The sequence below is a fragment of the Fructilactobacillus sp. X1R3C1 genome, assembly GCF_059901545.1.
On sequence record NZ_JBWXUT010000001.1, the window covers coordinates 57,672 to 115,342 of the forward strand.

53 protein-coding genes, 1 pseudogene and 2 other annotated features (1 of these 56 only partly in view) are annotated in these 57,671 nt (G+C 39.8%); of the genes and pseudogenes, 35 read left to right on the forward strand and 19 right to left on the reverse strand.

The annotated features are described in order from the left end of the window. Both xylB and AC6UD8_RS00260 read right to left on the reverse strand, forming a co-directional pair. Positions 1 to 1,206, reverse strand: partial view of a xylulokinase gene (gene xylB, locus AC6UD8_RS00255; RefSeq protein WP_500699317.1) — the 5' portion only. It extends 291 nt beyond the left edge of the window; only the first 1,206 of its 1,497 coding nucleotides appear in the window; it begins with the start codon at positions 1,204 to 1,206; its stop codon lies off the left edge, out of view. A gap of 147 nt (positions 1,207 to 1,353) precedes the next feature. Then, entirely contained in the window at positions 1,354 to 2,901 is a 1,548-nt protein-coding gene (locus tag AC6UD8_RS00260; protein ID WP_500693295.1) for a ClC family H(+)/Cl(-) exchange transporter, read from the reverse strand. 112 nt (positions 2,902 to 3,013) lie between these two features. Between AC6UD8_RS00260 and AC6UD8_RS00265 the strand changes: the two genes are divergently transcribed. Together AC6UD8_RS00265 and AC6UD8_RS00270 are read left to right on the forward strand one after the other, a co-directional pair. Beyond that, positions 3,014 to 3,484: a hypothetical protein gene (locus AC6UD8_RS00265; RefSeq protein ID WP_500698902.1), complete on the forward strand. Its 471-nt coding sequence runs from the start codon at positions 3,014 to 3,016 to the stop codon at positions 3,482 to 3,484. A gap of 199 nt (positions 3,485 to 3,683) precedes the next feature. Beyond that, positions 3,684 to 4,601, forward strand: coding sequence for an alpha/beta hydrolase (locus AC6UD8_RS00270; RefSeq protein WP_500696362.1), 918 nt, complete (start codon positions 3,684 to 3,686; stop codon positions 4,599 to 4,601). A gap of 298 nt (positions 4,602 to 4,899) precedes the next feature. On the opposite strand, the gene AC6UD8_RS00275 is transcribed toward AC6UD8_RS00270, so the two are convergent. Continuing rightward, a complete protein-coding gene (locus AC6UD8_RS00275) occupies positions 4,900 to 5,685 on the reverse strand; it encodes a glucose 1-dehydrogenase (RefSeq protein ID WP_500693605.1) in 786 nt (261 codons plus the stop codon). A gap of 226 nt (positions 5,686 to 5,911) precedes the next feature. On the opposite strand from AC6UD8_RS00275, the gene AC6UD8_RS00280 reads away from it, so the two are divergent. Continuing rightward, the gene (locus AC6UD8_RS00280; RefSeq protein ID WP_500693299.1) at positions 5,912 to 6,262 is read left to right on the forward strand and encodes an iron-sulfur cluster biosynthesis family protein; all 351 of its coding nucleotides are present in this window, start codon (positions 5,912 to 5,914) and stop codon (positions 6,260 to 6,262) included. Positions 6,263 to 6,358: 96 nt separating this feature from the next. Here the strand turns inward: AC6UD8_RS00280 and AC6UD8_RS00285 are convergent, their stop codons facing one another. Further along, on the reverse strand, positions 6,359 to 7,984 hold the full coding sequence (locus AC6UD8_RS00285) for a putative glycosyltransferase family protein (protein ID WP_500698904.1): 1,626 nt from the start codon (positions 7,982 to 7,984) through the stop codon (positions 6,359 to 6,361). Positions 7,985 to 8,152: 168 nt separating this feature from the next. Further along, positions 8,153 to 8,386: a binding site (T-box leader), on the forward strand. Positions 8,387 to 8,433: 47 nt separating this feature from the next. Between AC6UD8_RS00285 and AC6UD8_RS00290 the strand changes: the two genes are divergently transcribed. From AC6UD8_RS00290 to AC6UD8_RS00330, 9 genes are all read left to right on the forward strand, one after another. Further along, on the forward strand, positions 8,434 to 9,276 hold the full coding sequence (locus tag AC6UD8_RS00290; protein ID WP_500698906.1) for a MetQ/NlpA family ABC transporter substrate-binding protein: 843 nt from the start codon (positions 8,434 to 8,436) through the stop codon (positions 9,274 to 9,276). Between the two features lie 99 nt (positions 9,277 to 9,375). Then, positions 9,376 to 10,356 (forward strand): LacI family DNA-binding transcriptional regulator, encoded by a 981-nt coding sequence (locus AC6UD8_RS00295; protein ID WP_500698909.1) that lies wholly within the window; start codon positions 9,376 to 9,378, stop codon positions 10,354 to 10,356. 167 nt (positions 10,357 to 10,523) lie between these two features. Further along, complete coding sequence (locus tag AC6UD8_RS00300) at positions 10,524 to 11,270, forward strand: sugar phosphate isomerase/epimerase family protein (protein WP_500723538.1); 747 nt, start codon at positions 10,524 to 10,526, stop codon at positions 11,268 to 11,270. Further along, the gene (locus tag AC6UD8_RS00305; RefSeq protein ID WP_500698913.1) at positions 11,271 to 12,557 is read left to right on the forward strand and encodes a Na+/H+ antiporter NhaC family protein; all 1,287 of its coding nucleotides are present in this window, start codon (positions 11,271 to 11,273) and stop codon (positions 12,555 to 12,557) included. It abuts the gene before it with no gap. A gap of 23 nt (positions 12,558 to 12,580) precedes the next feature. Next, positions 12,581 to 13,546 carry a sugar kinase gene (locus tag AC6UD8_RS00310; protein ID WP_500698916.1) on the forward strand — a complete coding sequence of 322 codons (966 nt, stop codon included), beginning with the start codon at positions 12,581 to 12,583 and terminating at the stop codon, positions 13,544 to 13,546. A 19-nt stretch (positions 13,547 to 13,565) separates the two neighbouring features. After that, positions 13,566 to 14,501, forward strand: coding sequence for a phosphoglycerate dehydrogenase (locus AC6UD8_RS00315; protein ID WP_500698920.1), 936 nt, complete (start codon positions 13,566 to 13,568; stop codon positions 14,499 to 14,501). Positions 14,502 to 14,634: 133 nt separating this feature from the next. Further along, positions 14,635 to 16,038, forward strand: coding sequence for an APC family permease (locus tag AC6UD8_RS00320; RefSeq protein WP_500698922.1), 1,404 nt, complete (start codon positions 14,635 to 14,637; stop codon positions 16,036 to 16,038). Between the two features lie 131 nt (positions 16,039 to 16,169). Further along, positions 16,170 to 16,619, forward strand: a complete 450-nt coding sequence (locus tag AC6UD8_RS00325; RefSeq protein ID WP_500698925.1) for a zinc-ribbon domain-containing protein — start codon at positions 16,170 to 16,172, stop codon at positions 16,617 to 16,619. 52 nt (positions 16,620 to 16,671) lie between these two features. Then, complete coding sequence (locus AC6UD8_RS00330) at positions 16,672 to 17,304, forward strand: DUF805 domain-containing protein (protein ID WP_500698926.1); 633 nt, start codon at positions 16,672 to 16,674, stop codon at positions 17,302 to 17,304. A gap of 46 nt (positions 17,305 to 17,350) precedes the next feature. Here the strand turns inward: AC6UD8_RS00330 and AC6UD8_RS00335 are convergent, their stop codons facing one another. From AC6UD8_RS00335 to AC6UD8_RS00365, 7 genes are all read right to left on the reverse strand, one after another. Further along, positions 17,351 to 18,010 carry a zinc ribbon domain-containing protein gene (locus AC6UD8_RS00335; protein ID WP_500698928.1) on the reverse strand — a complete coding sequence of 220 codons (660 nt, stop codon included), beginning with the start codon at positions 18,008 to 18,010 and terminating at the stop codon, positions 17,351 to 17,353. 17 nt (positions 18,011 to 18,027) lie between these two features. Further along, positions 18,028 to 18,420, reverse strand: coding sequence for a zinc-ribbon domain-containing protein (locus AC6UD8_RS00340; protein WP_500693314.1), 393 nt, complete (start codon positions 18,418 to 18,420; stop codon positions 18,028 to 18,030). Positions 18,421 to 18,564: 144 nt separating this feature from the next. Beyond that, positions 18,565 to 19,479: an ABC transporter ATP-binding protein gene (locus AC6UD8_RS00345; protein WP_500698930.1), complete on the reverse strand. Its 915-nt coding sequence runs from the start codon at positions 19,477 to 19,479 to the stop codon at positions 18,565 to 18,567. Next, positions 19,472 to 20,521, reverse strand: coding sequence for an ABC transporter ATP-binding protein (locus tag AC6UD8_RS00350; RefSeq protein ID WP_500695433.1), 1,050 nt, complete (start codon positions 20,519 to 20,521; stop codon positions 19,472 to 19,474). Before AC6UD8_RS00350 ends, AC6UD8_RS00345 begins: the two co-directional genes overlap by 8 nt. 14 nt (positions 20,522 to 20,535) lie before the next feature. After that, the gene (locus AC6UD8_RS00355) at positions 20,536 to 21,564 is read right to left on the reverse strand and encodes an ABC transporter permease (RefSeq protein ID WP_500693317.1); all 1,029 of its coding nucleotides are present in this window, start codon (positions 21,562 to 21,564) and stop codon (positions 20,536 to 20,538) included. Beyond that, complete coding sequence (gene opp3b / locus AC6UD8_RS00360; RefSeq protein ID WP_500693318.1) at positions 21,564 to 22,496, reverse strand: oligopeptide ABC transporter permease; 933 nt, start codon at positions 22,494 to 22,496, stop codon at positions 21,564 to 21,566. Before opp3b ends, AC6UD8_RS00355 begins: the two co-directional genes overlap by 1 nt. Positions 22,497 to 22,512: 16 nt before the next feature. Beyond that, a complete protein-coding gene (locus AC6UD8_RS00365) occupies positions 22,513 to 24,153 on the reverse strand; it encodes a peptide ABC transporter substrate-binding protein (RefSeq protein WP_500699319.1) in 1,641 nt (546 codons plus the stop codon). Between the two features lie 366 nt (positions 24,154 to 24,519). Between AC6UD8_RS00365 and AC6UD8_RS00370 the strand changes: the two genes are divergently transcribed. From AC6UD8_RS00370 to AC6UD8_RS00390, 5 genes are all read left to right on the forward strand, one after another. Continuing rightward, positions 24,520 to 25,869 carry a C1 family peptidase gene (locus AC6UD8_RS00370; protein WP_500698932.1) on the forward strand — a complete coding sequence of 450 codons (1,350 nt, stop codon included), beginning with the start codon at positions 24,520 to 24,522 and terminating at the stop codon, positions 25,867 to 25,869. Positions 25,870 to 25,926: 57 nt separating this feature from the next. Beyond that, positions 25,927 to 26,183 (forward strand) — a binding site (T-box leader). Positions 26,184 to 26,257: 74 nt separating this feature from the next. Further along, complete coding sequence (locus AC6UD8_RS00375; RefSeq protein WP_500696375.1) at positions 26,258 to 27,097, forward strand: MetQ/NlpA family ABC transporter substrate-binding protein; 840 nt, start codon at positions 26,258 to 26,260, stop codon at positions 27,095 to 27,097. 9 nt (positions 27,098 to 27,106) lie between these two features. Further along, on the forward strand, positions 27,107 to 28,162 hold the full coding sequence (locus AC6UD8_RS00380; RefSeq protein ID WP_500695430.1) for a methionine ABC transporter ATP-binding protein: 1,056 nt from the start codon (positions 27,107 to 27,109) through the stop codon (positions 28,160 to 28,162). Next, positions 28,162 to 28,866 (forward strand): methionine ABC transporter permease, encoded by a 705-nt coding sequence (locus AC6UD8_RS00385; protein ID WP_500695429.1) that lies wholly within the window; start codon positions 28,162 to 28,164, stop codon positions 28,864 to 28,866. The genes AC6UD8_RS00380 and AC6UD8_RS00385 overlap by 1 nt, the downstream gene beginning before the upstream one ends. A gap of 31 nt (positions 28,867 to 28,897) precedes the next feature. Then, entirely contained in the window at positions 28,898 to 30,046 is a 1,149-nt protein-coding gene (locus tag AC6UD8_RS00390; RefSeq protein WP_500698936.1) for an ArgE/DapE family deacylase, read from the forward strand. 48 nt (positions 30,047 to 30,094) lie between these two features. Here AC6UD8_RS00390 and AC6UD8_RS00395 read toward each other — a convergent pair whose 3' ends face one another. The 7 genes from AC6UD8_RS00395 to greA all read right to left on the reverse strand — a co-directional run bounded on the left by AC6UD8_RS00395 (position 30,095) and on the right by greA (position 37,895). Further along, positions 30,095 to 30,241, reverse strand: coding sequence for a hypothetical protein (locus AC6UD8_RS00395; protein ID WP_500698939.1), 147 nt, complete (start codon positions 30,239 to 30,241; stop codon positions 30,095 to 30,097). Positions 30,242 to 30,309: 68 nt separating this feature from the next. Beyond that, entirely contained in the window at positions 30,310 to 30,810 is a 501-nt protein-coding gene (locus tag AC6UD8_RS00400; protein ID WP_500698942.1) for a type II toxin-antitoxin system death-on-curing family toxin, read from the reverse strand. A gap of 256 nt (positions 30,811 to 31,066) precedes the next feature. Beyond that, positions 31,067 to 32,155 carry a baeRF3 domain-containing protein gene (locus AC6UD8_RS00405; protein ID WP_500698945.1) on the reverse strand — a complete coding sequence of 363 codons (1,089 nt, stop codon included), beginning with the start codon at positions 32,153 to 32,155 and terminating at the stop codon, positions 31,067 to 31,069. A gap of 80 nt (positions 32,156 to 32,235) precedes the next feature. Continuing rightward, the gene (locus tag AC6UD8_RS00410) at positions 32,236 to 32,895 is read right to left on the reverse strand and encodes a TVP38/TMEM64 family protein (RefSeq protein ID WP_500696383.1); all 660 of its coding nucleotides are present in this window, start codon (positions 32,893 to 32,895) and stop codon (positions 32,236 to 32,238) included. 133 nt (positions 32,896 to 33,028) lie between these two features. Beyond that, positions 33,029 to 34,945, reverse strand: coding sequence for an acyltransferase family protein (locus AC6UD8_RS00415; protein WP_500698948.1), 1,917 nt, complete (start codon positions 34,943 to 34,945; stop codon positions 33,029 to 33,031). Between the two features lie 157 nt (positions 34,946 to 35,102). Next, complete coding sequence (locus tag AC6UD8_RS00420) at positions 35,103 to 37,244, reverse strand: ATP-dependent Clp protease ATP-binding subunit (RefSeq protein WP_500693328.1); 2,142 nt, start codon at positions 37,242 to 37,244, stop codon at positions 35,103 to 35,105. 162 nt (positions 37,245 to 37,406) lie between these two features. Then, a complete protein-coding gene (gene greA, locus AC6UD8_RS00425; protein WP_500698950.1) occupies positions 37,407 to 37,895 on the reverse strand; it encodes a transcription elongation factor GreA in 489 nt (162 codons plus the stop codon). Between the two features lie 165 nt (positions 37,896 to 38,060). Between greA and AC6UD8_RS00430 the strand changes: the two genes are divergently transcribed. From AC6UD8_RS00430 to AC6UD8_RS00515, 18 genes are all read left to right on the forward strand, one after another. Further along, a complete protein-coding gene (locus AC6UD8_RS00430) occupies positions 38,061 to 39,038 on the forward strand; it encodes an LCP family protein (protein ID WP_500693330.1) in 978 nt (325 codons plus the stop codon). Between the two features lie 93 nt (positions 39,039 to 39,131). Continuing rightward, positions 39,132 to 39,797 carry a sugar transferase gene (locus AC6UD8_RS00435; protein WP_500693331.1) on the forward strand — a complete coding sequence of 222 codons (666 nt, stop codon included), beginning with the start codon at positions 39,132 to 39,134 and terminating at the stop codon, positions 39,795 to 39,797. A 12-nt stretch (positions 39,798 to 39,809) separates the two neighbouring features. Continuing rightward, a complete protein-coding gene (locus AC6UD8_RS00440) occupies positions 39,810 to 40,595 on the forward strand; it encodes a DUF4422 domain-containing protein (RefSeq protein WP_500698952.1) in 786 nt (261 codons plus the stop codon). Between the two features lie 16 nt (positions 40,596 to 40,611). Continuing rightward, positions 40,612 to 41,574: a glycosyltransferase family 2 protein gene (locus AC6UD8_RS00445; protein ID WP_500698954.1), complete on the forward strand. Its 963-nt coding sequence runs from the start codon at positions 40,612 to 40,614 to the stop codon at positions 41,572 to 41,574. A gap of 9 nt (positions 41,575 to 41,583) precedes the next feature. Further along, positions 41,584 to 42,420: a GT-D fold domain-containing glycosyltransferase gene (locus tag AC6UD8_RS00450; RefSeq protein ID WP_500698956.1), complete on the forward strand. Its 837-nt coding sequence runs from the start codon at positions 41,584 to 41,586 to the stop codon at positions 42,418 to 42,420. A 16-nt stretch (positions 42,421 to 42,436) separates the two neighbouring features. After that, positions 42,437 to 43,495 (forward strand): glycosyltransferase, encoded by a 1,059-nt coding sequence (locus tag AC6UD8_RS00455; RefSeq protein ID WP_500696389.1) that lies wholly within the window; start codon positions 42,437 to 42,439, stop codon positions 43,493 to 43,495. A gap of 12 nt (positions 43,496 to 43,507) precedes the next feature. Continuing rightward, complete coding sequence (locus AC6UD8_RS00460; protein ID WP_500693336.1) at positions 43,508 to 44,563, forward strand: glycosyltransferase; 1,056 nt, start codon at positions 43,508 to 43,510, stop codon at positions 44,561 to 44,563. 9 nt (positions 44,564 to 44,572) lie between these two features. Continuing rightward, positions 44,573 to 45,466, forward strand: a complete 894-nt coding sequence (locus tag AC6UD8_RS00465) for a glycosyltransferase family 2 protein (protein WP_500698959.1) — start codon at positions 44,573 to 44,575, stop codon at positions 45,464 to 45,466. Between the two features lie 190 nt (positions 45,467 to 45,656). Continuing rightward, positions 45,657 to 46,772 carry a UDP-galactopyranose mutase gene (gene glf, locus AC6UD8_RS00470; RefSeq protein WP_500698962.1) on the forward strand — a complete coding sequence of 372 codons (1,116 nt, stop codon included), beginning with the start codon at positions 45,657 to 45,659 and terminating at the stop codon, positions 46,770 to 46,772. A gap of 2 nt (positions 46,773 to 46,774) precedes the next feature. Continuing rightward, entirely contained in the window at positions 46,775 to 48,196 is a 1,422-nt protein-coding gene (locus AC6UD8_RS00475) for an oligosaccharide flippase family protein (protein ID WP_500693339.1), read from the forward strand. Between the two features lie 81 nt (positions 48,197 to 48,277). Next, a complete protein-coding gene (locus AC6UD8_RS00480; protein ID WP_500698965.1) occupies positions 48,278 to 49,057 on the forward strand; it encodes an SDR family oxidoreductase in 780 nt (259 codons plus the stop codon). A gap of 132 nt (positions 49,058 to 49,189) precedes the next feature. Continuing rightward, entirely contained in the window at positions 49,190 to 49,633 is a 444-nt protein-coding gene (locus AC6UD8_RS00485) for an aggregation-promoting factor C-terminal-like domain-containing protein (protein ID WP_500698968.1), read from the forward strand. Between the two features lie 113 nt (positions 49,634 to 49,746). Then, on the forward strand, positions 49,747 to 50,505 hold the full coding sequence (locus AC6UD8_RS00490) for an NADP-dependent (R)-specific alcohol dehydrogenase (RefSeq protein WP_500698972.1): 759 nt from the start codon (positions 49,747 to 49,749) through the stop codon (positions 50,503 to 50,505). Positions 50,506 to 50,771: 266 nt separating this feature from the next. Further along, a complete protein-coding gene (locus tag AC6UD8_RS00495; protein ID WP_500698975.1) occupies positions 50,772 to 51,764 on the forward strand; it encodes an NAD(P)-dependent oxidoreductase in 993 nt (330 codons plus the stop codon). An 11-nt stretch (positions 51,765 to 51,775) separates the two neighbouring features. After that, the gene (locus tag AC6UD8_RS00500; protein WP_500696398.1) at positions 51,776 to 52,765 is read left to right on the forward strand and encodes an NAD(P)-dependent oxidoreductase; all 990 of its coding nucleotides are present in this window, start codon (positions 51,776 to 51,778) and stop codon (positions 52,763 to 52,765) included. Positions 52,766 to 52,783: 18 nt separating this feature from the next. Then, positions 52,784 to 53,389: a nitroreductase family protein gene (locus tag AC6UD8_RS00505; RefSeq protein ID WP_500693346.1), complete on the forward strand. Its 606-nt coding sequence runs from the start codon at positions 52,784 to 52,786 to the stop codon at positions 53,387 to 53,389. Positions 53,390 to 53,604: 215 nt separating this feature from the next. Continuing rightward, entirely contained in the window at positions 53,605 to 55,236 is a 1,632-nt protein-coding gene (locus tag AC6UD8_RS00510; RefSeq protein WP_500698977.1) for a 6-pyruvoyl-tetrahydropterin synthase-related protein, read from the forward strand. Between the two features lie 120 nt (positions 55,237 to 55,356). Next, a complete protein-coding gene (locus tag AC6UD8_RS00515) occupies positions 55,357 to 56,403 on the forward strand; it encodes an acyltransferase (protein ID WP_500698980.1) in 1,047 nt (348 codons plus the stop codon). Between the two features lie 170 nt (positions 56,404 to 56,573). Here the strand turns inward: AC6UD8_RS00515 and AC6UD8_RS00520 are convergent. Then, a pseudogene (locus AC6UD8_RS00520) lies at positions 56,574 to 57,371 on the reverse strand (IS3 family transposase); the annotation flags it as partial. Positions 57,372 to 57,671 lie beyond the last annotated feature (300 nt).

Genomic DNA, 57,671 nt, shown 5'->3' on the forward strand with positions numbered 1-57,671 from the left:
ACCAATTGAGGTCACGTGATCAATGGTCGCACCCATTTCGGCGTAAATGGTAAGGATATCTTGGAGACTGAAGGTGATCCCTTCCATCACGGCTCTAGTGAAGTCGCGTCGGACCTGGGTGCGGTCAATTCCAATGAAGCTCCCGCGAATTTGCGAATCAGCGTGAGGCATTCGTTCCCCAGCAATGTACGGAGTGAATAAGAGACCGTTGGCTCCAATCGGAGATTTACCGGCTTCATTAGTCATCTCGGTAAAGTCTTCGTCCTTGACGAAAGTGTTCTTGTACCATGTTAATGAATCACCCGCGGCCAGCGTGACACCCATTGAATAGTAGGTATCAGGAATGGAATGGTCTTCCATTTGCAGGCGGCCACCATAGTCGGTTGAGAGATCGACCTCGTGATGTAGGACTACGCCCGAGGTTCCGACACTGACTAGCGCGTTATTGGGTGACATGATGCCCGCTCCAACCGCGCCAGCGGAGTTGTCGGCGGCTCCACCATAAACCTTGGTAATGGTGGACATATCGGCTTGATCGGCGAAGTCGGGAATGACGTTTCCAGCGTAGTCAATGGACTGAATTAGTGGCGGCAGGATTTTCTCGGGAATACCTAAGGCCTTACAGATTTCGAGGCTCCACTTGTTATCGTGAATGTCTAAGAGGGTGGTTCCGGTGGCGTCAGAGAAGTCGACCGCGATGTTACCAGTCATCTTGAAGCGCAGGTAGTCCTTTGGTAGGAGGAAGGTTTTTACTTTCGCCCAGTTCTCCGGTTCGTTTTCTTTGACCCAGAGAAGTTTGGTAATGGTAAAACCCTCCAGTGGTTGATTACCGGTGATTTCAACGAATCGCTTCCCTAGTTTATCCTCAATCTCTTTGCGTTGTTTTGTGGTTCTGGTGTCGTTCCACAAGATGGCTGGTCTGATGACCTGATTATGCTTGTCTAACAAGACTAGTCCGTGCATTTGGCCCGAGAAACTAGCTCCACTAATGGACTCTGGATCAACATTATCATCATTGACTAGTTTTCTGATGGCCGCAATCGTGCCGTTGACCCAATCATTGGGATTTTGTTCACTCCAGCCTGGTTTTGGCTGAGGATTGGGATATGACGTTGACTCTTGTCCCACGATATCACCAAGCTTGTTGACAGCAGTGACTTTGACCGATCCCGTGCCGAGGTCGATTCCTAAAACGTTCTTTTCCATGTGTGCACCAACTTTCATAAATATTCCTTGTAGTTACAACTCTTAATTTAAGACTAGCAGGTTATGTAATCGTTTTCAATGAATATTAATTTAATGATGACAAAGAAAAAACAACTAACCAAAATGGTTAGTTGTTAGAGATTAGTTTTATTCATCAATCTCCATCGCCATCTTAACCAATTGCTTCTTAACTGGTCCGATGTTATCACGATGGGCGAGGACGATCAGTGTGTCACCGGCTTTAATCTGGGTGTTGCCATTGGGAATGATGTGCAGATTACCCCGACTAATCGTGATGAGAATGGAGTGGTTCGGCCAGTGAATGTTTTTGACTAATTTGTTTTCAATTGAACTGAATTCGTAGACCGGGACCTGAATTTTGTCCGTCTTACTATCAGCGTTGAAGTATGTCTTGATGGCCGTTAACCGTTCGGCTAGGGCTTGATAGATTGGTTGACCACCCAGCATGTCGACAACGACGTACGAAATGAGGACCACGAGCGCTAACGCCATGAAGTTCTTGGTGTTACCGACCAGTTCGGTTATTAGCATAATCGAGGTAAAAGGCGCCTTACTGACAGCCGCAAAGTAGCCGGCCATCCCGAAAATCAGCAAGTTGTTGACGTACCCGGCACCGAGCAGTCCAGTCTGTGACATAAAGCCACCGTAAGCGGCACCAATCAGTGATCCAACGGCTAAGACCGGCATGAAGAAACCACCTGGAATTCCAGCACCATACGTAATTAATCCGAAGACAAACCGGACGATTAAGAAGACAAAGATGGCAGTCAAGGGCACGTTGTGAGTGGCAACGGTCATAATGACCCGACTACCACTTCCGATGGTAGTCGGAAAGAACATTCCAACGGGAATAACCAGTAAAATCGGAATCGCACACATAAAGTACCATGGAATAATTTTAATCTTAGCGAACCACTTTGGCAGGTCCAGTAGACCTAAATTATAGACGTAGCCTAGAACACCTAGAATAATGCCCAAGATGATGAGCTGCCAGTAGTTCTGGAGTTGAAAAATGTGGCTGTAAAAAATGGGTAAAATTGGTTTTAAGCCGAAAACTTTTAATGAAACAAAGTTTGCACAGATTGACCCCGTGAGTGACGAAAGCCAGACGGCGGGGGAGAAATTGCGATAAACACCTTCCATGACGAAGAACGTTCCCGCTAGTGGTGCACTAAAAGTGGCCGACAGTCCAGAGGCTGCTCCGGTCGCAATCATCAATCGCCGCTCAGAACCGCCTTCTTTAAAGCCCTGGGCAATTCCTTGACCAATGGCACCCCCTAACTGAACGGAGGGTCCTTCTCGTCCAACGAAAATTCCGGTTCCAACGGTTAGGACACCAGTGACAAATTTCCGCCATAAGACAGAGACCCAATTAGTTTCAATGTTGCCCGCAAGTTGAGCTTCAACCTGTGGAATCCCGGAGCCTTTAACGTCAGGATCGCCCTTCATGATAAGACCGGTCACGATTGAGATGAGTAAGAAAGTGGGAATTACTAACCACAGAAGATTGAGATTGTGGTCAAGTCCATGATAAATTGTAAGCGACCATTTTAAAGCGACCTGGATTAGGTAACGAAAAGACGCAATTACAGCACCCGTCAGCGTTCCAATAATGGTTGCAAAGAGAACGTATCGAATGTCTGAAAAATCAATGTGGTGTGTGCGTTTCGGCAAGTTGTTCATCTCCATTAAGCAATTACACCAATTGTATCACGATTAATTTCCCCAAATGAATTCGATTTTAGGGTAAAATAATAATATAGAAAAGATTTAATTGGAGGAATTTATGAAGAAATCAGATATTGTTCAAAAGTTAGACTTCTTGTATGTTCTAACCCTAGTAATTTCAATTATTGAAACGGTTTTGTTGTTTCCAATTCTTGGTGGGATCATCATTGTTAGCATGCTTTGGGTTCCACTCTTGGTGCTATTAGGTCTCTACATTACTTGTTTCATCATCAGTTCGCAGATGGTGAGTTCTTTAAGTGATGGTAAAGTTAAGGCTGAGATGGATAACATCAAACCAAGATTTATCGTTGGGATTGTCTTGTCGATAATCGCAGTCATTCCAATTGTGGGATGGATTTCACACATTGTGATGGCCATTATCATGTGGCAGGTATTTACTAACATTAGTACGCTTAAGACGAACTTGATTAACGATGATGGAGCTAAGGGTGATTGGAAGGACGTTACACCAGACTCTGAGAAGCAGAATTCAAACCAGCAAGGTTCAGATAACAATTCTAATAAATAAACATATTATATAATTAGTAATTTTATCCTTATACAAGCACAAATACACCTATGGTTTTCATAGGTGTATTTTATTTTCATTAATTTTTCACTAAACTAAACCTTTTTTGTGTCATTGTGTCTGACCTCCACTAAGATAGTACATAGACTTATTAAAATCATTTTTAAAAGTGAAAATCAATTAGAAAGGAGCAAGGCCAATGAAAAGAATACTGAAATGGACTGGAGTGACGGCTTTCTTCTTTGTCATTTTCGCAATCATCCTTGATTTGGCGGTTGGCTATCTCCTGTTTAACTTTGCCTTTGGGAAGACGGGACTAGCCAGCTTGTACAACGAAAATGCTGGAACGCCCGATACCGAGTGGTTTAGTGATAATCACGCACAGGTGCTACACGAAAAGGCGAGTGATGGGACCAATCTAGTTGCTAGATACGTCCCATCGGAAAAACCAACCGACAAAACGATGATTGTTGTTCACGGTTACGGTAGTAATAGTGAAGAGATGGAATCCTTTATAAAAATCTTTCATGATGGCGGTTATAACGTTCTTGCACCCGATAACCAGTCATTTGGTGGAAGTGGGGGTAAGTACATTGGTTACGGTGTCAAAGACGCTACTAACCTAGAAAAGTGGGCTCGAGTGCTCAATTATAACCACCCCGACGGTGAATTAGGTCTGTTTGGGACAAGCATGGGAGCTTCGGCCGTCATGTATTCCCTGCCCAAAATGCCAAGCAACGTAAAATTTGCGATTGAGGACAGTGGCTATGCCAGTGTGGAAGGTGAGTTGGGTGGCCAATTGAAGCGGCTATTTAACATTCCGAGTTTCCCACTGGTTCCGACGGTTAATCTCTATGTAAGAATGTTTGCGAAGTATAACATGAACGATGGGAATACAAAGAAGACCCTGAAGCACAACCAGATTCCGTTGTTTATCATTCACGGTGACGTTGACAAGTTTGTCCCCGTTAAAAATGCCTATGAGAACTACAAGAACGATGCTGGTCCAAAACAAATCTGGATCATTAAGGGTGCTGGCCATATTGAAGGTCGTAGTCAGGATCCAGATACGTATACGCAAAAAGTCGTCAACTTTTCTCAGCAGTATTTTAAGTAGTTGAATTTAGTGAAATGATTGGTAAAATTAAGACAGGAATTCTGAGGAGATGAGAACCAATCAAAGCCAAAATCAGACTAACAGTTGCGTGTTTACTTGTAATCGGGGTAATTGCTGCATATTTTATCCTGGATCAAAGAGAACGATTGGTCCTCTTTTTTGAAGGAGTTGGATTAGTTGTCGCATGCGTCCTGTTTGGATGGCACGGAATTAATGAGTTAATCAAAAGAATTTTAAAGGTATTTTAGACCAAAAAAAGACTACGAATTTGAATTCGTAGTCTTTTTGGTTGGTAATTTTAACCGTTACCATTTTGAAATGATGGGTATAATGTCATTCCACCATCAACGTAAAGTGAGATTCCAGTAACGTAGCTAGCTTGGTCAGAAGCTAACCAAACGGCAGCAGCTGCAACTTCGGAAGGTTTACCAATCCGGTGCATTGGAACCATGTTAACCGTTGATTCGTAAGTCTTAGGATTAGCGAACTTCTTGGCGTTGATTGGGGTGTTAATGGCACCAGGACAAATCGAGTTAATTCGAATGTTTTGTTGAGCAAATTCCATTGCGGCAGTTTCGGTGAATAATTTAACGCCGCCCTTACTTGCAGCGTAACTTGCAAATGTCGGCCATGGAATTTGTTGGTGAACTGATGAAGTTTGAACGATACTACCCTTCTTGTTGTGCTTTAAGAAGTAGTTTAAAGCAGCTTTAGTACCCAAGAAAGTACCAGTCAAATCAACGTTAACGACTGCTTCCCATTCTTCAAGGGTAACTTCGTTTGTAGGGGTCTTCTTTTCCATCCCAGCGTTGTTGAACCAAACGTCCAAATCACCAAAGGAATCAACGGCGGCTTGTACTAATGATTCAGCACCAGCATCATCGCCAATGTCGCCTTGCTTAGTAACGGCGTGGCCACCGTTTTTTTCAACGATTTCAACAACTTGGTTAGCTGCATCTTCGTTTTTGTGGTAGTTAATAACCACGTTCATGTGTTCTTGACCCAAACGTTCAGCAATGGCAGCACCAATCCCTGAGTCTCCTCCAGTGATTACGGCCGTCTTGCCTTCAAGATCTTTATACATAACCATATAATATACACCTCTACATTTCTAATCCTGTTAAGCGGATTGGACTTGTTTCTGACACTATAATAACCCATTAAGAGACTAATATAAAGGGGAAAGAACTGATTGACCCTTTAAAATTAAGTTGTGTACATTTTACTTGCGTTATGGTGAATTCCTGCTATCATAAATAGTGAAGATTTGAAGAGGTTCATTTCTGAATCACTTATAGGAGGTTATAGATATGAAACTAACAATTACTGATGACGCAATGGCCTACATGAAGAAAAGATTAGCAGGTGCTAACGCATACCTGTTGGCCGCAAATGACGGATCAAATAACTTCTCTGAAGGTGCCGGCGGTGCTTGCACCGTTGGAGATGCCTTTCAAGTTGTTGGTGTTTCAAAAGCACCATCAGACTATGATGTTAAACTTGAAAACAATCAAGGTGCTGACGTTTTAACCAGCAAGAATGATATGACTTTCTTCGGACCAGGCCTAAAACTTGATTTCAAGAATAACTTCTTACAGTTAAAAGATGACGGTGAAATGATTGATGGTCAAGTTACGACCAACAATCAAGTTGAAAAATAGAATAAGAGATTAATAAGCCAGGGAAGAACCGGAGTAATTGCTTCGGTTCTTTTTTATTAAAAAATGGGATTCACGTCACGTGAGTCCCATTTTCGTTTATTTAAAATGTTTTTTGTAAAATGCCAGCCCAAGGTATACCAGTAAAAGTAACCAAGAAATAACGCTGATCCAAATCCCAATGATGTGAACGCGGGTGCGGTGATACGTCAATTTGATGGTGTTTGCTCCCTTTTTGACGGGAATGTGGATGGCACGCTTTTGGTCTACTTTAATTGGAACGGCCTGATTGTTAACGGTCACTACGTATCCAGGGAAGTAAACGTTTGGCAAACGAACCATGGTTACATTTTCAGTATCCAATTGGTACTTAATTTGATTGTACGAGGTAGTCCGCTTCGTTTGTTTTAAGCCCTTCTGATTTGGATTCATTTTTAAAATAGAGTGTTCTTTGAGTAGCGGTTCTAGTGAATCGGAAGCATGAGGGAGGTAGTCCCAATAAACGGCCGATTTTCCCACCTTTTCAAATTCCTGTGGTGAAGAAGCCTGAGGTTCCCACGATTTGAGCTGCAAATTAGTGGCAAGTGATGAACACAAGCTAAGCACTAAGACGCCTAAAAGCAGGAGGGTTCCCGTAGAATTGTTTTTGGCAAATATCTTGGTGATGATTTCTCCGCCCAGAAACGCAAGGAGGACAGTGGTGATGATTAAAAAACGGAATGGGAATTGGATCATTCCCACCCACTTTTGCAAAAGGTCCCACGGAAAGAGATTCGAACTAAAAAGCAGAAAGAGCAGTGAAAGGACCGTCATTGATTTGGAGAACAGATCGAGTCGATGCCAGAAGACGAACAGCAAGATGATGATCATTAGTCCGACAATGCCAATACCAGCGCCATACTGCCACGGTCCGTTCGGAGTGGGGCCGAAAAACAGATTGGAGACCGGGATACTCATGTCTTGTAGGCGACACTTCATGATGGAAATTTCTTGGTCGTAGTGGTAATTCTGAATTAATGGCAGTAAAAAGAAAGCGGATAAACAAAAAGTGCCGATTGCAGCAACAACCAGTGCTATGACCCGCTTCACCTTAAGTTTCAATGAATCATGGTTTAACATGATAATAATGATCGTTATGGCGGCAAAGGCACCGGCAATTAAAAATGATAGTAGGTGGGTTAAGACTAAAAACGTTAATCCAACACTTAAGACCCACCACTGGCAATAGTTTTTGATACACACCTGATAAATTCCGTACAGAACCACTGGCAGAAAGACAAACGCCATTCCTTCAGCCACATCAAAGCGCACAAAGAGGTCGAACGTCAAATACGTCGATAAACCGTAGATGATGGCGGATGCGAGCCCAGTCAGTTTCCGATTGGTGATTTTCCAGGTTGCTAGGTACATGGAGATAAACACCAGGAAGTTGATTAGGATTAGGTAAAGTAAGTAAGATGTGTACGGATTCTTAATAACCAGATGAATCATGGCCTCAGGTAAGACGGCAAAAATCGGATAGAACCCGTTTAGCGGATAACCAACTTTGACAAAGGTCTTCGTCATCATCCCTGGTATCATATGTAGGATGCCACCGTGTTGAACCTGGATGTAACTCTCATACGACCTGGCCAGGTGAAACTGCATGTCCTCGCGTGGTAGGATTGGATTTCCAAAGAAATACGGACTGACGATTGCCACACTTAGAATTAAAAATAAAATCATTGAAAATAGCGTAAAATGCTTATGTATGAACTTCGAGATGGTAATTCCCCCTTGTGATTTAATATCATTATTATAGAATAACTTTAAAAGTTATTCTATTTTTTCTCAAAAATGATTGACATTGAGTTTTAAAGCATGTAAAGTAACGACCATTAAAAACAATAAATTAACTAAACGGAAAAGTTGAGTAGGCAGAAGAAACTCAAAGAGAGTCTCAGGTTGGTGCGATGAGATGAGTTAGCGTTGTTGAAGATGGACTTGGAGTTTTCACCAGTAAATCGTGAGCTGGTGACGGGATGCCGCCGATATCATGGCCTAGTTATTTTTACAAGTAACCGTTGAGGTAGTCGTTGTGAGACGGCTATGAATTAAGGTGGTACCGCGGAAGCATTCGTCCTTTTTACAGGATGGATGCTTTTTTGTTTGGTTAATAAATGGGAGGAACGCAGATGAGAAGATGGGTTAAATACTTAATTTGGATTGGAATTATATTGTTTATTGGAATCGCCGGATACTTCAGCTTTTTCCACCAATCAGAAGCTGAAGCGAACACCATTACCGTTGGCATCATGGCCGGATCCAAACAGGAACAGGCCATCTGGAACGAAGTGGCTAAAGACGCCAAGGATAAGTACGGCCTAAACGTTCAGTTTCAGACGTTTACCGATTATTCACAGCCTAACAACGCTCTGACTAACGGAGACATCGACGTGAATGCCTACCAAAACTACCCATTTTTGGACAATTGGAATGACGTCCACCACACGGACATCGTGCCGGTGGGGGATACCGTGATTGAGCCAATGAGAATCTACTCCAATCAGTTTAAGTCGGTTAATGAAATTTCCAGTGGAACTTCCATTGCGGTGCCAAACGACACTAACAACGAGTCCCGGGCTTTACACGTCCTTCAGAGTGCGGGGTTGATTAAGTTAAATCCGAAAAAGGCGTTCACCACCGTCAAGGACATTACTAGTAATCCGAAGAACCTGAAGATTAAGGAAGTTGACGCCTCGCAAACGCCACGATTACTGAACTCAACGGGAGCTTCCGTTGTGAACGGGAACTTTGCTGAAAGTTCGAACCTGAGTCCGAAGAAGGCCATTTATACGGCGCCATTTACCAAGGATTCGCATAAGTGGGTCAACTTCATTGCCGCAAAGAAGCGCGACGAACATAGCAAGAAAATCAAGGAATTAGTGAAAGCCTATCAGACCGAGAAGACCGCTAAACTGATTAAGAAAGAGTCCGGGATTAATCAACAAGCGGCTTGGAACCTTAAATTTAAGTAACTCAATAAGAATTCATCAATTAATTGATGAATTCTTTTATTGGTCTGAAACAATGGTTTAATAAATGGTAGAATGAAAAAAACGATGGGAGTGATCCAAATGGGTTCAGTAGCTACGATTAGAGACGTTGCGTCAGAAGCAGGAGTGTCAACTGCCACCATCTCACGCTACTTAAACGGAAAGACCAACCACATGTCCGATGCTACTGCCAAGCGGGTTACCGAAGCGATCAAAAAGTTGAACTACGTGCCAAACGAATCCGCCAGACAGCTCATTACCAAGCAAAGTCGATTGGTGGCGGTCATTGCGGCGGATGTTGATGATTACTTTTCCACGGAGATTTTTAAGGGTGTTAATTCGGTTTTAAAAAAGAACAACTTCATCGCGGTCTTAATGGACTCCGATAGTGATGAACGGCGGGAACTTGACACGTTATCGTCACTTAACCAACAAATGTTTGGTGGCGTTTTGATTCAGCCGTTAAGTAACGACCTGGACGCTTTTCAAAGCTCAATTCCCACAAATGTACCGGTGGTCATGTTAGATCGGCAGATTAAGGGCAGTCCGTGGCCGAGTGTGGTTACCAATAACTATGAGGTCAGTAAGAAAGCGGCGCGATACTTTAAAGACCAGGGATTAAGCCACGTCTTTGTGATTACAAATAATGTAAAAAACGTTTCCACCCGAGAACAACGACTGAACGGGATTAAAGCAGTCTATGGGAACCACGTCACGATCATTCAACCGGGAAACGATGAGGCTTCATTTCATCAGGCATACGCCAAACTGAAAAATGACATCAAAGAAACAAATGGGGGTCTGATTTTTGCTTTAAAGGAACGGTGGCTCTTGAAGTTTTTGCCCAAGTTGATTCGGGATGGGGTAATTCGGAAGTCCGATGGGATGCACATGACGGGATTTTCTGACACTTCACTGGTAGATAATATTGACCCAGGAATCAAGGTTATCAATCAGGATCCGTTTCAGATTGGGGTGAATGCCGCTCAGATCCTGATTGAAGGGATTGAGAGTGATTCCCAACCGATTGCGAAAAAAATTGAGATTCCAGCCCAATTTTAAGTATCGAGGCTAGCCTAGTGAGGCTAGTCTTTTTTTATGGCGTCATGGAAAACGATTACATATTTTTAGAAAAAAGATTGCCAAATAGTATTGACTACTTTTATGTAAACGTTTACCATAAGTATCAATATGAAAGCGGTATCAAATTAAAAAAGGAGTGGATATTGATGCGATTGTTTTTAAATACATGGATCTTTGTAAATGACATCGAAGCCGGTACGAGTCAGGCAGCGTTATTCCCACGCGTGAAACAAATGAACGTTGACGGAATTGAAGTTCGACGAGAATACATCAAGGATTTTTCAAAGGAACTGGATGAGATTGATAATGCCAGATTGAGAACGGGATTACTGGTGAATTACAGTGTCCCCGATGTGCTGTTTTTAAAGGACGGTTCAGTTAATCCCAAGTTGAGGCAATACTTTGATGAGGGTCAACAAATGGGAATTACCAAAATCAAGTTTAACGTGGGAAACTTTCGGGCGTTTGACGGTGATTTGTCCCATGCTTTTGACGGTTTACCACTCGATCAGATTCAAATGAACGTGGAAAACGATCAAACCGAGGTTAGTGGCAAAATGGCTAATGTTAAACACTTTTTAAACCAAGCGAAAAAGAATGGGCTGCCCATTAAGTACGTGTACGACCTTGGCAACTGGGCGTTTACCCATCAAAGTGCGGACTATGCGGCTGATTCTTTGTACCAGTATACCGATTACATTCATCTAAAGAACGTCAACCAGTTTGATGAAGATGACTTACAGACCGCGGACGATCTAAACGACGGCATGTTTGATTGGAAAAACATCCTGAACGAGTTACCGAAAACGGCGGATTTAGCGCTTGAATTTCCGATGGAAGACGACGAACACGTTGAACGTCAGGTCAAGTTGCTGAGAGATGAGGTGATGTAGTTGATGAATACCATTATTGCGATTCTATTACTGGTTACCTTTGCTGGCTTTATCTTTTACATTGTTAAAGGTGGGGACCTGACCATTGGGTTCTTCGTCATGGCGATTCTTTGGACCGTCATCGGCCTGATCCCATATCACACCGCTTTGACAGCGGTCTTCTCGACGCCCGCTTTGAAGTACGGTTCGACGATTATCTACATTGTCTTTGGTTCGTGGTTTGGACGAGTGCTGGTTGACAGTGGCATTGCGCCATCGATTTCACAGAAAACGAATAAGGTTGGAAAATCGCATCCCTTACTGGCCGCCATCCTGATTGTCTTAGTTACGGCGCTGTTGTTTGTCAGTTCCTACGGAGTGGGTTCGGTCATTGCCATCGGTGTCATTTTGTTACCAATCCTCTTGTCATTGGGGATTCCACGAGACGTGGCCCTAACGACGTTTGCCTTGTCGATTGGTTCGGCCATGTACGTCAACGTCGTGCTCTTTAATCAGATTAAGGCGTTCTTCCCCAAGGCTCAATACAATCTGCATTACCTTGAATTTGGGTGGGCGGCCATGGCGGTGCAACTAATTGCGGTGATCTTGTTTCTAGTGATGAAACGTCACACGTTCAATCCAAAGAATGCCGAGGCCAACCTGAAGAAAATCGGGGCAACTGACCCGGGAGACGTCGACAAGATTCCGTACATTGCGTACGCCATCCCAGTTGTTCCCGTTATTTTGAACATGGCGCTCGGCTGGGATGCCATTCCAGCCTTGATCCTTTCTAGTATCCTAGCGATGCTTGTGACTGGTAAGATGAACGGCTACAAAAAATTCAAAGAATTTCTTAATACCACGATTAAACAGTCCATTAACGACATTTCGGGCTTAATCATGTTCTTGATGGCACTGGTTATGTTTGCCGGGGCGGCTCAGTTAAACGCTGGTCGTTTCAAGGGAATCTTCAGCGCCATCCTGCCAAACAGTCACTTACTTCTAGCACTTGGAATCGGAGTTCTTGCTCCCTTAGCATTGTTTAGAGGACCACTTCAGGTCTGGGGTGCAGGAGCTGCGACGGCCGCCGTACTTTCCGCCACCGGAATGTTTAACGACATGTTCTTGTTACCGTTAATGTACGTCCCAACTTTGATGGCGGTTTCAACTGATATTACTCAGTCATGGAACGTCTGGGGTCTTGACTACATGAAGGTTCGCCCCCAGCAACTGTTGAAACTGGGAGTTCCGGTCATGTGGATTGTCTCCATTTTAAACGAAATATTAGTGTACTTATTCTTCGGATAGATGATTAAAGAAAGGTGAAAATTATGAGTGAATTTCTGACAATTGGTGAACCAGTGGTGACGTTCGCCTCAACCGATCCTGACGCTACTTTAGCTGATTCAACCCACTATCTAAAAATCCTCGGAGGAGCGGAGCTAAACGTGGCTATTGGTGCTAAACGACTGGGACATTCCGCTGAGTACGTGTCTCAGGTGGGAACCGATCCGCTGGGTAAATACGCCAAAGACGTGATTATCGACCACGGCGTTGGCATTGACTACGTTAAAGACGATCCCGATCACTGGACGGGTCATCAATTAAAACAGATGGTGACGCACGGTGATCCCCAGACGTTCAATTATCGCACGGGATCGGCCGCTTCGCATCTAAAGCGGGGAGTCATTGACGAGATTAATCTTGACGACGTCAAAATGGCTCATCTAACGGGGATCTTTCCGGCTTTGTCAGCTGAAGCGGAAGACTCATATCGTGCATTAATGGACCGATTGATTAATAATGAAATCAAGATAACGTTTGATCCAAACCTGCGTCCCGGACTGTGGGGTGATCATGATCGAATGATTAAGACGATTAACGAATTAGCTAAAAACGCTGACATTGTGATGCCAGGTGTAAACGAAGGCAAGGTCCTCATGGGAAGTGATGACCCAGAAAAAATCGCTGACTTTTACCTCCAAAATGGCGAACGCACGAACGCGGTGCTCATTAAGTTGGGCCCAAATGGAGCCTACGTGAAAACCAAAAACGGTGATTCGTATACGGTAGCTGGTTTCAAGGTCGATCACGTCGTCGACACAGTTGGTGCCGGTGATGGGTTTGCACTCGGGGTAATTACCGCACTATTAGAGGGCAAAAATCTAAAGAGTGCGGTCATACGGGGAAATGCAGTTGGGGCGCTTCAGGTTCAGACGCCCGGTGATAACGACGGTTATCCGACTCCAAGTGAATTAAATGAATTTTATAAAAAAGAACACGTTAGTGAATCGTAAGTAGATGGGAGAGATTATGATGGCTAAAAAAGTTGCAGTACAAGCAAGCTTGGCTCCAGATGGAAAACAGCTACTGAAAGACAGTGGCTTTGATGTTGTGGAATTACCGGACAAAAAGATTTCAACGTTGCTTGATATGGCCGCCGATGCTTATGGCATCCTGATTGGGACGACGCCATTTCCAAATGAGACGATTGAAAAAATGCCGAACTTAAAGATCATCGCTAGAAACGGTGTGGGTTATGACAACATCGATGTTCCCTTTATGGTACAACATGGCATATATGTAACAATTACGCCGCTCGCCAATGCCTCAACGGTTGCGGAAACGACGTTAGCCGAAATCTTTGACGTATCAAAGAACGTTACCAATGATTCGCACGAGATGCGTAAGGGGAACTGGAACTACAAGAAAGATCATATGGGTTTTGATTTAGAAGGCAAGGTCCTCGGAATTCTCGGTTACGGCCGAATTGGTAAGATGGTCGCTAAGAAGGTGAGTGGACTGGGGATGAATGTCATCTACAATTCACCCCATGCTGAAGACTCTGAATACGGTAAGGCGGTTAATCGTGATGCCATCTTTACTGATTCAGACATCGTCACTTTACACATGCCGGTGCTGCCTTCGACTAAACAAAGCGTTGGTAAACGTGAGTTTGAGATGATGGACAACTCGGCGGTTCTCATTAATTTGGCTCGTGGAGCACTCGTTAATACGGATGATCTAATCGACGCTTTAAAGAGTCACGAAATTAAGGCCGCTGCCCTGGATGTGTTTGATTCTGAACCGCTACCAATGGACAGTCCACTCTACAAGCTGGATAATGTCTTGTTGACACCGCACATTGCCTCTAACACGGTGGAATGCATGAACCGGATGGCTCACGATGCCGCCAGTGAGATCGTGAAGGTCCTAAAGGGTGAACAACCACAGTGGGCGGTTAAAAAGTAAAAAAAATTAACTAAGAACTGGGATGAAATGGTCTCAGTTCTTTTTTATTTAAGAAAATCTTTAAAAAGTAATTGTCATCATCTTTTTTTCACGGTACAATTCAATGCAATACAAATGAAAAGGAGTGATGCATATGCATAATATGTTCAAAAAAGAATCGGTTGCTAGTTTCGTCAAAGCCGATGCCGGCTTAAAGCGAACGCTGACCGCTAAAGATCTAATTGGTCTTGGCGTCGGAGCCGTTGTCGGAACTGGGATCTTTATTCTTCCAGGACACGAAGCAGCTTTACACGCAGGACCAGCAGTCGCACTGGCATTCTTGCTTGCTGCCATCTTAGCTGGGGTCGTGGGTATGGCGTATGCCGAGTTTTCGTCGGCAATGCCCGTTGCTGGTTCAGCATACTCCTTTGGAAGCGTCGTTTACGGCGAGATTATCGGGTGGATTCTTGGTTGGGGACTAATCCTAGAGTACTTCTTGGCAGTCTCCGCTGAGGCCACTGGATTTGCTTCGTACTTTAATAACAATATTTTAGCCGCCATTGGGATTAACATTCCGAAGTTTCTCCAAAGTGGACCGATGGAGGGTGGTATCGTCAACATCAGTGCCGTTGTCATTACCCTGTTAGTTGGATTACTCGCTTTAATGGGAACTAATTTTTCCAAGAAGATTGAAAATGTTGCCGTGCTGGTCAAAATTGGCATCATTGTTTTGTTTATCGTTGTGGGTGTTTTTTACATCAAGTCAAGCAACTACGTTCCGTTTTACCCGAAACAATTTCACACCCCTCCGTTTGGTTTAGGGGGAATCTCAACCGCCGCTGCCACCGTCTTTTTTGCTTTCATGGGCTTTGACGCGTTGGCATCGAACTCCGCTGAAACCATTAATCCTAATAAGAATATGGCCAAGGGAATCCTTGGAACCGTTTTGATTGCGGCCGTCCTGTACGTCGGGTTCTCTTTGGTCCTGACCGGAATGGTTCATTACTCACTACTAAACGTTGACGATCCGGCCGCTTTGGCATTCTCCGTGGTGCACCTGAACTTTATGAACAAGGCCATCACGATTGGAGCGCTGTTTGGGATTTTCACCGCCATGGTCACCATGGTCATCGGGAGTTCCCGACTGGTTTATTCACTTGGACGTGACGGACTAATTTCTAAGAAAATGGGGAAGATTAACCACAAGACTGGAATTCCAACCTACGCGGTTTGGTTAGCCGTCATCATTCAGGCCATCTTTGCCGGGGTTGTTCCTTTGACCCAACTAGTTTCATTGATTAACGCTGGAACTTTGGTTGCGTTTGCTTTTATCTCATTTGGAATTATTCCATTGAGACGAAGAAAGGACATCAAGAATACTGGTTACAAGATGCCCCTTTACCCGTACTTGCCAATCCTAGCCGGACTGATGAGTATCTACTTCATCATCATGTTACCGAACGTGACCAAGATTGCGGTAATTGGTTGGTTAGCACTGGGAATTGTGATCTACTTTGTTTACGGAATTCACCATTCTCGATTGCAAAATGAAGAATAATTGATAAATGGGAAACCAGGGATGGTTTCTCATTTTTTGTAGCTAATTAAGATTTGTATGTGATAAGATTAATTTGGGTTCTAACTTTCTGGCTGGAGTCCCTTTAATACATACGAAAAGGAGAAAGAAAAATGGCATTAAAAACAAGATTTTGTCCTAACTGTGGAGCTGAGATTCCATTTGACGTGAAGTTCTGCACGAAATGTGGGTATAAACAACCCAGTATCGATGAGTTGGAAGAAATGAATCAGGAAGATGAAACAACTACGGTTGAGGTTGACCCAAATGAAAAACAAGAAGTGGGCCAACCTGAAATTGTGATTCCTGTTTCAGCTGGTGCAATTCCTGATGGATATGAATTCAATCAAAACGGGTCAGTGGCGTTAAGTGACCACTATATTCCAGATGACGACCAGATTTTGCGGGATTTTCAACAGGAAGCTTTTAATAAAATTAGAGATATTGTGAAAGAAAATAATTGTGATGGTGCCTTTAATCTGGCAATTCAGACTCAAATTGACGGAGATAGTTCAAAAATGTTCATTTTCGCCTATTTTGATATGGCAAATAGTGTAAAATAAAAGTAGATGTTACATTAACATCGATTTAAATACATAATATGGAGGTTTTATGATGGATGACACCAAGCACTGTCCCAATTGTGGTAAATTGTTAAAGGCGGATGTGAAATTCTGTCCTTATTGTGGTCAAGCTCAACCCGAAATGGCTGATGCCCAAAGTAGTCAAAGCACTGATAATCAACAGGCTAATTATGGTTATCAAGAAACTAATAATGAGCAGCAGACTTATCGGCCAGAATCTGATAATGGAGCGAATATTCGATCTGAATATTCATCACCTAACATGATTACATCGTTTAAAGATTACTTTGGGAACATGTTTCATATTTCTGGAAGGATGAGCAGGGCGTCGTATTGGTGGTCATACTTAGATGTATGTTTAATTACAGTTGCTTTTTATTTCTTGATGTTTGTGTTCGGTAGTATAGATTCTTCGGTGGCATACGCGATTACAATATTGATTGGAATTGCATTTCTTGTTTTTGGTGTTGCCGCGGGTATTGCACAAATCACTTCCACCTGTCGTAGATTTCATGACATCAATTATTCAGCTGGTTTCTGGTGGTTACAACTGATTCCATTTGTTGGAAGTATTATCGTTTTCATCTTCATGTTGTTTAGCTCTGTGGACGAAGGCAATCGCTTTGGCGGACCAGATGTTAGCTACTTGAAGAAATTAAAATAGTTAGTAAAAAAACACTGCTTAATGGGCAGTGTTTTTTTACTAACTATTATTGTTGTGGACCCATAATAAATTGTTTTCCCGATTTCATATTGTCTCCCCAATTGACATTAATAGCGGTCTTGGTCAGGTGGAAAGTATCAGTGAGACTACCAGCTAATTGTAATGGGAGTTTCTTAGGGTCTTCGTTAGAATCGTCATTGTTTAGAACTTTATACATGTAAAATGACTGATTATGGTGTGGTAATTTGGCCTTGATCAAGTAGAAGCTACCATAATTTGCATTCTTTTTATCGTTTGGATGCTTTATGTAAAATTTATATGATTTGTCTTTCGTATTATACATTAACGTGGCATGTGCTTCACTAAGTTCATCACTTAATGAAAATCCATTTGGTGCATCGTTGTCGGGACGGGCTGTGTGATTAATCGACTTAATCACGCTACTAGCATTCGTATCCTGATTAGGGAAAACATGACGTGCCCTAAAGTAGAAGTTCAAACCGAAAATAACGGCAAGGACAATGGTTCCAATCCCACCTAGCAGTTTCTTCAAGTTACTTTTATTGTTTCGGGGATGATTCTCAGTCGGACTGGTTTTGGGTTGTTGCTTGGTTGTCTGTGGCTGCTCAGCCCCACAATATTGACAAAAGCTCGCGTCTTTTTTGATCTTTTTACCACAGTTGACACAAAACTTTGTATTATTCATTAGATTTCATCCTACTTTCAAAATACTTGTGAACCCATGACCATCCCGAAAATAATTCCAATGATCATCAAAACAACTGACGCAATTATCAAAATAATTCCAGCATTTTGGTGGTATTTGAGTTCGATTGCGCCAAGGACAATTCCGATAATTCCAAACACGATGGGGACAAAAAGGGTCGACAAAACGGCGGAAATCCAACCGAACACCAGTAAAAGGGTACTGATGGTTTCAGGATTGCCCTGATTGCTAGTAGTCTGAGGTTGCATACTTGCTGGACTTGGTTGTGACTCATTATGCGGGGTCGAATTGATTTCTGGTTGTTTGGCACCACAATACTGACAGAACTTTGTTTCCTTTGGGATCTTCTTGCCACATTTAACGCAGAATTTTTCGTTAGTGTTATTCATTGAGATAAGCCTCCATCTTGTGATTGAATTCATTATTCACATTAATAATACCATTCCCTTGTTACTCCCGCAATTGAAGGCTGAATTAAGAGAAATAAAAAACGTTCGACTGAATTTATTTTCAATCGAACGTTTTTGAAACGGTTATTTGTATTGTTTAGCTTCCTCATCACTGCAGTACAGCCAGTGACCAGGACGGACTTCTTGAAGGTATTGGTCTTCTTTAAATGGTTGACTGTGGTCGAACTTGATAATCTTGTGCTGTTTCTCTGAGTGTGGGTCAGGAACTGGCACTGCTGACAACAAGCTTTGGGTGTACTTGTGAAGGGGATGGTTGTATAACTCATCGGTATCAGCCATTTCCACGATTTTACCAGCGTACATGACGGCAATTCGGTCACTAATGTACTTCACCATTGAAAGGTCATGAGCGATGAATAGGTACGTTAGACCCTCTTTTTCTTGAATGTCCTGCATTAGGTTTACGACCTGAGCCTGAACGGAAACGTCCAGGGCGGAAATTGGTTCATCAGCGATGATGAACTTAGGTTTAACCGCTAGGGCTCTAGCGATTCCAATTCGTTGTCGTTGACCACCAGAGAACTCGTAGGGGTAACGACTGGCATGTTCTTCGTTTAGGTTAACGAGGTGAAGGAGCTCCCGAACTCGGTTATCTCGTTCATCAGAATCTTTAACCAGGTGATTGATATCAAGGCCTTCGGCGATGATATCCTCCACTTTCATTCGGGGGTTCAGTGAGGCATACGGATCCTGAAAGATCATCTGCATCTGACTTCGGAGGTTTTTCATCTGTTTTCGTTTTAACTTCGAGATGTTTTGCCCCTCAAAGTCAATTTCACCATCAGTTGGGTCGTATAAACGAATGATGTCTCTTCCAGTCGTACTTTTACCAGAACCAGATTCACCAACCAGTCCCAGCGTTTCACCAGGATAAATGTTGAATGAGATGTCGTCAACGGCCTTAACTTCGTCGGGCTTTCCGACGTTAAAGTATTGTTTTAAATGTTTAACTGAAACAATTGGGTCCTTTTTAGTCATGGTCGTTTTCACCTCGTTTCTTAAATTCAGCCTGACGCTTTTGAATTGATTCCGGTGGGGTAACCTTTGGAGCTCGCTTGTCTAACAACCAGGTGGCGGCGTAGTGGCTGTCACTGACCTTGAAGAAGGGTGGTTGTTGTTCATGGTCGATCTTTAAAGCGTACTTGTTCCGGGCATAGAAAGCGTCACCCTTTGGTGGGTTAATCAAGTTGGGTGGCGTTCCTGGAATCGTGTTTAATCGATCACTCTTCATGGATAAAGTTGGCATAGAATCAAGTAGTCCCCATGTGTAGGGATGTTGTGGATTGTAGAAAATGTCGTCAACGGTTCCATACTCGACAATCTTACCCGCATACATGACGGCAACTCGGTCAGCAATGTTAGCAACCACCCCTAAGTCATGGGTGATGAAGATAATCGACGTTCCAATTCTGTCCTTTAACTCTCTTAGTAGCTTAATGATTTGAGCTTGAACCGTAACGTCCAATGCGGTAGTCGGTTCGTCGGCGATTAGAACATCAGGATGGTCAATAATAGCCATCGCAATCACGATTCTTTGTCTTTGACCACCAGAAAATTGGTGGGGATAGTCGCGCATCCGTTCTCTCGCGTTGGGAATGCCGACTTCTTCTAGTACCTCGGCCGCCCGCTTTAAGGCTTTTCCTTTGGACATTCCCTCGTGAACTCGTAGTGGTTCAGCCACTTGATTACCGATGTTCATGGTGGGGTCCAGTGAGGTCATGGGATCCTGAGAGATCATGGCAATCTTGCCACCACGAATCTTGTCCATTTGTTTTTTTGATTCTTTTAAAATATCTTTGCCTTCAAAATCAATTGTACCGTTGGTGATGGTTTCGTTATCAGCTAGAAGACGCATGATAGTTCTCACGGTGATTGATTTCCCTGAACCAGATTCGCCAACAAGGGCGAGCGTTTCTCCTTTGTCAAGGTGGAAGCTAACGTCACGAATGGCCTTCACGGTTCCGTTTAGGGTAGCAAAATCAATTGACAGGTTTTTAACGTCTAAAACTTTTTGAGCCATCTTATCTGTCTCCTTTACTTAGATTTTGGATCGAACGCATCTCTTAATCCATCTCCAAGCAGGTTGGTCGTAATCATAATGACAGACAGTACGATTGCTGGAACCCACATTTGATATGGTAAGAAATGAAAGGCCTTCTGACCATCGTTTAGAAGTGTACCAAGGGATGCGTTTGGTGCTGGGATCCCAATTCCAATGAAACTTAGGAAGGCTTCAAAGAAGATGGCCGATGGAATAGTGAACATGGTTTGAATAATGATAGTAGAACTGAGGTTTGGAATCAGGTGTTTCATCGCAATCTTGAATGGTGATTCACCAAGGGTTCTGGCGGCTAAGACGTATTCGGATTCCTTTAGTTTAAAGGTCTGAGCACGAACTAAACGTGACATGGTGATCCATCCGGTAAAGGCGATGGCGATAATGATTGAAGTGATTCCGGGTTTTAGGATTAGTAGTAATAAAACAACGACGATTAGGTTAGGAATTGATGAGAGGATTTCAACGATTCTCTGCATGAAGGTGTCAACGGCACCGCCAACCCAACCGGAGATTAAACCGTATGGAACACCAACAAGAAGGTCAACGGCTGTCGCAACAACCGCGATAAACAGTGATAACCGGGTCCCGTACAGAATTCTTGAGAAGAGGTCACGACCAAGGTAGTCGGTCCCCATGATGTAGTAAGTTCCCTTTGGAACGTGTTCTGCTTGATATGCGTTGACCATGTGGCCACCGGCTTCGTGAATCCCATTTAGACCGGGGATGTTAAGTGAACCCCACTTTGGTGGTAAGTTCGCGTACAGGACGTTTTGAGCGTTTGGATCGTGCGGTGAAAGAATCGGGGCGAAGATTGCGACTAGGGCGATAATGACTAAGAGAATCAAAGAAGTCATGGCAACTTTATTTCGAACTAGTCTTCGTTTAACGTCTTGAAAGTACGTTAAAGATGGGGTGTTAATTGATTCCGATTCAGTGTCCAAGTTTGAAAGATCGTCACTTGCGAACTGGAACTGATCTTCAAGTGGTGGTAAGTTTTCGGCCATTATTCTTTACCTCCGTTTCCTAGTCTTATTCGTGGATCGATGATTCCGTAGAGGATATCGACAACTAAGATAATGACAACTAATAAGAATGAGTAGAAGATTGTGAGTCCCATGATGGTAGGGTAATCGTTCGTCAGAATGGACTGAACGAATTGATTACCAATTCCAGGAATTGAGAAGATGTTTTCAACAACTAGTGAACCCGTCATGATTGAAACGGCCATGGGACCAACGATGGTGATGACCGGAATCAGTGAGTTTCTTAGCGCATGATGCGTAATCGTCTTTCTTTCCGAATCACCCTTGGCTTTTGCCAGTTCAATGTAGTCACTGTCTAAGACATCAACCATTTCAGTTCTCATGAACCGGGCGACGTTTGCGAGTGGAAAGGCCGCAAGCGCTAACGTCGGTAGGATACTAGAACTGAAGTTCTGCCAGAGGGCAACTGGGAACCATTGTAGTTTGTAGCCAAAGTAGTACTGAAGCAGAACGGCTAAAACGAAACTTGGGATTGAGATTCCAAGGATTGAGATGAAGGTGGCACTTGAATCAACCCAGGTATTTTTCTTGATGGCGGCAACGGCACCAAGGATGATGCCAAGAACAGAACCAACGACCATGGCTTGGGTACCAATCTGCATTGAAGGACCAATGTCATGGGCAATCAATTGAGTAACTGGTTGGTTGTTAAATTGAAATGAAGTACCTAGATTTCCGTGGAGTAAATTTCCCATGTAGATTAAGTACTGATCCCAAAGTGATTTGTTTAATCCGTACTTTTGGTTCATTATTGCGATTTGACTTGGCTGGAGTTTTGCCTGGTTTGAGTAAGGCGTACCGGGTAAAAATTTCATCAGGAAGAAGGTAACCGAGGCAACAATGAATAAAGTGAGGACTAGGTAGAAAATTCGACGGATGATGTATTTAGTCATTTTAATTTACCTCTCTTTATTTCTTGTAGGTAGCCGCGAGATTGAAATTCCCGTTTGGTGACAGGTTGTAATTGTGAACGTCGCTTCTGGTAAGAGCAGCGGTGTTTTGCTGGTAAAGTGGAACGACTCCCTCTTGCTTAGTCAAGATGGTCTGAGCGTTCAGGAGGTTCTGCCAACGGGCTTGATAGTTGCCGGCGTTTTTATCAGATGCTTGTTTGATCTGTTGGTCAAACTCTTTGTTGGACCAGTGACCGTCATTCATAGCACCACCAGTTTCAAAGAGGTTCAAGAAGGTTACTGGATCTGGGAAGTCGGCGTTCCAAGCTGAGACAACCATGTCGAAGTCCCCACTAGAAGAACGTTGAAGTCGGTTCTTAAATGGCACGTTTGAAAGGGTCACTTTTAGTCCAGGCAATTTCTGGAGTTCAGCCTGCAAGAATTCGGATTGTTTTAAGGAAGAATCGGTATCGTCACCTAATAAGGTTAAGTTGAGATTTTTCTTTCCGGTCTCCTTTAGACCCTCAGTCCAAAGCTTTTTAGCTAACTTAGGATTGTAGTCGTTATAATTTGCATCCTGTTTACTTTGACTTTCGTCTTTAAAGTCGACTCCCGTTTGTTTGTTCCAACTCATCTTAGCTGGAACGACACTTGAATCCGGTGTAGCAGTCTTACCTAACACTTGGTTAGAGAGGAGTTGCCGATTGATTGAATGCCCAATGGCCTGTCTAATCTTGGTGTTCTTGAAGAACGGATCCTTCTTCTCGTTCATCTCAATGTAGAAAGTACTTGAAGTTGGTTTCGTTGAGAAGTCTTTTTCGTTTTTCAGTTGGTTAGCTGAATCACCAGTTAGGCCGTTGTACTGGTCAATTACGTGACTAGAGTACAAGTTAAGTCCGGTATTGGGATCTTTAACAACGTAGTATTTAACGGCGTTCAATCTAATGTTCTTTTGGTTCCAGTACGAGTTATTCTTGCTCTCAGTCCAGGCGGTGTTTCCAACCTGCCATTTATCTAACTTGAATGGTCCATCGAATACCATGTCCTTACTGTTTAATCCATACTGACTTCCAGCCTTTTCAACCACTTTTTGGTTGAGTGGCAAGTATGACGCACCAGTTAAGAGAGAATTGAAGTAAGGAATTGGTTGCGACAGGTTAACTTGTAACTTATGGGGACCGATGGCCTTAACTCCTAAGGTCTTTGGTGAAGCCTTCCCGTTGGTAATCTTGTCAGCGTTTTTAACTCCCTCAAAAATGTAGGAGTATTGAGAAGCCGTCTTTGGATCAACGATTCTTCTCCATGCGTAGACAAAGTCATACGCGGTCACGGGGTCTCCATTTGACCATTTGGCGTCTCTCAGATCGAAATTATACTGAGTTCCACCTTTGGTTGGGGTAACGACTTTGGTCGCAATGCCAGGTTCAATCTTGCGGTTATTGTAGCGATAAAGACCTTCCATCGTGTTGTTTAGGTTTTGCGCTCCAATACTATCCGTTACCATACTTGAGTCCATCGTAGAAATAATATCGCTGGAGTTGACTGCCATGTCCTTACTCCCCGATTTACTACTTCCAGAAGAACAACCAGTAAGCATCAGCGCTAAAGCGGCACCAATGAATGCTACTGAAAATATCTTCTTATGGTTCAAATGAAACACCTCCATGTTTGCTGTTTTGCTTTTTGTCGAATATACGCGCGTGTTTCACAAAAGTAAATACGTTTTTTATATTTTTCTTAAGAATCTTAATAAATTTTTAAAGCAAGTGACGTTATATCAACGTTTTTACTTGACGTTACAAAACTTGTGACATGGGTAATGGGAGCTAAATAATGAAAATGATACAAATCTTTGATTATGTAACTTTTATCGGATGAGAATCCCTTTGTGATGGGGTTTAGTTATGCAAGTTTTTGATTAACGATTGAAATTGAGATTTGATTAGGATTGGTCAAGTTAAAAGTGTCTCAAACGAGAGGACAAGTGATACAATACTGACAAGAAAAATATTAAGGAGTGATCATTTTGGATAAGAAAGCAATTAATCCGCAAGACCTGGAATGGTATGAAAAAAGTTATGAAGACAAAGACGACAGTCTGGTCTTAGAACGGGCCGTTTCTCATAATGGGATTAACAACAGTGCTGCTGATTACAAGGCTGATGAAAAAATGAAACGAGTTTTCTCGGTCGAAGTTCCCGAACAACACGTTGCTGATCAGAAGCAAAGTGGAAGGTGCTGGATGTTTTCAGCACTTAACACCATGCGTTTTAAGATTGCCGAAAACTACAAGGTTTCACCAAAATTTGAATTATCACAAAACTACGTTAACTTCTGGGATAAGTTTGAAAAATCAAACTATTTCTTAGAAAACGTGATTAAAACCGCTGATCAACCATTAGGTTCACGCAAGATCGACTTCTTAATGGAAACCCCACAACAAGACGGGGGGCAATGGGACATGTTGTGCGCCATCATTGAAAAGTACGGAGTTGTTCCAAGTTCAACCATGGTTGAAACTTACAATAGTAATCGCTCTGATGAATTGAATCAGACTTTAAACCTGAAATTACGTCGGGATGCGGAAGAATTGCGTAAAATGGTGAAGGACGGTGCGACCGAAGAAAAGCTTGAATCAACTAAGAGTGAGATGCTAAACGATGTTTACCGCATTTTGGCATACTCGCTGGGTCGCCCAACGAAGCGCTTTGATTTTGAATACCGTGATACTGACAATAAGTACCACATTGATAAGGACCTGACTCCGAAAGAATTCTTTGATAAGTACGTCAACATCAACCTGGAAGACTACGTTTCATTGATTAACTCACCAACTGGTGACAAGCCCTTTGACCAAACCTACACGATTGAAATGTTAGGCAACGTGGTTGGTGGCAGACAGGTTAAGCATTTAAACCTGAAGATTGATGAATTGAAAGACTTAGCTATTAAGCAATTAAAGAACGGTGAAGCGGTTTGGTTCGGCTGTGACGTTGTCCAAGATTCTGATCGTAAAAAGGGCATCATGGATACGCACTTGTACCACAAGGATGCTTTGTTCAGCACTGACCTGAAGATGAGTAAGGGTGCAAGACTTGACTACAAGGAAAGCATGATGACCCACGCCATGGTGATTACCGGCGTTGACCTAGTCAATGATCAACCAACCAAGTGGAAGGTTGAAAACAGCTGGGGTGAAAAGGTCGGTGAAAAAGGTTACTTTGTCATGAGTGACGACTGGTTCAACGAATTTGTTTACCAGACCGTTATCAACAAGAAGTACATGTCTGACAAGCAACTTGAGGAACAAAAACAGGCCCCTAAGATGCTTGAACCTTGGGACCCAATGGGTTCACTAGCTAGTTTTAAAAAATAATTAAAATTTTTGTTGACAGATATTGGTCGACGGATTAGTATACTTACAACAAATTAAATAAACGAGATGGAAAAGCTGAGTACCCGTTGAATTTTCTAAGAGAGTCTCTGGTCGGTGTGAAGGGATGAGATGAATTCGGGGAATATGGACTTTTAATCATTTACTGGCAAGAATTTCGAACCAGCGACGGGGTTGCTACCGATATCATCGCAAGGCTCTTCTAGTTCAGACGTCGACTAGAGTAGTCTTTGAGGCAGTTACTTGAAAGGGTAACTGTAAACTAAGGTGGTAACACGAAAGCATTCGTCCTTTTTAATTAAAGGGCGGATGCTTTTTTTATTTAATTTAATGAATTAAGCAATCAAATAAAAATTAGGAAGTGGACATCATGAGGAGAAGTACTAAGTGGATTATTGGAATTATCATTGTGGTTGTGATCGTTGGGTTAGGTTGGTTTAGTTTTGCCAGACACTCTGCTGAAAGTAAAAAGACCGTTAACGTCGGTCTAATGAGCGGCTCTAAATCAGACGATGAGATTTGGAAGTCAGTCGCTGAGACTGCTAAGAAGAAGTATGGGGTTAACATTAAGTTCACCCACTTCACTGATTACACGCAACCGAACAAGGCTTTGACTCAACACGAGATTGATTTGAACTCATTTCAACATTATGCCTTCTTAGATAACTGGAATAAGCAAAATCATTCTGACATTGTTTCCGTTGGTAACACCTATATCGCTCCTATCAGACTTTATTCAAAGAAGTACAAGAACGTTAAGGACATTCCGGATGGTGGGACGATTGCCGTTCCAAACGATACTTCCAATGAGAGTCGTTCGCTTTACCTCCTTAAGAACGCGGGACTTATCACTTTGAAAAACCAGAAGGGCTTTTTAGGATTAAACGCTATTCAGAGCAATCCGAAGCACTTGAATTTCAAAGAAGTGGACGCATCACAAACCCCACGAGTACTAAACAGTGTGGACGGTGCTGTTATTAATAACACCTACGCCGTTCCCGCTCACTTAGGTGATAAGGAAACGATCTTTACCGAACCACTCAACAATGATTCGAAACAGTGGATCAATTTGATTGCTGCTAACAAGGACCAGAAGAATAACAAGAACTACAAAGACGTTGTAAAATCATTCCAGACCAAGAAGACCGAGCAACTGGTCAAGAAGTATTATGGAAACACCGAAATTCCTGCTTGGAATCGTAAATTTTAGGAGGAACTAATGAGTAATAATATTGTGCAATTCAAGGACGTCTCAGTTACGTTCAAACAAAAAAAGAATGTGATTCACGCCGTTTCAGACGTATCGTTGAAAATTCCCAAAGGTGAAATTTTTGGAATTGCTGGCTACTCCGGTGCCGGTAAATCGACGTTAGTTCGAACCATTAACCTGCTACAAAAACCAACCGACGGGGAAGTCGATGTGTTTGGGAAAACCTTCTATAAAAAAGAAGGCGACCAAGTTTCTTCAATTAATACGAAAGAGTTGCGTGACGAACGGCGCCAAATTGGAATGATTTTTCAGCATTTTAATCTGCTAGAAGAACAAAATGTCCAACGCAACGTTGAGTTCGGATTAAAACACAGTGGTCTAAAGGAAAAGGAACGTGAAGCGAAAGCCAAGAAGATGCTCGACATTGTTGGTTTGGGTGATTACTTAAAAGCCTATCCATCCCAGCTCTCTGGTGGTCAACAGCAACGAGTTGCGATCGCCAGAGCCCTTGCTAATGACCCTAAAATCCTCATTTCTGATGAAGCCACTTCAGCGCTTGACCCTAAAAATACCGATCAAATCTTGGATTTACTGAAAGAATTGAACGAGAAATATGGCTTAACGATTATTCTGATCACCCATGAAATGGAAGCCATCAAACGGATTTGTCAGGAAGTTGCCATCATGAGTCAAGGAAAAGTGGTTGATGTTGGTAATCTACTTGATATCTTCGTTGATTCGAAGAATCCAACTACCAGAAAGATTGTTGGAAACAGTTTCAACGCACTTGAAATCTTGAAGTCGATGAACATTGACGTTAACAAGCGAAATCTAGTTCAGTTGACGTATCTATCAGATGACATTAGCGATCCAATCATCGTTAGCCTGTACGAGAAGTTCCATATTTCGGCAAGTATCATCTACAGTAATATTGAAAAATTGGGTGAGCAGGTCGTTGGAACGTTGATTGTTGATTTACTTGGAAGTCAAGAGGATCAAGAAGCAGCGGTTAAATACCTTAATGGTCAAGACATCAAGGTCACTGAATTGAAGGAGGCAGAATAATGGGAGCTTGGTTTGCAACTCATTTTCCCAACGTGGTTTCACAGGGATTAAATGGTGAAGAAGGCTGGATCACAGCCGTTAATCAGACAATTTACATGACGTTTTGGTCCGCAATCTTTGGTGGGATTGCAGGAATCATCTTTGGAGTTTGTTTAGTGATTTTTGCGGATAACGGGATTATGCCATGTCATCCACTGTTCTGGATTATCGACAAAGTTGTTTCGCTATTCCGAGCCGTTCCCTTTATCATCTTGCTGGCCTTCATTGCCCCAGTGACGCAGAAGATTGTTGGAACCCAAATCGGGACGACGGCCGCTTTAGTACCTCTATCAGTCGGGGTCTTTCCGTTTTATGCGCGGCAGGTCCAAGTCGCCCTGGAGAGTGTCGATCATGGCATCATTGAATCAGCGGAATCACTAGGGGCCACGAACTGGGACTTGATTTTCGGTGTGTACCTCAGTGAAGCGCGTTCAGAGTTGATTCGAGTATCAACCGTAACTTTGATTAGTTTAGTTGGTTTAACCGCAATGGCCGGTGCCATTGGTGCTGGTGGTCTTGGTAACATGGCCATCTCATACGGGTACAACCGCTTCGCAAACGACACAACCTTAGTCGCAACAATCCTGGTTGTCATCATGGTTTTGATTATTCAAGTTGTTGGTGACGTCTGGGCCAAGTTTGCTAACCACGCCGATCGCGGTTAATAAATAAGAATTTAAAGAAGGGTGTTTAAGAATGGAAAAAGCAGAGAAAATCAAAATTTTACAGGATCTAATTCAGATTAAGTCTGTCAATGGTAATGAAATTGAGATCTCAGAGTACTTGTCAAAGTTGCTGAAAAAGCACGGCATTGACAGTAAGATTTTTCCGTTTGGCGACGGTCGTGCCAACCTGATTGCTGAACTTGGAACTGGTGAATCCGGCAAGGTGCTGGCTTTAGAGGGACATCAAGACACGGTGGCAGTTGCTCATCCGGAAAATTGGAAACACGATCCCTTTAAGGGTGAAATCGTGGGTGACAAGATCTACGGTCGTGGTGCCGCTGACATGAAGAGTGGACTGGCAGCCGAGGTAATTGCCCTCTGTGAACTAGCTGATAAGGGCGAGGTTCCTGACGGCAAGATTCGTTTGATTGCGACTTCCGGGGAAGAATTCGGTGCCCCTGGTGCTTATAAGATTGAACCAGAGTACATTGACGATGTGGACGCTATGATTGTGGGTGAACCATCCGACGGGGACGTCACCTACGCGCACTCCGGTAGTTTGAACTATCAGATTATGAGTACCGGGAAACCAGCGCATAGTTCGACTCCTGATTTGGGGTTGAACGCTATTACGGGTTTGGTTAAATACATTCAAGTTGAGCCGGATTTCTTCAACGATTTACCAGTTGATCCAGTGCTTGGCAAAGTCCAACACAGTATCACCGTCATTAACGGTGGAGAACAAGTTAACATCATTCCTGGTTCGGCTAGTTTGCTTGGAAACGTCCGTCCGACTCCTTCATTTAATAACGACAACGTGATTGAATTGATTCAAACAGTCGTTGATAAAGTGAACGATGAGACGCCATATCACCTTGAATTTAAGTTGGTTCACAACTTTTATCCAATTGAAACCGATAAGGACAATCAGTTCGTCCAGGATGCTTACGAGGTTACTAAAAAGGACTATCAGAATCGCAAGCCCGAGTTAATTGTCAATAACGGTGCAACTGATGCGAGTGTTTACGTTCAGGAAAACGATAAGATGGCAGTCATCTTGTTAGGGCCTGACAAGAATAATACGTCGCATCAGATTAACGAGTACACGACACTATCGAGTTATCTCGATACGATTAATGCTTATCAGGATATCGCGAACGATTTCTTTGAAAAGAAGTAAAAATAAAGGCCTTGAACTGTGGAGTTCAAGGCCTTTTTGTGTGGTTAATTATATCTTAGAAAGCATCTTGAGTGCTTTTATTACCTTAAGGTTATCTGTTACTTTCTTATTAGCTTCTTCATTAATTCTTTTACGGTTTTTGGGATCCATTAATTTATCGAATAATTGGTTCAGCTCTTTATCGGTTATATTCATATTAATTTCTCCTTTCTTAAACCACTATCTATGCTTTCAATACATGCTATTTTATAAATTTAGTTTTGTCAAACGCCAAGTGTAGATTGCATTAAATCTAAGTCTAAATAACAATGAAAGGTAACATACTCTTTTAACTCAGCTTGTGACATGCTTTTTTGAGCAATTGCAACGGAAATCGTATAGAGAGCCATGTCATCATATATATCAAATGTATAATAATCATTACTAAGAAAGGTGAGAGCAGCTAACATGGCTGTTCTTTTGTTACCATTCGTAAAAAATTGGTAGCTTGCTAGGGAATGCCAAATATAAGTTGCCTTATCAATAATGGTAGGATGAAGGTCTTTATTAAATAAATATTGATTAATTTGGCCCAAAATTCGTTCTAAACCTGCCTGATCCTTTAAACCGTAGATAGTTTTTTCTTTAATTAGGATTTCGGCTTGTTTATTGATATTTTTCATTTCAGGTACACATAAATTAAATTGTGGCAAAGTTAAGACTAATTTGTCAGTTAAATGATTATGGACGTTAAAAACTGATAATTTAAGTGCGTTTTTTTTCATTGGTTATTGATTTGTAAAAATGGAGATTAATTTTTGTTATTTCTTTTATATTAAGTGTTTTTTTGAGTAATTTTTTATACTCATTAATCTGTTTTGTTTTACTATTTTGATAGTTTGTGATTATTAAGGCTTGAGGTAATTCCCTATTTAGCTGTTTATCTATTGACATATTTAAATTCCCTTAATATACATACGCTAAAAATATATTAAATTTGCGCATAAAAAAAGAGCTTGGTTACCAAGCTCTTTTTTAAAATTACCATCTTAAAATAGCTGCAACTTTCTTGTCAGTTGGCATATCGTCAGCAGGCAATACAGTAACATCACCATCAAGGCCAAGAACTGTCAATGCTAATGAGTTTAATTCATTAGATGGACGTGAACCTTCGGCGTTAACTTCAACGTCCTCACCGTTATCCTTGCTTTGAACGTAAGCATCCTGTTGGATGATTAGGTTAGCAATTCGGTCGTCAATGGCAGCCTTCAAGATTTCATCGTAGTCATCAGTGGTCTTCTTAGCACCGTCGGCTTTGTCATAGACGTCTTTCATTGATTTCTCACCATCTGAAACGAAGTTATCATGGATGGTTTGAGCAACTTCTTGAACGTTTTCGCCAGCATTTTTAACGGCGGCATCCATTTCAACGTGTTTGTCTTCAACCACGTATGGGTTGTGAGTAGCACGGTTGAAACGGCCTTCGTCTTCAGCGTTTGCAACAACTACTAATGGATTGTGGTCCTTGTTTGAAACATGTTTTTGAACATATTTGTCAACCAATTCGTAGTATTCGTGAGTATCCCACTTAGCTCCGTTCTTTCTAGGATCATCTTGGGTCTCAGTCTCAGTCTTGTCTGAGTCAAATGGATCTGGGGTATCGGTGTCATCATCAACAACGCTCAAGTCGTTAACGTGAAATACTTTGAAGTCGTCACGTTGTAAGAACAACATGTCAAAGTCAGGAACGAATTGGTATTGTCTTACGATTGGTAAGATTTGCAATTTGTCTGAGAATGAGAATGCTGTTTGTGGAGCGTAGTTCAATTGAGCAACTTCGATGGAATCGTTAGTTACGTACATGATGATCCCCTTAGCAATGGTTGCCTTAGGTTGTAAAGTCTTTAGGTAGTTCTTAATTTGAAAATCATAGGCGTTCCAAAGTTCTGGTTTGTATTGTTTTTGAAATGCTTTTTTAGCAGTGTCAACCAAACTGTTGATTTGGGTGTTGTCTCTACGAGTATTGTCTTCCTTAGGATCCAAGGGTACAGTGATTGTTAAAACTGGACCGTTATCGGATTCCAAGTCAAGCAAGTTTTTAATTTGATCTTTTTTGTCATGCTTAGCCATGGTAAAACCTCCATTAATAAATTGTTACTATACTCTACTATATTACCATTTTTAAAAACAATTGGAAACGGGTTCCTCGATTAGAGTTTATCGGTTACCAGTCGTTTAATTAAAAAGAACACAATGAGGGCAAAAACGACGATGATACCGATTAACACCATCAGTTTCTTGAAACTCCCCTGCAAAATCGTGTCACCACCAAGCGAATAGATGATTGAGATGGGAATGCTTCCTAGAATCGTCGCAATCTTCACTTTCTTGTCTGGAAACCGTTTCTTATCCTGATTGGCCTGAAAACTGACTAGAAACGTTGGGATAAAGGGGATCGAATATCCGATAATCAGACCGAGGAGGGGATGCTTTAAGTGTTTAAAGTGTTTGGCATACTTATTGTTCTCGTATTTTCTAGCAATCCCTTTAAATGATGAAACAATCTTAGTCGTCCCAAAGTTTCCGGCTGAAAGTCCAATCACGTTGATGATAATGCCAAGCCATTTTCCAAAACAAATCCCAGTGATAACGCCGACAACTGCGACTGGTGCCCCTGGAATCATGGTCAAGATGTACAACAAGAAGATCAATAAGACAGCATCAATTAGACCGTGGTCACGGATTTCTTGAATCGCCGTGCCGCGGGTAGCTGGATTGAACATCATTTTAATTTCTGGCCAATAATCCATGAATAGGATGTAAAAGAAGAGGACGGCGATGACAATGCCAAGGTATTTTAAAATGTCCATGCGATGTTCTTTAATGAATTCTACGATGATAAAAGACTCCTCCAAATGTTATAGCTATATCTTATAAGAAAATCTTAGCCACGTCTATTCTTTCGAAAAAAATAAGCCAACCGTTTAGGGGTTGGTTTATTAATTATTTTTCGGCGTGCTTCAAAACGTTTTGAGCGATGAAGGAAGCATACTTTGGCGTTCCTTGCACGTTAGGGTGCGTCTGGTCTTGATAGAGGTACTGTGGATGTGACTTAGCATAATCATACCAGTCGATCACATACAGGTTCTTATACTTCTTTTGAGCCTTCTTTAGAAACGAATTAACCTGGTTCTGCCATGGCTGGGTCGGAACGTAGGTGTTAATCCAGAAGACGTGCCGGTTCTTTCCCGCAATTTCCATATACTGTTTCATTGTCTCATCACTAATGGCACCGTTAGTTCCAAGGCCGATAATGACGTTTTTACCCAACAAACCTTGTTGTTGCATACTCTTCATGATGGCAACTCCATCTTGAGGGTGACGCGAGGTGGCAGCATCAATGTACAGTTTTGGAAAGATCTTTTGCAGATTATCGCGTCCAGATAGCATGACTGAGTCACCAATGGCACTTCCAGAGAGGTTCTGAGCTTCTTGGAGTTGTTGCTTGGTTAGGCCGTCTTTTTCCAGCTTCTTATTGACTTTCGTGTTCTTTGATTTTTTACCGGATTTGATTTCTTTGGCTAGTTTTTCGTTGTGCTTATCTTGCGCCTTAGAATTCTTTTGAATTCGGTTGGCCAGTTGCGTGTGATTGGCGGCCTTCGGATTAACCGTGGTTGATTGGAAGATACCAACCGTGCCAATGGTTAATACAATAATTGCTAGGATCTTTAGGACCATGTGATGTTTAAAGCACGAGGTCAGCCAATCTTTAATCTGGTTAAGACTCATCTTGTAAACGTTGAAGAGAGTCTTGAAAAACTCAGGGACCCGATGGTAATCGTATTTAGCGAGCGGAACCTCAATGAAGCGGTACGATAATTCTGAGATAATGATGATAATCGCAATTTCGATAAGAGCGTACAACCATTGATGATCAGCTACATCTTTAAATTTGTCGGCAAAGAAAACAAAAACAGGGAACTGATAAACATAGATTTCATAACTTCTAGAACCAATCCAATCAAATAACTTGTTGGTTAGGATGCGGTTCCAGTGACTATTAGGATGAACAACCGCCATCATGGCCATTATGGTAAAGATCGAGAACAGTGCCATGCCACCACGATACAAAAACGGTGATTGTGAGCCAGTGGTAACGATGATCCAACCCATTCCTACCATTCCGATTAGACCAAAGACGTCCAGTAGAAATGACTTTTGGTTGTCATTATCGCGTTTCTGGGTACTCGGCCAGAAGACGGCGAGGGCGGCGCCAAAAAGAATTGAGAACATTCGGGTGTCAGTCCCGTAGTAAACTCGACTAGGATCACTACCGGGATGATACAGAACGGCCATTAAAAGGACTGAAAGAACTGATAATAAAATGGCAGTGTAGAAGATGGGGTGTTTGTTTCCGTGGAATTTTTTAAGTAAGAAGTAGGCAATGAGGGGCCAAATTAGGTAGAATTGTCCTTCAATTGCAAGGGTCCAAAGGTGAGTAAATGGGGAGGCACTTCCAGCAAAGTTCTGGAAGTATGATTGACCATTCATGATTTCCCACCAGTTATATACGTAAGCTAAGTTAGATACGACGCTCTGCCATAGATTCGCGAGTAGATTACGTTGAAACAATGTTATGTATGCAGCGGTCGCAAATAACATCGTAATGAGGGTGGGATACAGCCGCTTTAATCGTTTTGACCAAAAGTAGCCGTAGCGGAAATGGTTCGTTTCATGGTACTCGGTAATCAGATGATCGGTAACCAAATATCCTGACAACGTCAAAAACACCGGAACCCCTAGGTATCCTCCGGTAAATACGCTAGGTGACAGGTGATATAAGATGACACAGATAACGGCAAGTGCCCGTAAGCCGGTGAAGCCGGTAATAAACCGACGTTTTGTTGTTTTATTATTCATATTATTGGATCCCTAATTATTAGTTTGTATAATAGCCAGTCTAGCACGCAAAGACCGCACTGTATACGGGTTTCAGCAAATCTTAAGAAAAAGATTTTGGGCACAAAAAAACATCTACCAGAATTGGTAGATGTTTTTAAAAATATAACTAACTTAATTAGTCACCACTAGCAAGTTTAGTCTTGTCAGTATTCTTAGTGATTTCGATGGTGTCTTTTCTAAGATCAGCCTTAAGATGTTTAACATCTTGGTGATCCAAGTAGTACATCGCAATCTTATCTCTTAATTGTTGTTCGATTACTCGACGTAATGGACGAGCACCCATGGCTTCATCGTAACCTTGGTCCATCAACCATTTCTTAGCATCTGGAGTTACGTAAAGTTCCATGTCTTTTTGAGCTAAGGTGTCGTTTAAGTTACCGATCATCAGGTCAACAATCTTGCTCAAGTCTTCCTTAGTCAAGTGTGAGAACTCAACAATGGCATTGAATCGGTTCAAGAATTCAGGTCTGAAGTATGGAGCCAAACGGTCCATAATTGACATGTCCTTCTTGTTGTTCTTGCTCATTGAATCGTTTCCGAATCCGGCGTTTGAAGTAGCAATGATAACGGTGTTCTTAAAGTCAACTACGTTACCTTGACCATCAGTTAAACGACCATCGTCCATAACTTGAAGTAATAGGGTAATTACTTGTGGGTTAGCCTTTTCAATTTCATCAAGCAATACGATTGAGTATGGGTTTCTTCTTACTTGTTCAGTAAGGGTATTACCATTGTCACCGTAACCAACGTAACCAGCTGAAGTACCAATCATCTTGGATACAGCAGTTACATCTTGGTATTCTGACATATCAAGTCTGATGATTGAGTTTTCATCGTTGAACATGTCTTTAGCCAATTGCTTAACTAATTCAGTTTTACCAACACCAGTAGGTCCAACGAATAAGAATGAACCAATTGGACGGTTACCTTCGTCAAAACCGGCACGGTTTCTACGGATAGCGTTAACAACTAGGTCAACAGCTTGGTCTTGGCCAATGACACGGCCTTTAAGACGAGTGTCCATGCCTTTCAATCTTTCAAGGTCGTTAGCACTCATTTGTGAAACTGGAATACCAGTTAATCTTTCAACTGAGTCAGCAATGTCTGATACCTTTGCAACAGGACGGTCAGTGTTAGTGTCGTCACTCTTAAGTTTCTTTTCGATATCTTCGATCTTAGTCTTTGCTTTAGCTGCATCTTCGTACTTTTCAGCTTTAGCTGCGTCTTCTTTTTCCTTCTTAGCGTCCTTTAATTCACTTTCAAGGGTAACCTTGTCAGTAACAGGATGCTTTGCGGCTAAGTGAGCAGCGGTCATATCGATCAAGTCAATGGCTTTATCAGGTAATGAACGTTGAGGGATGTATTGAACTGAGTAGTCAACGGCAGCTTTTAAAACATCGTCAGGTAAGGTAACTTGGTGATGGTCTTCGTAAGCCTTCTTGATGCCCTTCAAGATTTCAAGGGTAGTAGCTTTACTTGGAGCGTCAACAGTAACGTCATTGAAACGACGTGCAAGTGCAGAGTCTTTCATAATGGTGTTTCTGTATTCGTCTTGAGTAGTGGCACCAATAACTGAGATTTCACCACGACTCAAAGCTGGTTTAATCATGTCAGCTAAACCTTTACTTCCAGATTCGTCACCAGAAGCACCGGCGCCAACGATTTGATGAATTTCATCAAAGAATAGGATAACGTTTTTACGTTCTTCAACTTCTTTGATTAATTTTTGAATATTTTCTTCGTATGAGCCACGGTATTGAGTACCGGCTTCAAGAGAAGATAAATCGATTGAAATGATTTGCTTGTCTTTGATTGCGCCAGGGACATCACCCTTAACGATCTTTTGAGCTAAACCTTCAACGATGGCAGTCTTACCAACACCAGCGTCACCAACTAAAATTGGGTTATTTTTGATACGACGACTCAAAATTTCAGCGGTTTCTTGGATTTCTTTGTCACGTCCGATAACTGGGTCAAGTAAACCTTGTTTAGCTTCATCAGTTAGGTTTCGACCAACTTTGTCCAAGTAACTTTCAGCTTTCTTTTGTTGCTTGGCGTTGTTGCCTCCGCCGTTTCTACCACGACGACCAGGGATTTGACCTGATTTTCTCATTGCTTCAACTTCTTCAGGAGTAAGTTCGTGACCGTTAACAACGTAACGAGCATTAGGGTTTTGACCCATTCCTCCATTCATTAGACTATTAAATAAATCGTCCATTCCGTTTCCGAATGGATCATTTCCAAAATTGTCTGCCATGTGCAATTTCCCTCTTTCCTATTTTCACCACTTGGTGAGTTTATAACTACATAAGATAAACAATAGGAACATATCTCAAGTTCCAATTCTAATTATACCAGTTTTGAATCGAATGCATAGTAATTAGCTCATATCTACCGGGTTTGGTCAACGTTGGTCAAACTATTTCCCTTGACTGGTGCCGATTTGCAAGATTTTTAATTTATAGTTTACTTCAGGGGCTTTTACTGAAATTGTTTCATTAAGATGATGACCTAGTAATGATTTTCCAAGCGGAGAATCGTAAAAAATTTTGTTTTCATCTAATTTAGAGAATTCAGCTTCTTGTTTCCCCACAATAAGGAAGGAATCTAAATCACCGTCTTCTAAAAATTGCACTTTGACCTCGCTACCAATGCCGATTCGGTCATTATCAGGTTTTCTAACAATCTCGGCATATTGTTCCTGTTTTCTAAAATAACGCAAGCGACTTTCTAATCGATGGAGCTCTCTTTTAGAGGTACTGTATTCCGCGTTTTCAGAACGGTCACCCAGAGCAGCGGCATCGTGTAAGGCTTGGATTTTTCCCGGACGATTTTTTTGCAGCTTTTTGATTTCATCTTGAATCTGTTTGTAGCCGTTGCGTGTCATTTTATTAAAGTATGTCGCCAACTTAGTTCACCTCAGTCCTTTTTCGCCCAAATTTTAACATAATGTAGTTTAAATAATGGTAACAAAAGGTAACTTATTGCCTTATAAAGTTTTCATCGTTAGCAGCTTATGATATTATTACACTATGATTAATTCAAAATCGATTTTATTCTAAGGAGAAATAGTATGAGAAGCCGTCACATGGAGAAGAAATCTCATAAGACTCGTAACATCATTATTCTAGTTGTGATCGTGATCGTAGCGATTGTTTTAGCGTTTTTAGGATATGGTGCTTACAAGTATAAATCTGCATCAAATGAAATTAACAAAGCTTATAAGAGTGCAGGAATCAAGAAACAACGAGATACTGACGCGCTGTTAAATCATAAAAAACCAATTTCAATCCTATTACTTGGGACTGATACGGGTGCTCTTGATCGTGATTATAAAGGTCGAACCGATACTTTAATGGTTGCCACCCTTAATCCAGAGACCAAGAAAATGACGCTTACAAGTATCCCACGTGATACTGCCGTTAATATTCCCGGATACCCACAGTATTCACCATCTAAGATTAATGCTGCATATACTTATGGAAGTGCTGGGACCGCCATTAAGACCGTTGAAAAACTGTTAAACGTTCCAATTGATTTCTATGTCTTAATTAATATGGGTGGCTTAAAGGAAATCGTTGACCAAGTAGGTGGAGTGACTATCACACCAACGTTGTCCTTTAGTTATGAAGGCTATAACTTCAAGAAGGGTCAACCAACTAAGATGGACGGAAAAGAAGCACTTTCTTATTCAAGAATGAGATATTCTGACCCAGCTGGTGACTATGGAAGAACAATGCGGCAACGTCAGGTTCTCCAAGCAATTGCAGCTAAGGGTGGTTCGGTATCACATCTCATGAATAATGACTTCATTAGTTCAATTGCCAAGTCCAGTCAGACTGATTTGGACTCAAGTGATTTGACGAAACTTGCTACTAGTTACCGTGAACACGGTGACTTTGTTGATAATCATCTTCAGGGTGAAAACCAGATGATTGAGAACTCAGCAATGCAGGTGCCAACGGAAAGTCAACTGCAACAGACCACCAACTTCATTCGGAAGAATTTAGGGTTGCCTGCCGCTAAGACTGGAACCGCAGCTTATCACTAGATTTAAATAGCAACGAGATGTTCTCCTAAGTTTATGAGGAGAACATTTTAGCGTAAAGGGTAATTAGAACTAAGTATGAGGGAGTCATGATGAATGGAAGAGAACCTAAAGAGAAAGACGATCTGGCTTGATCCCAAAAAAGTCCAGAATCGCCCAGTCTACTTTACGTGTAAAAGAATATTTGACATCACTGCCAGTCTAATTGGGCTTATCTTACTAAGTCCCTTATTCTTAGTGCTTAGCATTTTAATCAAGTGTGATGGGTCTCATGGTAAGGTTTTTTACACGCAAAAACGAGTTGGTTGTAATGGGGACGTCTTCAACATGTATAAGTTTCGGTCGATGATCCCTAACGCTGACAAAAAATTAGCTGAACTTAAAAAATTTAATGAAGTTGACGGGGCCATGTTTAAGATGAAGGATGACCCCCGAGTTACCAAAGTCGGACGTTTCATTCGAAAGTATAGTTTAGACGAACTGCCTCAGTTAGTGAACGTCTTGATTGGTGAAATGTCACTGGTTGGGCCACGTCCACCGCTTCCAAAAGAAGTCGCCGAATACACGGACTATGACCGCCAGAGACTGTTAGTCAAACCTGGCTGTACTGGTTTGTGGCAGGTGACGGGGAGAAATAACGTCGGTTTTGATGACATGGTTTATTTGGACATCGTCTACATTATGAACAGTGGTTTCTGGTTTGACCTGAAGATCATATGCAAGACGGTTCAGATTATGGTGGTTCCAAACGCTGCTTATTAAAGAGGTTGAAGGATGAAAATTGCAATTTTGGTGGCGTCCCATAAAGATGCACCGATGCCAAAAGATCAAGATTTGTACCGACCAGTTTTGGTTGGTGCTGACAAAAATTACAAGGGCCAAAAGGGTTTTCAACTGGATAATCAAGGTGACAACATCTCGGCCAAAAATCCCAATTACAATGAATTAACTGCCGTTTACTGGGCATGGAAGAACTTACATGACGTTGACGCGATTGGACTAGTCCACTATCGTCGTCTTTTCAGCAAACACCTTGATCGTTCGCTTGATAAGGTGCTAACTAAGGAGCAGGCCGAAAGGATGCTAGAAAAGGCTCCAGTCGTGTTGCCACGAAAACGGTACTATGTCGTTGAAACCATTTATTCGCATTATGTGCACTCTCACTACAAAGAGCCGTTAGAGGAGACTCGTCAGGTCATTTCAGAAATCGATCCCGATTACTTAGCCAGTTTTGACCAGGTCATGCACAGTCGTTCAGCCCACATGTTTAACATGTTCATCATGAAAACAAATTACTTTGACGACTATTGTAAATGGCTCTTTAACATTCTGTTTAACGTCGAAAAACGAATTGACATTTCCAATTATTCGGTTCAAGAAGCGCGGGTCTTCGGTTATTTATCCGAAGTTTTGATGGACGTTTGGATTAATAAAAATCACGTTAAATATATCGAATGCAACTGGATTCAAATCGGCGATCGTCATTTAGTTAAAAAGGCGTGGGGCTTTGTAAAACGAAAGTTCTCCAGTAACGTCGGAAAAGACGAAACGCATTACTAGAAAGAGGAGTCCATTAATGACTGACTATGACATTAGTATCATCATGCCCAGTTTTAATTCGGAAAAATCAATTGGAAACGCCATTGATTCGATTTTCAATCAGAAAACCGATTTTAGCTTTGAGCTTTTAGTTATTGATGATGGATCCTCCGACGACACTGTAAATATTATCAAGTCACGGATGCTCCATCACAAGAGCATCCATCTTTTTTATACTGACCATCAGTATCAAGCTGAGGCCAGAAACAAGGGGCTTAGTCATGCTGCCGGGAAATACATCATGTTTTCTGATGATGATGATGAATATTTACCCGGATACATTCAAGCGATGGGTGAGAAGATTCAAGATAGGCAACTAGTAATTGCGGGAATCGAGAAGAAATTTCCGAATGGTCGGGTCGAGGTTGAGGATCATTCGGTAATGGAGGATGCTACTAGTGATGCTCAGCTGCTTGGGGATTACCTGACTAAGAACCAAGAAATGGACGTCGGCCTTTGGAATAAGATTTTTGTTAAAGCCATTATTGATAAAAATCAGATTAAGATGAGCAACAAGAACTTTTTTGAAGACAGTTTGTTTGTACTTCAGTACCTGTTGTCGATTAATCGGGAACAGATTGGCTACATTAATCAACCAATGTATTTATTGAACAAGCACGAGGGATCTACTACGAATACATATGATCCTCAATTACTTGATAAGTGTAATGAGTACATTGATAAGGTCGATAAATTAATCGCAAACCACCCAGAATTAGCGAAATACTTCAGAAGCTTCAAGGCGCGGATTGACTTGTTTTACGTTCACCGCAACATCTTGAATAATCCGAATTGGGACGCTCAATCGCAGCGTTTGATCTTGCGACCTTTAATTAGTTCGTCCGCTTTAAAGGAATTGAGCAAGAAGTATGTTGTTGCAATTATTTTGGCTTTCATGATGCCCAAGACTTACATTAAGTTGTATTCAAAACGAAAGTGAGAAATAGATTTGAACTTAAAATCTTTTATGTATAAGGCGTTTAACGACGCTCTTTACATCCCAATCTATCAAATTAAATATAAGAAACAATTTCAAGCTTTGAAAGTTAAGTCCATTGAACAAACCATCGATGCGATTACTAGGTATCATATTTCCCTTAGCCGATTTGGTGATGGCGAGTTTAAATGGATTAACATGACGGGTCAGAAATCGTTTGAACGCGATTCAAAAGAATTAAGCAAACGACTTTTGGAAGTGCTGCACTCGAATCTTAATGGTCATGGAATTGGTCTTCCTCAAGCATTTAGAGATCCAAGTATCATGAACGCTGACATGTACTGGGAACGTGAAATGGGGAAGTATGGCTCAGAATGGCTCAAAGATTTAGATCGAAATAAGACTTACTATAATACCAGTGTGACGCGTCCGTACATGGACTTAAAAGATAAGAACATTGCTAAGCACGTTTTTAATGAATTTAAGAAATATGTCGCAAATAAAAAGGTGTTAGTAATTGAGGGAAACCAAACTCACTTTGGCCAGGGAAACGATTTGTTAGAAAGTGCCAGTAAGGTTCTGAGGGTGGAATGTCCAAGTCATAATGCTTTTGAACAGTATGATGACATCTTGACGCAGTCGAAAGACCTCATCATAAAAGAAAATCCAGACTTAGTCCTAGTTGCACTGGGACCAACGGCGACCATTCTTTCGTATGACCTGACTAAAACCTTAAACAAACAGGTTCTTGATATCGGACATTTCGATGTGGAGTATACTTGGTTTTTAAACGGAGACAAAAAAAGAACCAAAATTAATGGGAAAGCCGTTAATGAAGTAAAAAATTAAGAAAGTGAGATTTAAAATGAAAAAGAACATTACTATTGCAGCCTCTTTTTTAAGTGGGCATGGTGGTACCGAAACTGTTTTGTCATTTATCGGCAATGATAAAAAAATAAATGATTCTTTTAATTTAAACCTTTTTCTTTTTGATAATGTTCGATATAAAAAGTTTATTGATTCTGCTGGATTTAATAAGATCAGCAAAACTAAGTTAAATAATAAATTCTTATGTACGATTAGATATATATCTTTTTTAATTAACTTCAGTGGTGATGCTTTAATAATTACCAATCAGACCATGATAATGATTGCTTATTATATTAGAAAAATATTAAATAAGCATTTTAAAATAATTTCTTGGATGCATTTTTCGTTAGGAAATAAATCTGTTCAAAGTAATGTCAAGCGAGTTGCTATGGCAGATTATCATTTAGTGATTTCATCTGGAATTAAAAATGAATTGATTAAAAATGGTGTAGATCCTAAAAATATTCAGATTATATATAATCCTGTGTCTGAAAAAAATAGGACTATTTTTCCTAATCCAAATGTTTGTAAATTTATATACGTTGGTCGTTTAGAAACCGAAAGCCAAAAAAACCTTCTTCCGTTAGTTAAACATATGAATAAATTATCTGGAAATTGGACTTTTGATATATACGGTGATGGTCCACAAAAAGACCAATTAGAAGATTATGTTAACAATGACGCAAATTTAAGACGTAGAATTTCATTTAAAGGTTGGACTAATGATCCCTGGACAAAAATTAAGTATGCCAATGCACTATTACTTAATTCTAATTTTGAAGGATTTCCGATGGTTATTGCTGAAGCGTTGAGTTTCGGCATACCTTGTGTTTCGTCTGACTGTAAAACAGGACCAAATGATATGATTATAAATGGTAAAAATGGTTTTCTATATCCTGTAGGTGATTACGGAACAATGATTCAAGATTTGAATAGTATCATTGACAATAATGTAACTTTTAATCCTGAAACTATTAAGAAATCAGTTGATTTTGCTTACCCCCAAAACTATGAAAATAGATTTATTAAAGCTTTACAAGGCTTTTCTAACTAGAGGTGTGTTGATTTGAAAAATAAAGTAACAATCGTCGTCGCTTTATCTGGGAGAGGTGGAGTAGAAACGGTTATTGACCATGTTATGCATGATAATTTAATCACTAAGAGCTTAGATCTTTCATTATTTGGCTATAATCGATTCGAATTTCATGATCTTGAAAATAAATTGAAAGGATTGAAGACTAATTATACAAATATGTCCTCAAAGTTTTTGTGTCTGATGAGATATTTGCATTTTCTTATTACATATGATGGCGATGCACTTATAATTACTAATCCGGTTCAAATTTTATTTGCAAAATACGTTAAAATTATTTTTAGAAAAAAGTATAAAGTTATTTCGTGGATTCATACTGCTTTAATTCAAAACGGTTTAAAAGAACGGGTATGGATGATTAAAATGGCAGATGATCATCTTGTTATTTCATCTGGAATAAGAGATGAAATGATCCATGCTGGAGTTAATCCAACAAGTATACAGATAATTTACAATCCAGTTAAAAAAGAAAAAAAGACCATTGTCCCTGACTCTAAAGTATGTAAGTTCATATATATTGGGAGATTAGAAGCTAAAAATCAAAAGAATTTATTTCCTCTTATCAATCTTTTAAGTAAAACGTCTGGCAATTGGGAACTAGATGTATATGGCAGTGGTAATGATATGGAAAAGCTAGAGAAGTTTGTTGATAGTAGTAAATCTTTAAAAAATAAAGTTATTTTTAAGGGTTGGTCAAGTGATCCATGGAGTAAAATCAATCGAGCCAATGTATTATTACTAAATTCTAACTACGAAGGATTTCCTATGGTTCTTGCTGAAGCATTAAGTTTTGGAATCCCATGTATATCAACAGATTGTCCTACGGGACCTAATGATATGATTAAACAAGGTAAGAATGGATATTTATACGATATTGGAGATTATGAAAAGCTTCAAAAATATTTGAAAAAATTTATTGATGATGATGTTCACTTTAATGGGCAAGAAATAAAGAATTCTATTAGTTTTTTGTATGATAATGAATATTCTAATAGATTTGTAAATGATGTAAATGAAATTATTAAATAGGAGAATTATATGGATAAGAAAGTAGCTTTAGTTCTTGTTACTTATAACAGACTCGACTTGCTAAGGGGTTCATTGGAAAAGATTTATGAACAGGATTATCCGGTAACTGATGTTTATGTTATTAATAATGATAGTAATGATGGTACTAGTAATTATTTAAAGCAGTTAGAACAAACCAAATCAAATCTTCATGTAAAAAATTTAGAGAAAAACGTTGGTGGTGCTGGTGGGTTTAATGCTGGTTTAAAGTATGCTCATAAATCTGGTCCATACGATTATTATTGGATAATGGATGATGATACTTATCCTGAGTCTTCGTCTTTAGGGAAGTTAATGAACACTACTGATTTATTGAGCGATGATATTGGATTTTTGGCAAGTGATGTGGTCTGGACTGATGGATCGCCAGCGTTAATGAATGTTCCAACTGTAAATGGAGTTTGGAATGGCAAAGTTGAAGATGACATTGTTGAACTAAAAGCAGCATCATTTGTTTCTATGCTTGTAAGTAATAGGGCGCTTGAGAATTGTGGTCTTCCAATTAAAGAATTCTTCATTTGGGGAGATGATGCAGAATTTTCACAGAGAGTTTCTCAAAAGTATCCCTCTTATTTTGTAATGGACAGTCAAGTTGTTCATCATACCAAAACTAATAATGGCGCTAATATAATTACGGATGATTATAAAAGAATTGGGAGATACTATTATGAAACACGAAATCGATGCTTTATGTGTAAAAAAGCTGGATTTAAAAAAGTAATTAAGTATTTTATTGATCGTATTTGTGTGTCTTTTGAGATTTTATTTACTAAAACAGATCATAAATTAAAAAAAGTTTGGATTCTTATTAAAGGATTTTTTGCAGGTTTATTCTTTAATCCATCAATTGAAAGTGTTAAGTAAAATAATAGTTATGTATCTTAGATATGTTTTTTGTTTTAATGTAACATGTTAATTTGTCATATAAGTTTGTCATATAAAATAGAAATGAAAGAGATATATTTACTGTGTTATCATGATTATTGTTGTTTGTTTTTATTATGGTTTGTGTCAATTGCCGTGAATAATTTGTTATAAGGAAGGATGAAGGTTATTGGACTATTTAGTTGTTGGTTCTGGATTATTTGGATCAACCTTTGCATACGAAGCTGCTAAACGCGGAAATCACGTTGAGGTGATCGAAAAACGTGATCACGTTGGTGGCAATATCTATACCAAAGAAGTAGAGGGCATCCAAGTTCACGAATATGGAGCTCATATTTTTCATACCAAAATGAAAGACATCTGGGATTATGTCCATCAATTTGCTGACTTTAACAACTACGTTAACAGTCCCATTGCCAATTACCACGGCGAAATCTATAACATGCCATTTAACATGAACACCTTTAACAAACTATGGGGTGTTAGAACGCCGGCAGAAGCTAAGGCTAAGATTGAGGAACAAAAGCGGAGTGCCCATATTCCGGATAAGCCAACTAACCTGGAAGAACAGGCTATCTCACTAGTGGGTCCTGACTTGTACGAAAAATTGGTGAAGGGCTACACTGAGAAACAGTGGGGCAGAAAAGCCACTGATCTTCCAGCTTTCATTATTAGAAGAATCCCAGTGCGATTCATTTATGATAACAACTACTTTAGTGATCCATACCAGGGAATTCCAATTGGTGGATACACTCAAATTATCGAAAAAATGCTTGCTAGCGACTTAATCGATGTTAAAACTAACACTGACTTCTTTGATAAAAAGGACGAATATCTAAAGTCCGATAAGCGCATTATCTTTACCGGAATGATTGATCAATTCTTTGAATATCAATTGGGAGCTCTGGAGTACCGGAGTTTGAAGTTTGATACTGAAGTGAAAGATGTTGACAATTATCAAGGAAATGCGGTTGTAAATTATACTGATGCTGAAACTCCATATACCAGAGTCATTGAACACAAGCACTTTGAGTTTGGTAAGGGTAACAAACACAAGACCGTCATCACTCATGAGTATCCTAAGACGTGGCATCGTGGGGATGAACCATACTACCCAATCGATGATAAAAAGAATCGTTCTTTGTACAAGAATTACGTAGAATTAGCTGAAAAGGATGCGCCAAACGTTGTCTTTGGTGGCCGTTTAGGTCAGTATCGTTACTACAACATGGATCAAACCATCATGTCAGCTTTGAGACTAGTTAAAAACGAATTTGGTGAATAAATTTGGGTAAAGTAATTAAGAACTATTTATATAATGCTTCCTATCAACTATTTATATTAATAGTTCCTTTGTTAACCACACCTTATTTGGCACGTATTTTAGGCCCACAGGGTGTGGGAATTAATTCATATACTAATGCTAATATCCAATACTTCATTATTTTTGGAAGTGTTGGGGTCGCACTTTACGGTAATCGGCAGATTGCGTATGTGCGAAACAATAAGCAAAAACTAACCAATACTTTTTATGAAATATTCTTTATGCGAATAGTAACAATTGGTATTGCTTACATCGCCTTTTTTATTTTTTTAGCTCTCGTTCATCGTTATCATAGTTATTATATTGCGCAATCTTTCTCATTGCTTGCGGCAGCTTTTGATATTTCTTGGTTTTTCCAGGGTGTGGAGAATTTTAGAGTTACGGTTCTAAGAAACTTTGTTGTAAAGATAATAACTCTTATTAGTATTTTTTCTTTTGTTAAATCCTACAATGACTTATGGCTATACATATTTATTTTGTCGATGTCATTGTTGATTGGGAATTTGACTTTATTTCCAAGCTTAAAGGGATATTTAGGGAAAGTAGATTGGCAAAATTTCCACTGGTTTAGGCATTTTTGGCCGTCAATGGTTCTTTTTATTCCTGAGATTGCCACTCAAATTTACTTAGTGGTTAATAAAACGATGCTGGGAGCAATGACTTCTGTTACTGCGGCTGGTTACTTTGATCAATCTGATAAGATTGTTAAATTATCGTTAGCCGTTGTCACTGCAACGGGAACAGTCATGCTTCCCCATGTGGCAAATGCCTTTATGCATGGAAAACATGAGAAGGTTAAAGGTTATCTTTATCAAAGCTTTGAGTTTGTTACGGCGCTATCCATTCCAATTGCATTTGGAATTGCGGCTGTTGCACCAACATTTGTTCCATTATTCTTATCTAAAAGATTCTTAGAAGTCATTCCACTTATGATGATTGAATCTATTGTAGTGGTTATGATTGCCTGGAGTAATGCAATTGGAGTTCAATACCTGGTTCCTACCAACCAAAACAAGGCCTACAATTATTCAGTTATTATTGGAGCTGTTATTAACATTGTTGCCAACGTTCCTTTAATTTTATTATGGGGAGCAATTGGAACTACTATTGCAACAGTTCTGTCAGAAGCAAGTGTCACTGCTGTACAATTATATGCAATTAAGGATGAAATTAGTTTTAAAAACTTATTCAGAGACTTTTGGAAGTATCTAACTGCAGGAGTTTTAATGTTTGCTATCGTATTCGGTCTTAATCTATATCTTCATATCTCGTGGAGCCACTTAATTATTGAAGTTTTACTTGGTATAATCATTTATAGCATTATGTTACTGATTTTAAGACCTAATATTATTAATATTACTATTAAAAAGATAAAAGAAAGATAATTAAGAAACGACGTGTTAATCTATTAGTTAATATTATTAGCTAATGATCATCACGTCGTTATTTTTTATGGGAGTGATTTTATGATGAAAGTATTGGTACTAGGTTCAACTGGTCAGTTAGGTCAAACGTTAACAAATCTACTAAATGAGAAACAAATTGAATTTGAGGCACCTTCTTCAAAAGAAGTTGATGTAACTAAGCAGAAACAAGTAATGGATTATTTTCAGGTCCATCAACCAGAAGTTGTTTTTGATTGCGTTGGATACACTGACGTTGTTAACGCCGAAAGGGAGCCGGGTAAAACCATCAACAAGAACGTGAACTTTCTTGGCACCGAGTATGTGGCGTTAGCTGCTAGAGATGTGAATGCAACGCTAGTCCATATCAGTACGAATCGGGTGTTTGACGGAAATGATAATTCTAAATCGCATGAGATAACGGACATTCCCAATTCAATAAGTGAGTATGGTAAGCAGAAACGCATGGCAGAACGGGCCATTGAGGAAATTAGTACAAAATATTATACGATTCGAACGGCTAATCTATATGATAAAAATGGAAGTAAATTGGTGGACGAATTACTAAAAAGTGGTGAGACTAAGACTAATAACCAACCAATGCAGGTAACCGATACCCGAAGATTGGCGGAGTTTATGTTGTTTGTAATCCAAAGTGATTTACCATATGGGATGTATCATTTAACAAACGAAAAATTAATTACTCCATGTGAATTTGCCAAGACAATCTTGAAAAGTCACATTTTGAAAATCTCCCCAGAAAGCATTGAAGGAAAGGACGTAAGGGAGCCCATTCTCGATTTGGGGAAGCTCAATGACACTTCATTTATGAATACAAGATAGTAAAATGACTTGCGAAAATTAATAATACTAAATTCCCATTTCTGCAATGTTTTTTAACATCCGTGTAATATTTTACTAATATTATTGAAATTTTTTCCCCTTAATGTATTGACTGTTGAGAGGAGGAACAAAATGGAGTGGAAACATATTATTCTTACAGCAGTTAGTGTTACGGCTATTTTTACCACGGGCATAGCAGTCGCAAATAGTTCACGCGCTAATGTTAATGCTGATTCATCGCGCTACACCACCGTTAATAAGCTAGTCAAATTTCGAAAAGCACCACACGCCAACAAACCTGTCAAAGTTATAAAATCAGAAAGTTCAGTATCGAAATTAAGTCCGTCAGAGATGACAGCTAAGAATTGGATTGCTTATCATGAATCACGTGGTGAGTATCATGCTGAGAATCCAACTAATCCACGAGTGTATGGCAAGTATCAATTGACTAAGACTTACCTTCACGGGGATTACTCGAAGGAGAATCAAGAACGTACTGCTGACAACTACGTTCATGATCGTTATGGTTCATGGCAAAATGCTAAGAAGCATTGGGAAAGTAATAACTGGTACTAAATTAGTTTTAGCGCGGAAGGCTCATGATGAAAGTCATGAGCCTTTTTGTGTGCGTTTATAAGGGTTCATGATACAGTTAAGTCGGTAAATGACTAAGTAATGGAGGGATAAATATGACAGACAGATTAAAGAACAAAGTTGCAATCATTACTGGTGGAACACTAGGAATTGGCTATGCTATTGCTGAAATGTTCGCTAAAGAAGGAGCTAAAGTAACGATTACTGGACGTAATGAAGATCGTGGACGCGAAGCAGTTGAATCGATTGATAAAAAGTATCCTGGAACTGTAAAATTCATGAAACAGGATGTTTCTGATCCAGACCGTTGGCCAGAAATCTTTGAAGAAACCAAAAAAGATTTCGGACAAGTAACGACCCTAATTAATAACGCTGGAATTGCCCTTGGTAAGTCCATTGAAGATACTACAACCGAAGAGTGGCATAAAGTTCTAAGCATCGATCTAGACGGAGTCTTTTATGGGATACGTGAAGGCATCAAACAAATGAAGAATAAAGGTGTTGGTGCTTCAATTGTGAACATGTCGTCGATTGAAGGATTAGTTGGTGATCCTAACCTAGGCGCTTACAATGCTTCTAAAGGTGCAGTTCGTATGATGTCCAAATCAGCGGCACTTGATTGTGCGTTGAAAGATTATGGTATTCGGATTAATTCTGTTCATCCTGGATATATTCAAACTCCAATGGTTAAACCAGACTTTGCGAAAGCCATGTCACAAAGAACCAAAACTCCAATGGGACATCTAGGTAAGCCAGAAGACATCGCATATGCAGCAGTTTACTTGGCTTCTGATGAATCTGAATTCACGACTGGTAGTGAGTTAGTGGTCGATGGTGGATACACGGCTCAATAAAAATCTGCGTGAAAAAAGACGACTTTTAAAAGTCGCCTTTTTATTTCGTTAAAATTGCGTAGATACCAGCGATGACCAAGATGATCATCACCACTGCCATTACAACGATTCGTTTAACTTGAGTTTTGTGAAAATTATTAAATTTGTTTGCCATACTATTCTCCTCTGATTGGTTATGAACATTTTAGCATTTAATAAGAGAAAAGAATTGCATTTTAACCACGATTTAATTCATAATTGGGTTGTTAAGATAAGGAGATAGTTTAATGTTTAAAATAACAATATACCATGCTAATGAAATGCAGAAGCAATACTTTGAAGATTATAATCAAACAGAATTCGACTTAAAGTTTGTCAATGAAAAGTTAACGATGGCCAATGTAAGTCAGGCTCAGGGATCAAACGGGGTTTTGATTGATGGGATGTGCGACGCTGATGGTACAATCGTTGACCACTTAGCCGATTATGGCGTTGAGTACTTGTTTACTCGTTCGGTTGGAGTTAATAATATTGACATTAAGCGGGCGACTGAAAAGGGCATTAAAGTTGCTAACGTGCCCGACTATTCACCACATTCGGTAGCAGGATTGGCGTTTACCCTTGGAATGACGCTTTTTAGACATGTTGCTCAAGCAACCGCCAACACGCATGATGCTGATTTTCGTATCTTACCACTGTACTTTAGTCGTGAGATTCACGATTCAACGGTTGGAATCATCGGTGCTGGCAGGATTGGAACGGCTGAAGCCCAGATGTATGATGCGGTTGGAGCGGACGTCTTAGCTTATCAACGTCATGCTGATCCCGATAATCATTCCGTTAAGTTTGTTGACATGAATGAGTTACTTACAAAATCGGATATTGTTTCCATTCACGTTCCACTCACTTCTGGTACGGAGAAGTTAATTGGCAAGACCGAACTCAATCAGATGAAGAACGATGCCATCCTGGTCAATACAGCTCGGGGCGGCGTGGTTGATAACAACGCCGTTGCTGACGCCGTTGAAAACTTTGAAATTGGTGGTTATGGAACCGATGTCCTACTAGATGAAGGTCAGATTATGGGTAAAGAATTCAATAGTTTGGATGATGTTCCTAATGCTGAAGACAAGAAGCTCATGAAGAACTATCCCAATGTGATCGTCACGCCACACATGGGTTCATTTACCGAGGAAGCCAATAAGGATATGGTTCGCATCAGTTTTGAGAACTTTCAAAAGGTGATTGAGACCGGAAAACCACTTCATCCATTAAACTAAGGAGAGATATAATGGCAAAGATTACTGCTTATGACGTAAGGCCATTTGAAAAAGAATACTTTGTGGATTTAAATTCATATGACTTTGATTTAAATTTGGTTGAAAGACCATTAAAGATTGATACGGTTGACGAGGCAATGGGCACGGATGCCATCCTGATTGACGGTTCCTGTGTTGCTGATAAAGATGTCTTGGATAAGGTCAAGGATATGGGAATTAAGTATCTGTTTACCCGTTTTGTTGGTTACAACAACATTGATCTAGATGCTGCTGAGGCGGACGGAATCATGGTTGCTAACGTTCCTAGTTATTCACCATATTCCGTTGCCGAATTAGCACTTACGATGGGAATGGACTTATTCAGACACGTTGCGCAGGCAACGGTAAATACAAATAACGCTGACTTTCGGGTTCTGCCAACGTATTTCAGTAATGAAATTCATGATGCAACCGTCGGAATTATCGGAGTTGGTCACATGGGGAGTGCTGAGGCTAAGTTGTATCACAATCTTGGTGCCAACGTGCTTGGCTATCAACGTCATCCAAATGACAATCCCGATGTAACCTTCGTTGATGAAGATGAGTTGTTAAAGAAGTCTGACATTGTTTCACTTCACGTTCCTTATGTACCGGGTGAAAATGATGAAATGATTGGAGCTCCAGAATTAGCCAAGATGAAACGGAACGCTATTTTAGTCAACACTGCGCGTGGTGAGTTGGTTGATACTAAGGCCGTTACAATTGCATTGTCTGGTAGTAATATTGGTGGCTACGCTGCTGACGTGATTATTGATGAGAATCAGATTGACGGTAACGAGTTCAACTCATTAGATGATCTTCCAAACAAAGACGTGTTAGAATTGATGAAGCGTTATCCAAATGTTATTATTACTCCGCACATGGGTTATCTGACTAAGCCAGCCACGGTCGACATGATCAAGGTTAGCTATGATAATTTCCACGAAGCAATGACAACGGGAAAGACCAAGAATCAAATTTGACGAAAGAAGTTTTGGAACATGGAATTAAAGAAACAATTCTTAGATCTTGAGAAGAATCGACGAACTATCTATGACTTGGGTAAGGATGTACCTTTCTCACAGGACGATCTATATACTTATATCAAGGAATTAATCAAATACACACCAAGTGCCTTCAACGGTCAGACGGTTCGAGCTGTGGTACTTTTCAACGAGAATCACGATAAGTTATGGGATATCGTTGAAGATGCCCTTAGAGAAAAGGTGCCAGCAGATGGCTTCCTTCGCACCAAGGCAAAAATCTCAACTTTTAGGGATGCCTACGCATCAATCTTATTCTTTACTGATATGGACAAGGTTAAAGAATTGCAGGGTCAATTTAAGACTTATCAATACGAGATGTACAACTGGTCTGAAGAAGGACAAGGAAACGCGCAGTTCGCGGTTTGGACCGGTCTTGAAGAAAATGGCTTAGGTGTTAACATTCAACACTATGATCCATTGATTAATGCTCAAGTGGCTTCAACCTTTGATATTCCGGATCATTGGCAGTTACGGGCTGAGATGAACTTCGGTTCAATCAACACTCCAGCTAGCGAAAAAGATTTCATGGATGATAGCAAGCGATTTAGAGTACTTAAATAGAATAATACGTAAAAGAGCGTGGAGATAAAATCATCACGCTCTTTTTGTATGTAAAATTAAATTTCTTATTTTTTAAAAGTTCTGATATGATTATATATGTATTTAATATTTATTGACCATGAGGTGCTGTTATCACAAAATGTAAAAACATCGTCAAGAAACATTCAAACCTATTTATAATTTTATTATTTGCACTACTTAGTGTTTTAATTGTATTGCCATATTTCCATGGCGCAGGCATAATAACAAATGTTGATGGGCCTTTCCATGTTTCACGTTTACAGGAAAGTTATTTAAACTTAAAATCAGGGAATTTTTTTGGTATATTCCCAGATATTATGACTAAGACTTTTGGAAAAATTGGATACCCGCAGAATTTATTTTATCCAATTTTCATGGTTACTCCAGAAGCTATTATTCATGTGATTATCAAAAACGGTTACTTTGCTTATTATATCTTTCTCATGATAGTCAATTTTGGTATTTTTATTTCTATGTACTTATGTTCTGCTAAAATTGCTAAATCAAAATTTGCTGGTATGGTTTCTGCACTAGTATATGGATTTTTTCAATATAAAATTCATGTGATGTTTTATCAAGGCGATTTAGCTGAAAGTATTGTCTTTATTTTCTTGCCAATTGTTGTTTATGGGTTATATGAATTATTGGTAAAAGATTATCACAAGTGGTGGATTCTATCTATTGGAATGGCATTAATAATGCTAACTCATGTATTGTCTACTTTTTTGGCTTCAATAATGGTTTTATTTAGTCTAGGTTTATTATTTTTTATTCATGATAGTAATAAAATCAAACTTAAAAGATTATTATTTACTGTTCTTTCGGGCATTGTTGCGATTCTTTTATCATGTGTATTTCTGATTCCATTTATTCAAGATTATAAATTTACAGGGAAAATGAATATAGGAACTGCAACTTTGTATGCTAATGCTATGCCTATTCAAAATATGATTTTTAATTTTTTGCCTGATCAAGGTCCAGGACTCGGAGTTGGAATTGGAATTATTGGAATTCTAATTATAATCTTATCAATCTTTGTGTGGAAAAGATTATCGATATTTTATAAATATATGAGTTTTGAAGCAATAATTTTTCTATTGATGGTATCTAATTTTTTTCCTTGGCAACTTGTTCAAAACGAACTTAAGTTTATACAAGTTCCATATAGGTTGCTTCTACTAGTTACAGTTTTGATTGGATTAATTTCAGGCCAATGTGTGTTAATTCTATGTAGAAAATTTAATAATAATAAAAAAGTCATTTTCGTTGGTGGTTTAACGTTATTTAGTTTGTGTATTTCTTTTGCTTCTAATGAATACGTAAAGACGAATCCAGCGAGTGTTGTTGGTTATTATATTTCCAAAAATGATAATGGACTTAAGGTTATGACTAATAGTCAGGTTTTTGATTATTTGCCCAAAACTACAAATCCAATTGAATCATCATTATTAGATCATTCTGTTAAAAGTTTGAATAAAGACACTGAAAAAATTCAACAAATTCAGTGGAGCACTTCATATAACAAAATCCATTACAAATTAGAATCTCAAAAGAATTATCAAAGTATTACAATACCTAATATCTATTATCCTGGATTTCATGCTTATGTAAATAATATAGAATTACCGATTAAAATTGATAAAAACAAAGCTATTAACATTCCTGTCCGAAGGGGAATAAACGATATTAATATCGTTTACAAAAAAACTATTACACAAATTATTACTTTATGGATCAGTCTTCTTAGCTGGATTTTATTAATAGTTTGGATTCTTTGTAAGTGTGTGATTAGTAGACAATTAAAATATAAAAGTGTAGCTAAATAGAGTTAAAAACGTGGAGAAACCATTCTTCCACGTTTTTAATATGCGTAAATAGTGTTTTTTGTTAGTTAAAAGTCTGATATCATTGTAATTGTGTCCAATATTACATACTTAGGAGATATTATGAAAAAAAGGCTAACTTATATTGATGTAATTAACATCATCGCTATTGTGTTTGTTTTATTCATCCATTCATCTTGGGATTCAACAAATAGTGCTTTAGGAATTTTTGATTCGGTTGTTAGAGCAATCGTTGCACCTGCAGTATTTCTGTTTTTAATGAATTCGGGAACAACTTTAATTGGGTATCGAGAAAAGTATGATACAAGGATATTTTTTAAGAAAAGATTTTTTAGGGTAGTAGTACCCTTGGTTGTTTGGAGTATTATTTACTACCTTGTAGATATTGTTGTAAAAAATCCACTTCCAGATGTTAACTTTGTCCATCACAATCCTAGTATTGGTGATTTTTTTGCTAGTTTTCTTTCAGGAAATATTAATGGAACCTTTTGGTTCTTTTATTGTGTCATTGCTCTTTATTTAGTCACTCCAATATTGTCAGTTCTTGCCAAAAGCCATAAGAATGTTTTGTTTTATATTGTAGTATTGGATTTCTTAATTAATTCCTTAATTTTATACGTGAACAATAATTTATTCCATATTGACCTATCGCCTTATATTTTACCAATTACTTCCACTAGTTATGTTGGATTCTTTATTATGGGTTATTTGATTAAGGTAGGGTACTTCGAAGAAAAGTGGCTAAAGATCACCAAATGGATAGCTTTTGCTGCGTTAATTATATCTATTATCATTGCGTTGTTTACTTTTAAAGGATTGCCTGAGTGGCTTAATAATCTTAAAGAATATGGTAGTCCTTTGCTATTTTTGTATGTTATTGGTTTATATCTTTGGATTAAAGATTTTGTTGAATCGCATACGATATTTGTAAAACCTAAAGTTCAGAGATTGTTAGCTAATATGGCTTCAGTTAGTCTAGGTATTTACATTTTACATCCATTTTTCTTAAAACTGTTTATGCACATTACACATACGGCTTTCAATAGTTGGATTGATATTTTGGTTATGCCATTGTTTACTTATGTAGTTTGTGGATTAGTGGTTTATGTGATTAAGAAAGTTCCATTTGTTAAGGATATTTTGCCCTAATCTTTATAGGAAAATAAATCATTTATACTAATAATTTTTTGAAAGACACGATATTTAATGTTGATATCAATTCAATAAGTTATATGACAAATTTAACTTAAAGGAGCTCATACTATGGAACTGCAACCATTATTTTAAACAAATAAATAAAAGCAGTTTTCGATTATTTATTAGGCAGCTGATTTCCGATATGCAATGGGAGATTGGTTGCCTAATTTAGTTAGGATTCGTTTCTCATTCCAAAACCTCATATAATTAGTAATGTACTTACGTACATTAGATAAACCTTTCGGTTTATTCTTGGTATAAATCATTTCAGTTTTTAGTGAGGCGTGGAATGATTCGATAATGGCGTTATCAGCTGGTGTTCCTTTGTGGGACATACTTCTGATGACGCCTTTTTTACGTGCTAAATGATAATATTCATATGATGTATAAGTGGATCCTTGATCACTGTGTAAAATAGACCTCTCAATATGATCTAGTTGGTTCAGCGTATCAAGTGCTAACTGAGTATCAGGATGTTCAGAGAGTTTGAAAGCTACAATCTCTGAAGTATAGGCATCTAAAATTGATGACAAATAAACAAATTTACTGCCACATGGAATATAAGTAATGTCTGTGGTTAATTTTCTCTGTGGAACTGAAGAATTCCAGTTTCGATTTACTAAATTAGCAAATTGTTTATAAGGATTTCCTGGTCGATGAGATCGTTTTCGCTTAATCTTACAACCCCAACCATATTTCGACATAATTCGTTGAACTTTACTAACACTACAATTGATATTTTGACTAACTAAAGCATGAATTTTTCGGTAACCATATAAAAACTTCGTTTTTAGACACATTTGTTGAATCTCAGCTTCTAAATCAGTTAAACCTGCATCACTCAAATACCTTTTATGATAGTAATAAGTGCCACGCGAAATCCCAAGGATTTCACAGATTCTTGTGAGTGGCATTTCTCCTCTAAAATCATCGAAATAGTAGCTTGATTTACCACAACCTTTCCTGCTTTAAATATTTTTTTACAACTTTAAGCTCATCTTTAATCTGCTTTATTTCAATTTCGTGTCTAACACTTAAGGGTTCTTCTAAAACACCTCCGAATTTAATTAATTTTACCAATAATCATCATCGAAGATGCTTTTATTTATCTGTTCAATATTATAGCTTCAGTTCCCTATATCATGTCTTTTTTATTTATATTAATTTGTTTGATTTAGTGTTTACATTTTTTTATGAAAATGGTAATCTATTACCATAAA

Bases quoted from the DNA above. Each gene is read 5' to 3' on its own strand.
- AC6UD8_RS00265 (WP_500698902.1), top strand. From the start codon at position 3,014: ATGAAGAAATCAGATATTGTTCAAAAGTTAGACTTCTTGTATGTTCTA.
- AC6UD8_RS00480 (WP_500698965.1), top strand. From the start codon at position 48,278: ATGATGAAAGTATTGGTACTAGGTTCAACTGGTCAGTTAGGTCAAACG.
- AC6UD8_RS00325 (WP_500698925.1), top strand. From the start codon at position 16,170: ATGGCATTAAAAACAAGATTTTGTCCTAACTGTGGAGCTGAGATTCCA.
- opp3b (WP_500693318.1), bottom strand. From the start codon at position 22,496: ATGACTAAATACATCATCCGTCGAATTTTCTACCTAGTCCTCACTTTA.
- AC6UD8_RS00350 (WP_500695433.1), bottom strand. From the start codon at position 20,521: ATGGCTCAAAAAGTTTTAGACGTTAAAAACCTGTCAATTGATTTTGCT.
- AC6UD8_RS00485 (WP_500698968.1), top strand. From the start codon at position 49,190: ATGGAGTGGAAACATATTATTCTTACAGCAGTTAGTGTTACGGCTATT.
- AC6UD8_RS00380 (WP_500695430.1), top strand. From the start codon at position 27,107: ATGAGTAATAATATTGTGCAATTCAAGGACGTCTCAGTTACGTTCAAA.
- AC6UD8_RS00395 (WP_500698939.1), bottom strand. From the start codon at position 30,241: ATGAATATAACCGATAAAGAGCTGAACCAATTATTCGATAAATTAATG.
- AC6UD8_RS00320 (WP_500698922.1), top strand. From the start codon at position 14,635: ATGCATAATATGTTCAAAAAAGAATCGGTTGCTAGTTTCGTCAAAGCC.
- AC6UD8_RS00490 (WP_500698972.1), top strand. From the start codon at position 49,747: ATGACAGACAGATTAAAGAACAAAGTTGCAATCATTACTGGTGGAACA.
- AC6UD8_RS00315 (WP_500698920.1), top strand. From the start codon at position 13,566: ATGGCTAAAAAAGTTGCAGTACAAGCAAGCTTGGCTCCAGATGGAAAA.
- AC6UD8_RS00290 (WP_500698906.1), top strand. From the start codon at position 8,434: ATGAGAAGATGGGTTAAATACTTAATTTGGATTGGAATTATATTGTTT.
- AC6UD8_RS00445 (WP_500698954.1), top strand. From the start codon at position 40,612: ATGACTGACTATGACATTAGTATCATCATGCCCAGTTTTAATTCGGAA.
- AC6UD8_RS00345 (WP_500698930.1), bottom strand. From the start codon at position 19,479: ATGACTAAAAAGGACCCAATTGTTTCAGTTAAACATTTAAAACAATAC.
- AC6UD8_RS00275 (WP_500693605.1), bottom strand. From the start codon at position 5,685: ATGTATAAAGATCTTGAAGGCAAGACGGCCGTAATCACTGGAGGAGAC.
- AC6UD8_RS00295 (WP_500698909.1), top strand. From the start codon at position 9,376: ATGGGTTCAGTAGCTACGATTAGAGACGTTGCGTCAGAAGCAGGAGTG.
- AC6UD8_RS00355 (WP_500693317.1), bottom strand. From the start codon at position 21,564: ATGGCCGAAAACTTACCACCACTTGAAGATCAGTTCCAGTTCGCAAGT.
- AC6UD8_RS00415 (WP_500698948.1), bottom strand. From the start codon at position 34,945: ATGAATAATAAAACAACAAAACGTCGGTTTATTACCGGCTTCACCGGC.
- AC6UD8_RS00500 (WP_500696398.1), top strand. From the start codon at position 51,776: ATGGCAAAGATTACTGCTTATGACGTAAGGCCATTTGAAAAAGAATAC.
- AC6UD8_RS00340 (WP_500693314.1), bottom strand. From the start codon at position 18,420: ATGAATAACACTAACGAAAAATTCTGCGTTAAATGTGGCAAGAAGATC.
- AC6UD8_RS00280 (WP_500693299.1), top strand. From the start codon at position 5,912: ATGAAACTAACAATTACTGATGACGCAATGGCCTACATGAAGAAAAGA.
- AC6UD8_RS00420 (WP_500693328.1), bottom strand. From the start codon at position 37,244: ATGGCAGACAATTTTGGAAATGATCCATTCGGAAACGGAATGGACGAT.
- AC6UD8_RS00375 (WP_500696375.1), top strand. From the start codon at position 26,258: ATGAGGAGAAGTACTAAGTGGATTATTGGAATTATCATTGTGGTTGTG.
- AC6UD8_RS00385 (WP_500695429.1), top strand. From the start codon at position 28,162: ATGGGAGCTTGGTTTGCAACTCATTTTCCCAACGTGGTTTCACAGGGA.
- AC6UD8_RS00400 (WP_500698942.1), bottom strand. From the start codon at position 30,810: ATGAAAAAAAACGCACTTAAATTATCAGTTTTTAACGTCCATAATCAT.
- AC6UD8_RS00410 (WP_500696383.1), bottom strand. From the start codon at position 32,895: ATGGACATTTTAAAATACCTTGGCATTGTCATCGCCGTCCTCTTCTTT.
- AC6UD8_RS00285 (WP_500698904.1), bottom strand. From the start codon at position 7,984: ATGATTTTATTTTTAATTCTAAGTGTGGCAATCGTCAGTCCGTATTTC.
- AC6UD8_RS00515 (WP_500698980.1), top strand. From the start codon at position 55,357: ATGAAAAAAAGGCTAACTTATATTGATGTAATTAACATCATCGCTATT.
- AC6UD8_RS00330 (WP_500698926.1), top strand. From the start codon at position 16,672: ATGGATGACACCAAGCACTGTCCCAATTGTGGTAAATTGTTAAAGGCG.
- AC6UD8_RS00430 (WP_500693330.1), top strand. From the start codon at position 38,061: ATGAGAAGCCGTCACATGGAGAAGAAATCTCATAAGACTCGTAACATC.
- AC6UD8_RS00495 (WP_500698975.1), top strand. From the start codon at position 50,772: ATGTTTAAAATAACAATATACCATGCTAATGAAATGCAGAAGCAATAC.
- AC6UD8_RS00435 (WP_500693331.1), top strand. From the start codon at position 39,132: ATGGAAGAGAACCTAAAGAGAAAGACGATCTGGCTTGATCCCAAAAAA.
- AC6UD8_RS00390 (WP_500698936.1), top strand. From the start codon at position 28,898: ATGGAAAAAGCAGAGAAAATCAAAATTTTACAGGATCTAATTCAGATT.
- AC6UD8_RS00455 (WP_500696389.1), top strand. From the start codon at position 42,437: ATGAAAAAGAACATTACTATTGCAGCCTCTTTTTTAAGTGGGCATGGT.
- AC6UD8_RS00465 (WP_500698959.1), top strand. From the start codon at position 44,573: ATGGATAAGAAAGTAGCTTTAGTTCTTGTTACTTATAACAGACTCGAC.
- AC6UD8_RS00270 (WP_500696362.1), top strand. From the start codon at position 3,684: ATGAAAAGAATACTGAAATGGACTGGAGTGACGGCTTTCTTCTTTGTC.
- AC6UD8_RS00405 (WP_500698945.1), bottom strand. From the start codon at position 32,155: ATGGCTAAGCATGACAAAAAAGATCAAATTAAAAACTTGCTTGACTTG.
- AC6UD8_RS00335 (WP_500698928.1), bottom strand. From the start codon at position 18,010: ATGAATAATACAAAGTTTTGTGTCAACTGTGGTAAAAAGATCAAAAAA.
- AC6UD8_RS00440 (WP_500698952.1), top strand. From the start codon at position 39,810: ATGAAAATTGCAATTTTGGTGGCGTCCCATAAAGATGCACCGATGCCA.
- AC6UD8_RS00300 (WP_500723538.1), top strand. From the start codon at position 10,524: ATGCGATTGTTTTTAAATACATGGATCTTTGTAAATGACATCGAAGCC.
- AC6UD8_RS00310 (WP_500698916.1), top strand. From the start codon at position 12,581: ATGAGTGAATTTCTGACAATTGGTGAACCAGTGGTGACGTTCGCCTCA.
- AC6UD8_RS00505 (WP_500693346.1), top strand. From the start codon at position 52,784: ATGGAATTAAAGAAACAATTCTTAGATCTTGAGAAGAATCGACGAACT.